Genomic DNA, 55,008 nt, shown 5'->3' with positions numbered 1-55,008 from the left:
GGATAACCAGGATGGTCGTCAGCAGGCGCTGGTTCTGCATCAGCCGGACGCGGAAGGCGACCGGGATCGCGAGCAGGAGCGTCGCGACCGTCACCGGCAGGGCGAGCCACAGCGTGGTTCCGATCGTCCCATAGAGGAAGGAATCGGAGAAGAAGCGCTGGTAGTTGGCGAAGACGCCGCCGGCCTTCGGCTCGAAGGAAAGGACCAGCCCGTAGAGGAACGGGTAGATGAACAGCGCCAGCAGGAACAGGATCGCCGGCACGACGAGCAGGGTCAGCCCGTCGAAGCCACGGGCGGCCAGCCTCTGCTTCAGCGGAATGGAGGAGAGGTCCGTGCTCACGCCGCCCCTCCGTAGACGAGGACGCGTTCCGGATCGGCGGTCAGCGTCACCGCCTCGCCCGGAGACAGCTTGTCACGGGCCAGGAAGGAGAGGTCGGTACCGTCAGCCATGCGGGCGAAGCCGACGAACTCGCGGCCGCGGAACTCGGTCGAGACCACCTTGGCCTTGAGGCCGGGCTGGCCGGATGCCACGGGATGCAGATCCTCCGGGCGGATGGCCAGAGTGCCGTCGGAACCGGCCGAGACCGCAGCGCGGGCGCGGCCCGAAAGCTGCGCATCGCCGACGGCTACAGTCGCCCTGCCCTCGCCTGCCGAGACGACCTTGCCCTTCACCTTGTTGCGGAAGCCCATGAACTCCGCGACGTCGAGATGGTCCGGCCGCAGGAAGAGGTCCTCCGGCGTGCCGACCTGGCGAACCTGCCCGTCACGCAGCACGACGATGCGGTCGGCGAGCGAAAGCGCCTCCTCCTGGTCGTGGGTGACATAGATCGTGGTGGCGCCGAGCGTATTGTGGATGCGGCGGATCTCGGCGCGCATCTCCAGGCGCAGCTTGGCGTCGAGGTTCGAGAGCGGCTCGTCCATCAGCACGAGCGGCGGCTCGACGACGATGGCGCGCGCGATGGCGACACGCTGCTGCTGCCCGCCCGAAAGCTGGCCGGGCAGCTTCTCGGTCTGGCCCTGCAAATGCACCAGCGCCGCGGCTTCCGCCACGCGCTTGTCGATCTCGGCGCGCGGCATGCCGCGCATCTTGAGGCCGAAGCCGATGTTCTTGTTCACCGTCATGTGCGGGAACAGGGCGTAGTTCTGGAAAACCATGCCGAAGCCGCGTTCTTCCGGCCGCAGCGGGTCAATGCGCTTGTCGTCGAGCCAAATGCCGCCGCCCGTCGCAGGCAGCAGGCCGGCAATCAGGTTCAGGGTCGTAGACTTGCCGCAGCCGGAAGGCCCGAGCAAAGCGATGAACTCGCCCTTGCCGATCGTCAGCGAGACGTCCTTGAGCGCGTTATGGGTGCCGAAGTCACGGCTCAGGCGGTCGAGCTTGAGCTCGCGGAACGAAGCTGCGTTGATGGTCATGGCTTCCGGATGATCTGAGAGCGGGGTCGAAATGCCCGGCGGCGGACTTCGAATTACGGCCGAAGCCCGCCGCCGTGACCGGTCTTACTTCTTCTTGGCGCCGCCGACCTGCTCGTCCCAGATGCGGAAGGCGACGACCATCTTCTCCGGATCGAGCGGCGTTTCCATCGGGTTATCGGCGATCAGCTTCTCGTATTCGGGGCGGCCGAACTCGGCGATGGCCTTCTGGCTGGAAGCCGGCGCCATCGAGAGCGGCACGTCCTTCACGGCCGGACCCGGATAGAAATAGCCTTCGTCATAGGTGAAGGCCTGCTGCGCGGGCGTCAGCATGTGACGGACCAGATCGAGCAGAACGGCGAGCTTCTCGTCGGACACACCCTTCGGGATCATCATGTACTGGGCGTCGGTGACCCAGTGGAAACCCTTGAGCGCCTGGATCTTGGCTTCCTTCGGCACGATGCCGAGCACGCGCGGGTTGATGTCCCAGCCCGTCGTGCTGACGATGATGTCGCGCGAGCCGTCGCCGAGTTCCTTCATCGTCGCGCCGGTGCCGCCCGGATAGTACTCGATGTTCTCGCCGAGCTCCTTCAGATAGGCCCAGGTCTTGTCCCAGCCCTTCTCCGGATCCTTCGGGTCCTTGTCGCCGAGGATGTAGGGCAGACCCATGATCCAGGTGCGGCCGGGGCCCGAATTGGCCGGGCGGGCATAGAGGAAGCGGTTCTTGTTCTGCTTCGTCCAGGCCAGCAGTTCCTCGGCCGTGGTCGGCACGTTCTTGACCTTGTCCGGCATGTACTCGAGCAGCGGGCCGGAGGGGTAATAGACCATCGCCATGGCCTGGCCCTGCCCGAGATTGTGCATGGCGAGCGCCGGCTTCAGGAGCACGTCGTCGGGCTTCGGCAATTCGGAAGCGAAGCGCGGGAACAGCTCGATCCAGAGCTTCTGGTCGATGCCGGCGGAGAGCACGTCGAGACCGCCGATGACGAAGTCGATGTCGGAACGGCCGGCGTTCTGCTGAGCCTTCAGCTTGGCCGGCAGCTCGGGCGCCGGAGCCTTGGTGAAGACCATCCGCGAGACGGCCTTGGGGTTTGCCTTGGCGTAATTCTCAAGCGGCGTCTGAACCAGCGCCAAGGCGCCGCCGACGTCGATGATGCTGATCGTGAGCGGCGATGCCGGCAGCTTGAGCTGCTGCGCGAAGACGCCCGGCGCCTGCATTGCTGCGCCGAGACCGGCGACGCCACCAATGAAATGGCGCCGATTGATGCTGTCCTGAGCCATGTTTTCTCCTCCAGATGCGGATGCCCGCTTCTTCAGCTTTTTTATGTTCCGACGGTCCGGCCGCCGCATCCGGAGCCCGCCTTGCGACCCGGGAACCTGCCAAGTTGACGCAGCCCCCGGTTGATCGGTATCCTAGTATACTAGTCATCAAAAGCTTGGCAATGGCCCACCCTGCAGCCCGTCATAGCACGGATCAGATCTACAGCGTGCTACGCACGGACATCATCAGCGGCGCGCTGAAGCCCCGCGAATCGATGTCCGAGGCGCGGATGGCGCTGCGCTTCGGCGTCAGCCGCACCCCGGTGCGGGAAGCGTTCAAGCGGCTTGTCGACGAGGGCTTCCTGGTCGCGGTGCCGCAGGTCGGCACCTTCGTCGCGCCGATCGACCTCGCCGCCGTCCATGACAGCCAGTTCGTCCGCGAGACGCTGGAATGCCGCACCGTGGTGCTCGCCGCCCAGTGCATCGGCGACGCCGACCGCCGCCGGCTCGAAGCGCAGATCGAAGAGCAGGCGGAGGCCGTGCGGCGACAGGACCGGTCCGAGATTTTCCGCCTCGACGAGGTGTTCCACGCCGAAATCTCGCGCATCGCCGGCCACCGGGCCGTCTGGAGCATGATCGAGGGCGTGAAGGCCCAGATGGACCGGGTGCGCTGCCTCTCCCTCGAAACCCCGTCCTGGTCCGAGGTGATCCTGCACGAGCACAGGATCATCGCCGCCTGCGTCATGAAACATGACGCAAAAGGCGCGGAGGCCGCGATGCGCGCGCATCTGCGCACCGTCTTCGCGACGATCGACACGATCGCGAAGGACCATGCGGACGCATTCGACGATTCACGCCTCGAGCACGATGCCTCCTGAGGCCCATCCGCCCCGATAAAGCGATTTTTCTCGAAGGATTACCGACAATGGAACAATGCTGGCGCTGGTTCGGGCCGGACGATGTCGTGACTCTGGCTCAGGCCAGGCAGGCCGGGGCGACCGGCATCGTGAACTCGCTGCACCAGATCCCCTACGGCGTGGTCTGGAGCGTCGAGGAGATCGAGAAGCGCCAGGCGATCATCCGCTCGGACAAAAGCTTCGGCCTGGAATGGAAGGTGGTCGAAAGCCTGCCTATCCATGAGAGCGTCAAGATCGGCGAAGGCGATCTCGAAACCGTCTTCGAGAACTACCGCCAGTCGATGCGCAACCTCGCGGCCTGCGGACTCGAGGTGATCTGCTACAACTTCATGCCGGTGCTGGACTGGACCCGCACCGAGCTGGCCCACAAACTGCCCGGCGGTGGCACGGCACTGCGCTTCAACCTGCATGAATATGTCGCGCTCGATCATTTCATGCTGAAGCGCAAGGGCGCCGAGGAGGGGCATTCGGCCGAGGTGATGGACAAGGCCAAGGCCTGGTTCGACAAGTCCTCGCAAGCCGATCGCGACCGGCTGCTCTCCAGCGTCATGGCCGGCCTACCCGGCGCCTTCGACCGCTACGACCTGCCCGGCCTCGCCCGCATCCTCGAGCGCTATGCCGGCATGACCCATGACAAGCTGCGGGCCAACCTGAAGCGTTTCCTCGAGGCGATCATCCCGACCGCCGAGGAAGTCGGCATCCGCATGTGCATCCACCCGGACGACCCGCCGCGCTCGCTCTTCGGCCTGCCGCGGATCTGCTCGACCGAGGACGACATCGCCTTCATCCTCGACTCGGTCGATTCCCCGTCGAACGGTCTCACACTGTGTTCCGGCTCGCTCGGCGCCAATCCGAAGAATGACGTGCCCCGCATCGCGCGACGCTTCGCCGACAAGATCTGGTTCGCGCATCTGCGCAATGTCGCCAAGGACCCGGATGGCTCCTTCATGGAAGCCGAGCATCTCGGCGGCGATACCGACATGGTCGCGCTCATCGACGTGCTGATGGCCGAGGAGCAGCGCCGCCGTGCCGCCGGCATCCCGCATTGGCGCATCCCGATGCGCCCCGACCACGGCCACGAGTTGCTGGACGATGTCGGCAAGGGCAGTTTTCCGGGCTACCCGGCCGTCGGGCGCCTGCGTGGCCTCGCGGAGCTGCGCGGCGTGATGACCACGCTGGCGCAGCTCAAGGGTTACGCTGCGTGAGATGCGAAAGGCGGGCTAAAGCCCGCCTTTGCAATAGCTCAAGATAGTCCAAAGCCGTCATTCTCGGGCGAAGCGTAGCGGAGACCCGAGAAACGCTTTCAGGATAAAAAGCCCCTTTTGGCCGGAAATGCTCGGGTCAAGCCCGAGCATGACGCGGTATCGGCGCCTCAGTGATCGTGGGAATGGCCCTTGTGGCCATCGGCGGCGCCATGGCCGCGACCATGATCGTGATCGCCGTGGCCGTGATGGTCGTGATCATGGCCGCAGCTCTCACCATGAGCGTGATGGTGCTCATGTGCGTGATCGTGGCCATGGTGCTCGTGATGATGCCCATGGCTGTGGTCATGCCCATGATGGGCATGCCCATGATCGTGATCGTGATGATCGTCCCCGCAGCCGCAGTCATCGCCGTGGGCGTGATGGTGGACCTCCTGCTCCGGCTGGAACGGGCGCTCGACATCCGTCATCGAACAGCCCTGGCCGCGAACCAGCTCGGCCAAAGCGGGATGACTGGGGATATAGAGCGCGTCGGGCGTCATTTCCGCCGGGACATGATGGCCGCCGAGATGCCAGGCGAGGCGCACCAGCCGCAGCGGGTTCTCGGCACGGACTTCAAGAAGGCTTTCAGGAGCGGCCTTGACCTGCACGAGGCGGCCATCCTCCAGCTTCAGCGCATCGCCGTCGTTCAGCGTCGCAGGCTTGTCGAGATCGATCGCGAATTCGAGCCCGCCTGCAGCCGTCACGGCGACGCCGTTGCTGTTGCGGCCCTGATATCCAAGGCTGAGCGTATCGACGACGCGCTCGGCGCGAACAGCGGCTTTGCGAAGGACGGAAGTGGCGCGAAGCATATGCAGCGATCCCATGGCTGGGGCTGGAGCGCGAGGCTTCAAGCCCGGACCGGAGCTTAGTAGCACAAACCGAGGGGCGCGCTACCAAGCTCGCGGGATCGTGGGAGGTCAGCGCGGCAGCGCCTTGACCTCGGCGTCGAACTTCTTGAGCAGGCGCGAGCGCTCGGCCGGCGAGCCCCAACGCGGCGTGTCGTAGTCGATCAGCTTCATCTCGGCGAATTTCGGCGCGTCCGGCGAGAGCAGCGCGTTCTTGTTCGACGGGATCGAGTTGATCTTCAGCTTCGCATTGATGTTCTGCGCATCGGGCGAGAGCGTGAAATCGACGAATTTGCGCGCGGCTTCAGGGTTCTTGCCGCCCTTGATGATCGAGACCGATCCGGTCTCGTAGCCGGTGCCCTCGCAGGGGGCGACGGTCTCGATCGGCGCGCCCTGGAGCTTCTGCGTCAGCATGTCATGGATGAAGGCGATGCCGACCGCCGTCTCGCCGAGCGCGGCCGCCTTCACCGGTGCGATACCGGATTTGGTGTACTGGCTGATGTTCTTGTGCAGGTCCTTGAGGAATTCGAAGCCCTTCTCCTCGCCGAGGCGCTGCACCGTCGTCGCCAGGAAGACATAGGCCGTGCCCGACGAGCTGGGATCAGCGATCTGGACCTCGTCGCGCAGCTTGGGATCGAGCAGATCGGCCCAGCATTTAGGGGCGGCGATACCCTTCTTCTTCAGCACCTCGGTGTTGTAGCCCACACCGAGAGCGCCGAGATAAATGCCATTGGTGCGGAACTTCGACTGCTCGGCATGGCGCTGCGCCCAGTCATGCAGCTCCGGCAACTTCGGCGACTTGTACTCGTCCAGAAGCCCTTCGTCGGCCGCCTGCAGATGCGGCTCGCCCGGCCCGCCCCACCAGACATCGCCGCGCGGATTGCTCGCCTCGGCCTTGACCTGGGCATAGACCTCGCCAGTGCTCTTTCTGATCATCGAGACCTTGATCCCGGTCGCCTTCTCGAACATCGCCGCGCCTTCGCGGCACTGTTCTTCGAGGATCGAGCAATAGACCGTGACCTGCCCCTGGGCGAAGGCCGGCTGGGCAGCGGCCGCAAGCACAAGGCCGGCAAGCAGCGCGCCGGCAGGCGCGAAACGCGAAGCGAACATCATTTTCCTCCATCAGATTCGTTTGCCGACGAAGAAATCGGCCGACCAATGGGGAGTCAAGGACCAAGCGGAGCCATCGAATGCGACTGCGCCCGCTAGGCTTTCCGCTCGGGATTGGCCAGAGGAAGCGCGTCTGCTTCCTGTTCTGCCACATCGGCCGGCACGGCCCGCTTCTTCTTGGCGGCCGGTTTCTTGCGGCGCTTCGGCTTGGCCTTCGGCAGCTGCGTATCCTGCAATATCTCGAGCTGGACCTGCTGGATCTCGGCGAGGCGCTGCCATTGCCGCGTAATCAGATGGTCCATCTTCTCATGCAAATGCCGGATTTCGAGCTCGGCCTTCAGATTGACCTGATAGTCGTTGAGCGAGCGCAGCCGGTCCTTCGTTTCCTGCCGCTTCTGGCTCATCATGATGATCGGCGCCTGCACTGCCGCAATGCAGGACAGGACGAGATTGAGCAGGATGAAGGGATAGGGGTCAAAGGCCTTGCCCTCCCCGATCGCGGCGTTGATCGCCATCCAGACGACAAGCACGATGCCAAAGCTGATCAGGAAGGCCCAGGAACCGCCAAAGCTCGCGAGATTGTCGGATAGGCGTTCGCCCAGCGTGCGATGCTCCTCGAAATCGTCCTCGACGTTCTCGGCGATGGTCTCCTGTCGGGCGATGCTCTCGGCCACCTCCCGATCGAGGTCGGAATATTCGCCGTGCTCCTCGCGCAGGATCTCCTCGACATAGCGGGTCCGATAACGCGCCAGCTCCTTCAGGCTGATCAGCGCGTGGTCGGGCAGATCCGGAAAGTCGGCGCGGATGTGATCGACGAGCGCGGGGCGCAGCGTGCCGATCTCGATGAGGTTCCTACGGGCCATATCCTGGCCGCTGATGGCGCAGATGCCACGCTTCTTGCCGAGCGGACTGTGGGACGTTGGCGGCTCGATCACGGGGACCGGCGGCACAGCTGGAATTTCGCTCTCCAGATTTGTCATGCGTGCATCATGCCTCTTCCCCGTCGCGGCGCTCGGCGCCGCGTCCGGTCATTTTCCTGCGAGCAGCTTCGCCGCCCGGAAATGCCCGAAGGAACCGACTCCTCCGGGCTCCGCTCAGCCGATACCAGACTCAGGCCTTCAGCTTTTCGTCGTCTTCGGCATCTTCCGCCGAATCGTCGTCCTCGTCATCCTCGTCTTCATCATCGTTCTCGGCCGCCTCTTCCTCGTCCTCTTCTTCGTCCTCTTCTCCGGCGTCGAGGTCGAGATATTCGTAACCGAAGACGATCTCGCCGGTTTCGGGATCAAAAGCGCTGACCGAGGAATCCTCGAAGGCTTCGATCAGCAATTCGGCATCATCGGGCCCATCGACCTCGAAGCGACGCACCACCTCCTCGCCGTCTGCCTTGAGGACAAGTTCGATCGACCAGCCCCGCCCGGTGGTGTCGTAGATGCATTTCAGACCCTGGATCGCCAGCATGATGCTCTCTCCTGAGATTGATCCGATGCGCGGCTGCGCATCGGCCAGATGCCCGAGCTGCGTGACGGACATGCGACGCCCCGGAGAACGCCGACAGGAGAACGGAAGCCGGGCCGAAGGCGCCCACCGGCAATCGGGCTATCGCGACGCCTCAGCCAGGAAACGCTCGACCTCGTCGCGGCCGGGCGCGCCGCTGCGGCCGCCGAAGCGGGTGCACTTGATGGCCGCCGCGGCGGAGGCGAATCGGATCGCGTCAGCTTCCGCCTGCCCCTCTGCGAGCGCCAGGGCGAAGGCGCCGTGCCAGACATCGCCCGCGCCCAGCGTATCGACGGTCTCGACGGGAAAAGCCGGGCTGTGGCGAACCTCGCCCTGCTCGACATGGAGCACGCCTTCCTTGCCGAGCGTCACAGCCAGCCAGGTCGGGACATCCGCCGCCACCTTCGCGAGCCCGGCTCGCGGATCCTCCTCGCCAGAGAGCTCGCGCAATGCCTGCTGGCTGAAAGCGACATGGCTCGCCGTCCCGACGAGCTCCGGATGAGGCGGCCTGCGGTCGCCGTCGAGCACGCCGGGAACACCGGCGGCGCGGGCGAGCTTCAGCGCCGCCAACGCCCCCTCGCCCCAGCGCGTGTCGGCGAGGACGGCGTCGGCTCCTTCCGGCAAGCGCGGAGGCAGCCAATCGGCGTCCTCCGGCATCGCCGGGTCGGAATGGGAGATCACCATGCGCTCACCCTCGGCATCGACGAGGATGGCGGAGACCGGCGAGGTCAGGCCGGCGACGCGCCTTGCAAAAGCGGCGTCGACGCCCTCCGCCTTCAGATCCGCGACGATCTGGTCGCCGGTCAGATCGTCGGCGAGGCGCGTCGCCAGCCAGCAGGCGCCGCCGAGCCGCGCGATCGCGACGGAGGCGTTGCCGGCGCAGCCGCCGCCGACCACGGCGAGCCCGCGCGAGCGGTATTTCTCGCCGCGGGTCGGCATGGCCTCGACGCTGTAGACGTAGTCGAGCGTGGCGATGCCGAGGCAGAAGACGCCGGCCAAGATCTCACCAGGCCCCGGTGTTCGGCATGCTGGCCCAGGGTTCGGCCACAGGCTTCGGATCGCCCTTCTGCAGCAGCTCGATCGAGATGTTGTCGGGCGAGCGAATGAAGGCCATGTTGCCGTCGCGCGGCGGACGATTGATGGTGACGCCGGCCTTCATCAGCTTCTCGCAGGTCGCGTAGATATCGTCGACCTCATAGGCGAGATGGCCGAAATTGCGCCCGCCCGTATAGGTTTCCGGGTCCCAGTTATAGGTCAGCTCGAGCGTCGGGCGGCCGCGCGAGGCGCCGGCCTTGGCCTCGGCCAGATCGTCGGACGCGGCGAGGAAGACCAGCGTGAAGCGGCCCTTCTCGCTCTCGATGCGGCGGGTTTCGACCAGCCCGAACTTGTTGACGTAGAAATCGAGCGCCTGATCGAGATCGGTCACGCGGACCATGGTGTGGAGATATCGCATCGTCTTTCCTCGTTGAGCGGGAACAGGGTTGATCCTTTCTCTAATTCGGGCAAGAGCTGCCGCGTTCCAAGGTACGCCAAGCAGGACGAGCCATGACGACAACGCAAGACGGCCCATTGATGGCGCCGCCTGAGCGCGCCACGCCCGCCCAGATCGCACAGATCAAGCAGCGCGCCGCGATCCTTTCGGTGATGGCGACCATCCTGCTCACGGCAGCGAAAATGGTCGGCGCCATCATTTCCGGTTCGCTCGCCCTGCTGACCGACGCGCTGCAGGGGCTGGTCGATGTCGGCTCGACGCTGTTCACCTGGTTCGCCGTGCGCGCCTCGGACAAGCCGGCCGACGACGAACACCATTACGGGCATGGCAAGGTCGAGGCGCTGGCGGCGCTGGTCGAGACCGCGATCCTGTTCACGCTTGCCGGCGCGATCCTGTGGGAGGCCGGCAGCAGGCTGTGGCACAACCTGATCGAGCACGTCGCGGTGACGCCGCTGGTCATCGGCGTGATGCTTCTCTCGATGACGGTCGACGCCATCCGCTGGCGCTCGCTCACCAAGGTCGCAAAGGAGACCGGCAGCGAGGCGCTCGCCGGTGAAGCCACGCATTTCTCGGCCGATTTCGTCGGCTCGGCGCTTGTTCTCGCCGGCCTCATCGGCATCTGGTACGGCTTCGAGCGCGCCGACACGGCCGCCGCCTTCGCCATCGCGGCCTACACCGCCTTCTCGGCCTTCCGGCTGGCCCGCCGCGTCCTCGACACGCTGATGGACACAGCACCTGAAGGTGTCACAGAAAAGCTGCGCGAGGCCGCGCGGCGCGTGCCAGGAGTGGTCGGGATCAATTGGCTCAGGGTCCGGCCCGCCGGCGGGCGTGTCCATGGCGAGATCGGCATCAGCGTCTCGCGGACGCTGCCGCTTGACCGCGTCACCGCGATCAAGGCCGAGCTCGGCGGGGCCCTGCTGAAGGCCGAGCCCGATGCCGAGATCACCATCACGGCCGATCCAGTCCAGGTCGATGACGAAACGGCGCTGGAGCGCGTGCTCCTGATCGCTCTCAAGCTGAAGATCCCGGTGCACCATGTCACGGTCCACAGCATCGGCGGCAAACTCTCGGTCAGCCTGGACATGGAGGTCGATGCCAACCTGCCGCTCGGCGAGGCGCACGAGATCGCGACCCGGCTCGAAAGCGCAATCCGGGCGGAATTCGGCGGCGAGACGGAGGTCGAGACCCATATCGAGCCGATGGAGACCGGCCAGCCTCATGGCCACAACGCCGCCTGGGAGACTGTCGAGGATATCGGCAAGGCGCTGGCAGGCGAGACTGCGAAGCTCGGCGGCCCTATCCACGACATCCACAGCGTGCGCGTGCGCCAGACAGCCAAGGGGCTGGTGGTCAATTATCACTGCCGCGTCGACCCGGCCCTGAACGTGGTGGCCGTGCATGATGCGGTCGATGCGATCGAGCGGGCGGTGCGGATCGCGCGTCCGCAGGTCTGCCGGCTGGTCAGCCATGCCGAGCCGGCGGTTTCGGCCGGTTCCTAGCCGTCATTCTCGGGCGAAGCGAAGCGCAGGCCCGAGAATCTCTTTCCCGAGGGGCCTCCAAAACCTCCTTGTCATGAGATGCCCGGGTCAAGCCCGGGCATGAAGGCCTTGTTTCCCTCCCGAGCCGGCATGCTCTAGAAACGCTCCCTGAACTTCGCCATCAGGGCTCCCATGCGCAACGACGATGCTCCGCTGATCCGCCTCGAGGATTACCGCCCCTCCGACTGGCTGATCGACACGGTCGATCTCGACATCAGCCTGCAGCCGCAGAAGACGCGCGTGCGCGCCCTGCTCGCCTTTCGCCCCAATCCGGAAGGGCAGCCCGGCGCGCCGCTCAAGCTCGACGGCGACGAGCTGGCGCTGAAATCGCTCGCCCTCGACGGCAAGCCGCTCGATGCTTCCGCCTATACGGCGACGCCGCAGGCGCTGACGATACCAAGCCCGCCGCCGCATGATTTCACGCTGACCATCGAGACCGAGCTCGATCCGTCCGCCAATACGAAGCTGATGGGGCTCTACCGCTCGTCGAAGGTCTATTGCACCCAGTGCGAGGCCGACGGCTTCCGCCGCATCACCTATTTCCTCGACCGACCCGATGTGATGAGCGTCTACACGGTCAGGCTGGAAGCGGCGAAGGCCGAGGCGCCCGTCCTGCTCTCGAACGGCAATCTCATCGCCACCGGCGAAGTGCCGGGCACGGACCGGCATTTCGCCCTGTGGCACGACCCGCATCCGAAGCCGGCCTATCTCTTCGCGCTGGTCGGCGGCGCGCTCGACCATGTCCGGCAGGACTATGTCACGGCCGACGGCCACAAGGTCGAGCTCGCCGTCTATGTCGAGCCCGGCAAGGCCGGACGCGCGGGCTGGGCGCTGGATTCACTGGTCCGCTGCATGCGCTGGGACGAGAAGGTCTTCGGCCGCAACTATGATCTCGACGTGTTCAACGTCGTCGCCGTGTCGGATTTCAACATGGGGGCGATGGAGAACAAGGGCCTCAACATCTTCAACGACAAATACGTCCTGGCCGACCCGCAGACCGCGACCGACGGCGACTATGCCTCGATCGAGGCGATCATCGCGCATGAATACTTCCACAACTGGACCGGCAATCGCATTACCTGCCGCGACTGGTTCCAGCTCTGCCTGAAAGAAGGGCTCACCGTCTTTCGCGACCAGGAATTCTCCGCCGACGAACGCTCGCGCTCGGTGAAGCGCATCGCCGACGTTCGCACGCTGCGCTCGACGCAGTTCTCGGAGGATGCGGGCCCCCTCGCCCATCCGGTGCGGCCGCGCGCCTACAAGGAGATCAACAACTTCTATACACCGACGGTCTACGAGAAGGGTGCGGAGGTCATCCGCATGCTCAAGACGCTGATCGGCGACGAAGCCTTCCGGCAGGGCATGGACCTCTATTTCGAGCGCTGCGACGGCACGGCGGCGACGATCGAGGAATTCCTCGCCTGTTTTGCGGAAAGCTCGGGCAAGGACCTCGGCCATTTCGCCCGCTGGTACGAGCAGGCCGGCACTCCGACCATCGTCGCCTCCGGCCGCTATGACGCTGCGACCCGGCGCTATACGCTCGACCTGGCACAGAGCACGCCGCCGACGCCCGGCCAGAGCGACAAGCAGCCCGTCGTCCTGCCGATCAAGCTCGGCCTTGTCGGAGCCGGGGGCGATCTGCCGCTGCAGACGCAATCCAATGCCTATGCCGGCGATGGCCTCGTCATTCTCGACAGCGCCTCGCTCTCCGTGACCTTCGACAATGTCGACGAACCGCCGATCCCTTCGCTGCTGCGCGGCCTCTCAGCGCCCGCACGGCTGGAACTCGATCTCGCGGACGCCGATCTCGTCAGGCAGTTCTCGGCGGACAGCGATTCCTTCAACCGCTGGCAGGCCCTGCAGACCATCGCCATCCGTGCCCTCGTCGCGGCCGGAAAGCCCGGCGCGGCCCGCAGCGCGCTCAATGCGACAGCCACCGGGCTCGGCCGGGCGCTGGACGGCTTCCTTAAGGCCGAAGCTCTGGCCGACCCCGCCTTCGCCGCGCAGGTGCTGCGCCTGCCGGCTCCCGCCGACATCGCACGCGAGATCGGCCGCGACGTCGATCCGGACGCGATCTTCAAAGCTCACCGGAGCCTGTCGGCCGCTATCGGAGCGGCCGTCCTCCCACAGCTTCCGCCTTTGCGAGAGGCGTTGGCGACAAAGGGCACGTTCAAGGCGGACGCCAGCTCCGCCGGGCGTCGCGCACTTCGCAACGAACTGCTCGGGCTCGCCGCTCTCGCCACCCCGGCAGAGGGCGCCGCTCTGTGCGAGGAGCAATTCGCTTCCGCCGACAACCTGACCGACCGACTGGCAGCGTTGGCCGCGATGACGCTGATCCCCGGCGAGCGACGCGAAGCCCTGATCACCCGTTTTGCGGCGGCCTATGCCGGCGAGCCGCTCGTCCTCGACAAATGGCTGATGGCGCAGGCGCTGATCGCCGAGCCCGAGACGCTGGAGCGGGTCAAGCAGCTGATGCAGCACCCCGCCTTCTCGCTCGGCAATCCGAACCGGGTGCGGGCGCTGATCGGAGGGTTCGCGGCCAATCTCACCCAATTCAACCGCGCCGATGGCGAGGGCTACGACTTCGTCTGCGACATCGTCATCGCGCTGGACAAGACCAACCCTCAGGTCGCCTCGCGCCTCCTCGGCTCGTTCAAGAGCTGGCGCATGCTGGAGCCCGGCCGCAAGCAGCTGGCACAGGAGGCGTTGAGCACCGTCGCGCGGATGCCGAACCTGTCGCGGGATGTCGCCGACATCGCCGAAAGAGCCCTCGCCTGAGCCCGTCTTCCCAAAGGTTAACGGCGACCTGTCCAATTCATTAACGTTTCATTACCCGCGCAGGATTCATCGGATAAGCAACACAACCTAAAGGAGAATTCTGGGCTCCCAACGCAACTCAGGGCTAGACAAAACCGGGCTCTCGGATTCAACTGACTGTGATTCGCGGGGATGCGGCACGTCTCCCGATCTTACTGACGGTAATGTTTTCCGAAGGGGGACGGGCATGTCGCGTGCCAACGCGGATTGCGCACCTGTGCGCGCCGATACGATTCTGGGTGTAGCGAGATCGCTGACCCATCCGTTGTATCAGCGCTTCGAGGGTTTCGAGCCCGCACTCAGAACTGCGATCCCCGTCCTGGTCGGGTTCTTCCTCGTCATCCTCGGCGCCGGCGCGATCATGCAGACATCCGCGATGCGCGACGACGCGCTCGTGGATGCCGCCGCCGATATGGATCTGGTTTCCGCGCTGGTCGCCCGCGAGCTCGACACTGCGACGCTCGCCGGCAAGGAGCCCGCGGCGGTGCTCGCCGGGCTCACGGCCCGCCACCTCGCCGCCCATGGCCGCATCGTCCATGTCAGCGGCGCCGACGGGCGCGTCATCGCCAGCGAGCCCGTGATCGGCCAGACGCAGCGCAGCCTCACCGACTTCCTCGGCCAGACCCAGCCGCTCACCGTCTTCGGCGACCGCGCCGGCGTGATGCGCATAGCCCTGCCCAACGGCGCCGAGGTTTTCGCGAGCGTGCGCAACCTCGCCGCCCCGCTCGGCCAGGTCGCGGTGCTGCAGCCGGTCTCGCGCGCCCTCTCGGTCTGGCAGATCCGCCGCTCCGGCCTCGCCATCCTGTTCGGCGCGGCGGGCCTCGTCCTCGGCGTCATCACGCTGGCCTTCATGCTGCAGTCGAAGCGCGCCCGCGCCGCCGACGAGGATTGCGACTGCGTGCGCGAACGCATCGACACCGCGCTCAACCGCGGCCATTGCGGCCTCTGGGACTGGGATCTCGCCCGCGGCCGCATCTACTGGTCGGATTCGATGTATGCCCTGCTCGGCTACGACCGCGCTGGCGAATACATGTCGTTCGGCGAGGTCAGCAGCTTCATCCACCATGAGGACGTCGACCTCTACGCCATCGCCGATGCGGTGAGCCGCGGCGAGGCCAGCCATCTCGATCAGGAATTCCGGGTCCGCGCGATTTCGGGCGAGTGGATCTGGCTCAAGGCCCGTGCCGAGCTCGTCATCGATCGGCGCACCCGCTCGCGCCACCTCGTCGGCATCGTCGTCGACATCTCCGAACAGCGCCGCATGGCCGAGCGCACCGCCACCGCCGACGCCCGCCTGCGCGATGCGGTCGAGGCGATCTCGGAAGCCTTCGTGCTCTGGGATGCCGACAACCGGCTGATCCTCTGCAACGCCAAGTACCAACAGCTCCACCAGCTCCCGGCCGAGGCCCTGCAATCGGGCACGAGCTATGACGAGATCATGGAGCGCTCGGCCCAGCCGCAGATCGATCAGGAGCCGATGCGGGTCCAGCGCGGCGCCGCCGGCGCCACCTCCTATGAAGCGCGGCTCTCCGACGGGCGCTGGCTCCAGATCAACGGCCGGCGCACCAAGGATGGCGGCTCGGTCTCGGTCGGCACCGACATCACCAAGCTGAAGCAGCAGGAAGAGCGCCTGACCCAGTCCGAGCACCAGCTCCTGATGCACGTCACCGACCTCAAGGCCTCTCGCCAGAAGCTGGAAGCCCAGGCCCAGCAGCTCGCGGATCTAGCCGAGCGCTACCTCGAACAGAAGGCGGCGGCCGAGAGCGCCAACCGCGCCAAGTCCGAATTCCTCGCCAATATGAGCCATGAGCTGCGCACGCCGCTCAACGCCATCATCGGCTTCTCCGAGATCATGGAGAACGGCCTGTTCGGCCCGCTCGGCGAGAAATACTCCGACTACGTCCGCGACATCCGCTCGAGCGGCGGCTATCTGCTGGGGATCATCGACGATGTTCTCGACATGTCGCGCATCGAATCCGGCAAGATGCGGCTGGAGAAGTCCGAGATCGCCATCGGCCCGGTGCTGGATCAGGCCCTGCTCAAGGTGCAGCCGGAGATCGAGCGCAAGCAGCTGATCGTCAATCTCGAGGGCCCGCTCGACACCCATCTCGAGGCCGATCCGCGCGCGCTCTACCAGATCCTCGGCAACCTGCTCGACAACGCCGCCAAGTTCACGCCGGAAGGCGGGCGGATCGCGGTGCGTACCCGACATGTGCCGGGCGCGCTCAACATCTTCATCGAGGACACCGGCATCGGCATCCCCAAGGAGAAGATCGACCGCGTCGGCCGGCCGTTCGAGCAGGTCGAGGGCGATCTGGTGCGCAGCTACAAGGGCTCGGGCCTCGGCCTCGCCATCGCCCGGTCGCTGGCCGAGCTGCATGGCGGCTCGCTCAGGCTGCGCTCGGCGATGGGCGCCGGGACGATCGTGATGGTGCATCTGCCGCTCGACGGCGGCGCCGAACGCGTCACCGCGCAGGCGGCCTGAGCCTAAACCGCCTCCGGCGGCCGCCGCCTCGCCATGCTCGGGCCAGACCCGGGCATCTCCTGCCGGAAGTGGCTCCTGCGTCCTCTCGTCATGAGGGTCCCGGGCCTGGCCCGAGCGTGACGCCTAGTTTCCCTTCCGGGCCTCTCCCAGCACGCGCGTGAAGATCGCCCTCACCGCTGCGCGCACCTCGTCCAACTCCGCCTTCAGCACCTTGGCGTCGGGCCGTCCGACCGCCGTCGCGATCCGCCGCAGCACCCGAGGTGGCACGGCCTTGGGATCGAACGCTTCCTCCACCGTGAAGCGCTGCCAGAGCTGGACGTCGCCGATCAGGCGATGTGCATCGAGCAACATCGAAGCATCCCCGTCAGAGAGCAGCCCAGCCGCCCGCGCGGCGGCGAAGACGGAGGCCGTATCGTTGACGATCAGGCCGGGATGGTCGCTGGCATAGGCCAGCAGCAGGAACTGGGCGAGGAAATCGAGATCGGTCAGACCGCCGGCAGCCAGCTTCAGGTCCCAGGCGTCCTTTTCGCCCTTCTCCTTGGCGATCAGGGCCCGCATTTCGGCGACGGCAGCCGCGACCTTGGCAGGCGCGCGCTTGCGGGAGAGGATCGCCCGGATCGACGCTTCGGCCCGCTTCGCCAGCCCGGCGTCGCCGGCGACGACGCGGGCGCGGGTCAGCGCCATCTCCTCCCAGATCTCCGCTTCACCGGTGTGATAGGCTTCGAAGCCGGCGAACTGCGTCGCCGCCGGGCTTTTGTTGCCGGTGGGGCGCAAGCGCATGTCGACCTGATAGAGCGTGCCGCGGCGCGTCGGCACCGTCAGCGCCGCGACCAGCCGCTGGGTGAAGCGGATATGCCAGGTGACAGGATCGAGGCTCTTGGCGCCGCTGCTCGGCCCGGCATCCTCGGGCCGATCGTAGAGCAGGATGAGATCGAGGTCGGATGACGGCGTCAGCTCTCCCGCGCCGAGCCGGCCGAGCCCGAGCACGACCGTCTCCGCCCCGTCGATTACGCCATGATCGGCAGTGAAAGACGCGCGCGTATCGGCAAAGGCCACGCGCAGGCAGGCTTCGGCCACGGCGCAATAGGCCTGACCTGCTCCTTGTGCCGGATAGACGCCGGAGAGCAGCCGCGCGCCCACGAGGAAATTCTCCTGACGGGCGGCGTCACGGAGCCGGTCGAGCCCGTCCTCTACGCTTGGCGGCGGCGAGCCGACATAGCTGCGGATGCGGCGTTCCAGCGTGTCGACATCGAGCACCGCCTGCCCGAATGCCGGGTCGATGACCCCGTCGAGCACATGCGGATGCAAGGCCGCGACCTTGGCGAGGCGCGGCGCGCTGCCGAGGATCTCGGCGAAGAGCGTCAGCAGGGAATCATGCGAGCGCAGCAGCGTCAGAAGCTCGACCGCTGCCGGCATCCGCACGAAGGCGTTGTCGAGATGGGCGAGCGCGCCGTCGGGATCGGCGGTGCGGCCGAGCGCGACCAGCAGCGCCGGTGTCAGCTCCGTCAGCACTTCGCGGGCGCGGGCGCTGGTGACGGCGGCGCGGCGGCCGAAATGCCAGCCCCGCACCGTCTCCGCCGCCGTCATGCCATCGCGGAAGCCGAGCTTGCCGAGCGTCTCGACCGTCTCCGGGTCGGGCTCGGAACCGGTGAAACTCAGCGTCCCGGCTTCCGAGGCAAGGCTCGGCCCTTCCTCGAACAGCAGGGCATAATGGCCCTCGATGGTCTTGGCATGGGCCGTCAGTTCCTTGCCGAAGGCGGCGGCGTTGGCATAGCCGCAGAAACGGGCGAAGGCGTCGAGATCGCCCGCCGCCTTCGGCAGGGTCTGGGTCTGCTCGTCGTCGCGCATCTGCAGGCGGTGCTCGATGGTGCGCAGCCAGCGATAGGATTCGGAAAGTTCGTCGCGTGCCTGCGGCGTGATCCAGCCTTCGTTCGTCAGCTCCTTGAGCATGTCGAGCGTGCGCGGCCCCCGCAGCGCCGGGCGGCGGCCGCCGAAGACGAGCTGTTGCGTCTGGACGAAGAACTCAATCTCGCGGATGCCGCCGCGGCCGAGCTTCACATTGTGGCCGGCGACGGCGATGGTCTCGTGGCCCTTCACCGTCTGGATCTGGCGCTTCATCGCATGGATGTCCGCGATGGTCGCGAAGTCGAAATATTTGCGCCAGATGAAGGGGGCGAGATCCTTGATGAAGCGCAGGCCGAGATCGGTGTCGCCGGCGATCGGGCGCGCCTTGATCATGGCGGCGCGCTCCCAGTTCTGGCCCACGGTCTCGTAGTAGGAATAAGCCGATGGCAGCGCGATCGCGACATGGGTCGAGGCGGGGTCGGGTCGGAGCCGCAGGTCGACGCGGAAGACGTAGCCGTCCGGCGTGCGCTCCTGGATGATGCGGGCGATCTGCTGGGTGAGCTTGACGAAGAAGCTCGACGGCTCGCCGACGCCAGCGGCCTCCGCCGCCTCGGGATCGAAGAAGACCACGATGTCGATGTCGGAGGAATAGTTCAGTTCCCCCGCGCCATGCTTGCCGAGCGCCAGCACGACGAGGCCGGAGCCGGGCCCCGGATTGGCGGGGTCGGCCAGATTGATTTTTCCGAGATCGGCGGCCTGTCGCAGCACATGGTTGGTCGCGAGGCGCACGGCCATGTCGGCGGTCGCAGTCAGCGCTGCCGTCACAGTCTCGACGTTCCAGACGCCGCCGATATCCGCGAGCGCGATCAGGAGCGCCATGGCGCGGCGGAAGCGGCGCAGCTCGCGCATCAGGTCCGCGGTCTCGCAGCCAGCCCCGGCAAAGGCTTCGATCCCGGCGAGCAGTGCGTCACGACGCGCCTCGGGCGCTTGCGTCAGGCAGGCGAGCAGGGCCTCGGGATCGAAGCGCACGACCTGGGAGAGGAAGGGAGAATGCGCGAGCACACCGGCGACCAGAGCGGCGCTGCGCGGATGTTCGGCCAGATGAGTCTTCAGCGCCTCGGCCGCCGCCTCGTCGTGCAGCCGCTCGATCAGCTCGCGCGCCAGCAGCGCCTCGGCCTTGGCGCGTGCCGGCAAGACCGGTGCCGCACCCAGCCTGTCACAGAGCCGCTCAACCATCGCACACCTTCCTCCTCAGGAGGACGGCACGCCAGCAGGGTTTGCGACGGCTGTCGAGCTTTGAGCTTCGGGAGCCGCCTGCGTTTCCACAGACTTGCTCTCAGCCATCGGCAGGGCGATGACGACGCGCAGCCCGGGAGCGTTGTCCTCCAGGCCGAGGCGGCCGCCATGCAGGCGCACGACACCGGCTGCCAACGACAGGCCCAGGCCGAAGCCGGGCTTGCTGCGGCTGGTGTCGAGCCGCACGAAACGGTCGAGCACGCGGCCGCGATCGGCTTCCGGGATGCCTGGCCCGTGATCGGCCACGGAAAGCTCGATCTCGGCTCCGTTGCGCCTTGCGGCGACGGTCACGGTGCCGTCCCCGCCCTGTTCGGGGCCGCCGTATTTCAGGGCGTTGTCGATCAGATTGGCGACGGCCTGCCCGACCAGCTCGCGGTTTCCGACGATCCGCAGGTCCGGCTCGACTTCGCCGACCAGCGAGAGCCCGGCATCCTCGGCGAGCGGCTCGTAGAGTTCCGTCATTCCCGAGACGATCTCCGAGAGATCAAGCTCAGCCATATTGTCGCTGACGCGGCCCGCTTCCAGCCGTGCCAGCATCAACAGGGCGTTGAAGACGCGGATCAGATTGTCCGCCTCCTCGATGGAGCCATCAAGCGCAGCCCGCAGCTCGTCCGGCGACCGTGCACTGCGCAGCGCCTCCTCGGCCCGGCTACGCAAGCGGGTGAGCGGTGTCTTGAGGTCATGGGCGATGTTGTCGGTCACCTGCTGCATGCCCGCCATCAGCTCTCCGATGCGGTCGAGCATGGCATTGAGATTCAGCGCGAGGCGATCGAGTTCGTCGCCAGTGCCGGTGATGGCGAGGCGCCCCTTCAGGTCGCCCTCCATGATGCCATGCGCCGTCTCGCTCATGCCATCGATACGCTTCAGCACGCGGCGCGCCACAAACCAGCTTGCAAAGCAGCCGAGAACGAAGACCAGCGCTGCCGACCAGCCGGCGGCGCGGCGGATCACGGCGCCAAGCCGGTCACGCTCCTCGAGATCGCGGCCGACGAGAAGGCGGAACCCGGCCGGCAGGATGAAGACGCGCACAAGCGCATGGCTCGGCGTATCGACCGTTTCGCTGGAGCGAGCGTATTCGATCTCGCTCTCGCCGGTACGATCGAGCGTGCCGGGCGGGATCGCCTCGACATTGCCGGCGATGCGCTCGCCTACCGGCGTCGTGACGAGGTAGAGAGAAGCACCCGGCCCGCGCGAGCGGCGCTCGACGATGTTGACCAGCCGGCGGATGCCGCCCTGGCGCTGCTGCTCGGCCAGCCCCTGGATCTCGGCATCGATGGTCGAGCGGATCTGGTCGGTCAGCAGACGCTGTGCATTCCAGGCGACATAGCCGAGCACGAAGGCGGCGAAGAGTGCGAAGATGACGAGATAGGCAGCCGTCAGCTTGAAGGCGGTGGTGCGGAACAGCGTCGGCAGGAATTTCTGGCGCCGTCGTGCGGGAGCATCAGCGGGCGCTGTCACGGACCATGTATCCCGCGCCGCGGATGGTGTGGATCATCGGCTGCTCGAAACCCTTGTCGACCTTGGCGCGCAGGCGGCTGACATGCACGTCGATGACATTGGTCTGGGGATCGAAGTGATAGTCCCAGACGTTCTCCAGCAGCATGGTGCGCGTCACGACCTGCCCAGCATGCTTCATCAGATACTCGAGCAGGCGGAACTCGCGCGGCTGCAGGACGATCTCCTGCCCCTCGCGGGTGACGCGATGGGCGAGCCGATCGAGCACCAGTTCGCCGACGCGATAGCTGGTCGGCTCCGAAGCCGGCGCGCCGCGGCGGCGGGCCAGCACCTCGACGCGGGCCAGCAATTCGGAAAAGGCATAGGGCTTGGGCAGGTAATCGTCACCGCCCGCGCGCAGACCCTTCACCCGGTCGTCGACCTGGGCCAGCGCCGACAGGATGAGCGCCGGCGTCTCGTCCTTCTGTTCGCGCAGCGAGCGGATCAGGGAAAGACCGTCGAGGCGGGGCAGCATGCGATCGACGACCAGCACGTCGTAGCCGCCACCCTCAGCCATCGCATAGCCCTGCAGCCCGTCGGCCGCATGATCGGCGACATGGCCGACCTCGCGGAACGCTTTGGTCAGATAGGCCGCAGCCTCGGCATCATCTTCGACGATCAGGAGTCGCATGAGTATAACCTAGCTCAGAGCAAACGCCGATCCAAACGGACCGGCCTTTGCTCTGTTTCCGCCTATCGCATTTTCTTCACGCGCGCCGGCTTCCACGTCACGCATAAACAAAAAACGGCAGGCCGGAGGATACGCATCCGGCCTGCCGCCGCGATGGCTGGTCCCCTCGGCTGGGGCGACAGGAAGACCGAGGGAACCTGCCTGCTTCGTTCAGGCCGCCGGCTGGCGGCCAACCTCGAAGGTCACGTCACGAGACTTGCCTTCGCGGAACAGGGTGATCGTGGCCTTGGTGCCAGGGGCGAAGGTCGCGATCTTGCGGGACAGGTCGCGGGCGTCCTTGATCGCCTCGCCGTTGACCGCCGTGATGGTGTCGCCGCGGCGGATGCCGGCCTTGGCTGCGGGGCCGTTGCCCTGCGCCTCGGCGACGAGCGCGCCCTTGGCTTCCTTCAGGCCGATGGCATCGGCCATCTCGCCGGTGACCGGCTGGATCTGCACGCCGATGAAGCCGCGCGCCACCGTGCCATCCTTCTTCAGCGAGTCCACGACCTGCTTGACCGTGGAGGCCGGGATCGCGAAGGCGATGCCGACATTGCCGCCGGAAGGCGAGTAGATCGCGGTGTTCACGCCGACGACTTCGCCATTCTGGTTGAAGGTCGGACCACCCGAGTTGCCGCGGTTGATCGGCGCGTCGATCTGCATGTAGTCGTCATAAGGGCCGGAGCCGATGTCGCGCCCCTGGGCCGAGACGATGCCGGCCGTGACCGTGCCGCCGAGGCCGAAGGGGTTGCCGATCGCCAGCACCCAGTCGCCGATGCGCGGCTTGCCTTCGCCGAGCTTCACATAGGGGTAGTCACCGGCATCCTTGACCTTGAGCAGGGCGAGATCGGTGCGCGGATCGGTGCCGATGACCTTGGCTTCCAGCGTCTTGCCGGAGTCGGTGACGAGCTGGACCTCCACGGCGTTCTCGACGACGTGGTTGTTGGTCACGACATAACCGTCCTGGCTGACGAAGAAGCCCGAGCCCTGAGCCATGCCCTGGCGCGGCTGCGGCTTGTTCGGACGGTCGTTCTCGCCAGGCTCGCGGAAGAAGCGGCGCAGCTGCGGCGGCAGATCATCCAGATTCTGCTCGTCACTGGCGGCTGCGGCCTGCGTCTTGACGCGGACGGAGACGACCGCGGGCTTCACCTTGTCGACCAGATCGGCAAAGGAAGGCAGCGTGCTCTGCGCGCCGGAGAGCTGAATCGGCTGTGCAATGGCGTTGTGGTTCTGCATCAGGGCGCTGTCGGCAAGGCCGGCGGCCAGACCGATGCCGAGAATGGCGGTGCCGGCGAGAAGGGCGCCGCGCTTCAGGATGGACTTACGGGTTTCGTTCTGTGTCGTCATGATTTGAACCTCGTGAGCGTCAGGGTTTTCCCTGTTCGTGACGAGGAAGATGATGCCAGCCGCCTTACGCGGCTTTGGCCTGAACATGACGGTTTCGTAAGATTCAGCGGCAAGACCGCCCGCACCATCTTGACGGCTGGCGGCTCGCCGGCGCCCCCTGTGCCTGGGATGGGGGAAGGCGCCTATGCGTATCATCTGGGGGATTTCGTTTGCCGTGGCCTGCCTGAGCGGCCCTGCCGTCGCGCAGCAGGGTTCGGCCTATAATACCGGGCTGCGGGTGGCGCAGGCACGGGGGTATGAAAACGCCGATTGCTATGCTCGCGTCTTCGCGAAACATGCGGTCGTCGTCGAGAAGCTCGGCGGCAAGCGCAGCTGGTATGCCAACTCGACGCCAGCCTACAATGCGGAGCAGCGCTCTCGCTGCGGGATCGACCGACTGCAGGATCTGGCGGCACGGCGAGATTCGGAGCGCTTCGGCGCGCCCGGCGCATCACGCGCACGCGGCGGAGCCTATGGTGCGGGATTGAGAGTCGCGGCGGAGCGCGGCTATTCCGGCAGCGACGCTACCTGCTTCGCACGAACCTATGCGACCTTCGCTTCGCCTCATCCCGCCCCGACCGGCCGGGGCACCTATGCTATCGCCGGCACCAGCATGCGCGCCTATTCGCACGAACTGTTTCGGGCGTGCGGGATTAGCCGCTAGGGCTTCTCGTCCGCCGCGATGAGAGCCGCGAGCTTTTCGCGCTCCTCGGCGGACAGAGTCTGCGGCCCAGCCATCGAAGCCGTGCGGTGGCGCGCGCGCATCCATACGAAGGCGAGCGCCAGCAGCAGAATGACGAAAGGCGCCGCCCAGAGCAAAGCCGTGCGTGCATTGAAGGGCGGACGAAGCAGCACGAAATCGCCATAGCGGGCGACCACGAAATCGACCACCGCCTTGTCGCTGTCGCCGGCAACGAGCCTTTCCCGCACGAGCAGGCGCAGGTCGCGCGCCAGCGGCGCATCGGAATCGTCGATAGACTGGTTCTGGCAGACGAGGCAGCGCAGGCCGCCGGAAATGGCGCGTGCCCGCTGCTCCAGCGCCGGATTCTTCAGCACCTCGTCGGGCTGCACGGCCTGTGCGCCGGTGATTGCCAGCAGCACGATGCCAAACGTCAGGAGAAGGCGACGCATCGGCCTACTCCGCCGGCTGCGGCGCGGCCACCGCTGGCGCGGCACGCTTCGGAGCCGCCAGCCGGAAGCGCCGGTCGGTGAGCGAAAGCCCGCCCCCCAGAGCCATGATGATCGAGCCAATCCAGATCAGCAGGATCAACGGTTTGTCGTAAAGCCGTACCGCGACGCCGCCATCCTGCGCCTCGCCGAGGCTGACATAGGCCTGGCTCAGCCCGTCCGTGCGGATGCCGGCTTCGGTCGTCGGCATGCTTCGGGCGGTATAGATGCGCTTCGACGCCTCGAGCGGCGCCAGTTCCCGGTCGCCGGAGAACAGCTGAAAACGCGCGACCTCGGCGCGGAAATTCGGCCCGGTCCGGGGCGTGACGCCCTCCAGCACGACCGTGTAGCGCCCGCTCGTCAGGCGCTCGCCCGGCTTGAGGACCGCAAGCGACTCGGTGCTCCAGGCTTGAGCGGCGATGCCGATGATGCTGAAGCCGATGCCGGCATGGGCCAGCGCCGTGCCCCAGGCCGAGCGCGGCAGCCCCTTGGCGCGCGACAGCACGGCCTGCCAGCCGCTGGCTCGCGCGACGATGCGCTCGCCAAGATCGACCGCCGCCCCCAGGATCAGGAAGACGCCGAGCCCAACGCCGAGCGGCGCCAGGACCGGCCCGCCCCGGGTGAAGGCGATCACCGCGAGCGACGTCAGCACGGCCAAACCGAAGGCGGCGGCGTTGCGCTGGGCGGCGCCGAGCAGATCGCCGCGCTTCCAGGCGAGCGACTGGCCGATCGGCAGGATCAGCAGCAGCGGCACCATCACCGGGATGAAGGTCGCGTTGTAGAAGGGCGCTCCGACCGAAATCTTGTCGCCGGTCAGCATCTCCAGCACCAGCGGATAGAGCGTGCCGACGAAAACCGTGGCGCAGGCAGTGGCAAGGAAGATGTTGTTGACGACCAGCGCTCCCTCCCGGGAGATCGGCGCGAACAGCCCGCCCTGCCGCAAGAGCGGCGCACGCCAGGCGAAGAGCGCGAGCGAACCGCCGACGAAGAAGACCAGGATGAAGAGGATGAACAGGCCGCGCGCCGGGTCGCTGGCGAAGGAATGGACCGAGGTCAGCACGCCGGAGCGGACGATGAAGGTGCCGAGCAGCGACAGCGAGAAGGTCAGGATCGCGAGCAGGATCGTCCAGACCTTGAGCGCATCGCGCTTCTCCATCACCACGGTCGAGTGGATCAGGGCCGTGCCCGCGAGCCAGGGCATGAAGGAGGCGTTCTCGACAGGGTCCCAAAACCACCAGCCGCCCCAACCGAGCTCGTAATAAGCCCAGTAGGAGCCCATCGCGATGCCGAGCGTCAGGAAGGTCCAGGCCAACAGCGTCCAGGGCCTGACGGCACGCGCCCACATCGCATCGATGCGCCCGTCGATCAGGGCGGCGACGGCGAAGGCATAGGTGATCGAGAAGCCGACATAGCCGATGTAGAGCAACGGCGGATGGATCGCGAGGCCGAGGTCCTGCAGGATCGGGTTGAGGTCCTGCCCTTCCGCCGGGGGCTGCGCCAGGCGCTGGAACGGGTTAGAGGTGAGCAGCAGGAAGGCGAGGAAGGCCACGGCGACCAACCCCTGCACGGCCAGGGTCCCGGCCCGCAGCCGCGGCGGCAATGAGTTGCGCGACAGCGCGACCAGCGCCCCGAACAGGGTCAGGATCAGCACCCAGAGCAGCATCGAGCCCTCATGGTTGCCCCAGACCGAGGTCAGCTTGTAGATCAGCGGCTGCGCCGAATGGGAATTCGCGACGACGTTCGCCACCGAGAAATCCGAACGGACATAGGATGCGACCAATGCCGCGAACGACAACGCGACCAGCGCGAAGCTGATCAGCGCCGCGCTGCTGCCGACCGACGCCAGTGCCCTGTCATGACGCACGACGCCCCAGAACGGCACCAGTGCCTGGATGACGGAGACACCGAGCGCCAGCGCCAGCGCGTAATGACCGATCTCGACGATCATGCCCGGCTCACGGCTTGGCCGCGGGCGCGGCGGGTGCGCCGGCGCCGCCGGGCTGCCAATGCCCCTGCTTCTTCAGCGTGTCGGCGACTTCGCGCGGCATATAGGTCTCGTCATGCTTGGCCAGCACCGAATCTGCCTTGAACCGCCCTGCTCCTTCGAAGACGCCCTCGGTCACTACGCCCTGCCCCTCACGGAACAGATCCGGCAGCAACCCGTCATAGCCGACCTTCATGGCGGTCTTGCCATCGGTGATCGCGAAGGAGACGCGCTGGCCTGGTCCACGCTGGACGGAGCCCGTCTCGACGAGGCCGCCAAGTCGCATTCGGGTACCGGGGGCTACTCCCTTCTCGACGATCTCCGTCGGGCCGTAGAAGAAGACGATCGTATCGCGCATCGCGAAGAGCACGAGCCCGGCCGCGAAGCACAGCACGGCGCCGGCCGCCGCGATCAGCGCGAGGCGGCGCTGCTTGCGGGTCAGGCGGCGCTTGGCCGGCATGGAGCGGGTGGGCTGGGCGATACTCACGGCTTGGCATCCTTCAAGGCCAATTCATCGACCAGGGCATCGATCGCCGCAAGTGCAGCCTGATCCTGCGACAGGCGCTCGCGCGCCGTCTTCACCGCTTGCACCGCGGCATCCCGGTCGCCGATCACGGCGCGGGCCCGGATGAGGCGGCTCCATTCGGGCAGCGTTCCGCCGCCATCGGCCAGCCGCGCGGCCAGGCCGTCCACCATGCCCTTGATCGCCTGCTGGCGTTCGGCCTCCGGCAAGGCTGCGACCGCCTTGCGCCCGGCATCGGCCTGCATCTGCTCGATACGGGCGCGCACAGCGCCGGCCCAATCGGCCTGTGGCGGCGCATCGGCGAGGAGTTGCTGCAGATCGGAAAGTGCCCCCTCCCCGTCACCATCCTGCTCCTTGCCGACGGCGAGGTAGTAGCGCGCTCGCGGATTCCTCGGGTCGAGCTTGACCGCTTCCGCCAAGGCTTCCCGCGCGGCTGCTGTCACAATCCCGCCAGCTTCGAGAATGCGGGCTTCGCCGAGCCCGGCGAGCAGATCGGTATCGGGCCTGCCGTAGCGAACCGTCGCGGCGAAAGCCTTCACTGCCTCGTCGTAACGTCCCTGTCTCAGATAGATCGGCGCGATCAGCGACCACCCCTTGGCGTCCGTCGGATTGGCCGCGAGATGGGCCTCCATGCGCGCCAGGACAACGGCAAAATCCTGCTGCGGCCCGGCCTTCTCGACCCGCGCGGCCAGCGGCTGGTCGGAGAAGCCGGGCGAGCCGTACAGCCCGTAGACCAATAAGGCGAGGAGCGGCACAACCGACAGCATCAGCGCGGAGCTGGCCCGGCGGCGGCGCAAGGACGGTTCGGTCTCGCCCGAAGGCCCCACCTCGTCGTTGGCGGCCCGCAGCAGGCGGCGCGCCGCTTCAGCACGCGCGGCCTCCGCTTCCGGCTCCGCGATCAGCTTGCGCCCGAGATCGCGATCGATCTCCTTGAGCTGGGCGCGATAGAGGCTCTTGGCATCCGCGATATCGGCGAAATCCTGAACCTGGCCGTGGCTGAGCGGCCGGAGCAAGGCGAAGATCGCCGCTCCCGTCATCGCTGCAAAGATCGTCCAGATCATCATGAGGTGTTCTTAGCGAATCGGCCGGTCGAGTTCATGGCGACAAAGGGTCACGCGGGCTTGGATTTGATCTAGATCGAAGGCAGGACGAGCCGCGCGCGCAGCCCGCCCAGCTGCGAACGCTGCAGCGTCAGCTCGCCGCCATAGAGCTTGGCGAGATCGACGACAATCGACAATCCGAGGCCCGAACCCGGCGTCGCCTCGTCGAGCCGGCGGCCGCGCTTCAGCACTTCCGCCCTGGCGCCGTCGGGGAGGCCCGGACCATCGTCGTCGATCAGCAATGCCATCTTCTCGTCGTCAACGGCCTTGGCGCCCTCCAGCGAAACCTCAACGCGGGACGCCGCCCATTTGAAGGCATTGTCGAGCAGGTTTCCGAGCATCTCCTCGAAATCCTGCTTTTCGCCGCGAAAGCGCAGCGTCTTCGGAACGGCGTGCGATCCGGCGATCTCTCTGTCCTGGGAGATCTTCATGAAGGTCCGCAGGAGCGCTTCAAGCGAGGGAACCACTTCGGTGACGCCACCCAGCGCCCCGGACAACGCTGCGGCCCGCGCACGATCGAGATAGTACTGGACCTGATCGCGCATGATCGCCGTCTGTGTCCGAACCGTCTGAGGGAGTTGCCCTTCGCCCGAACCCGCCTCGTTCATCATGACGCTGAGCGGCGTCTTGAGGGCGTGGGCGAGGTTGCCGACCTGGGTGCGAGCACGGTCGAGTATCTCGTGATTGGCATCGATCAACTGATTGAGCTCGCTGGCGAGCGGGGCGAGGTCAGGCGGATACTGGCCGACGATGCGCGGGCTCTCGCCCGTTCTCACCGAACCGACCGCGGTCCGCAGGCGCACCAGCGGGCGCAGGCCGAACCGGACCTGCACGAGCGTCGAGGCGACGAGCGCAATGCCGAGCAGCAGGAAGGTCATCGCGAGCGCGAAGCGGAAATCCTGGATATCGCCCTCGATCTCGTCGGCGGGCGCGGCGACGGCGACGGTGAAGCGACCGTCCTCGCCGACATCGATCTCGCGCTCGAGAATACGCAGCATGCGATCGTCCGGGCCGGAGACATAGCTCTCCCGCAGGCCGCGGCTGTTCGGCGTGATCGACTGGTCGAGGAGCTTCGGCAGCTGGCCGCCGACCAGCGAGCGCGAGGCACGCACATTGGGCCGCTCGCCGTCGAGGCGGGTGATCTGCCAGTACCAGCCAGTCAGCGGCAGATCGAAGCGCGGCTCGCCGAGATCGCCAACCGTCTGGCGCTCCGTTTCCGGCGGCGCGGCGAGGTCAGCCACGAGTTGCTTGATATAGACCGAAAGCCGCTCGTCGAAACCGCGCTCGGCCGAGCGGCGGTAGAAGGTGGTGAGGCCGACGCCCGCCAGGACTAGGATGAGGACGCAGCAGAACGCTGCCGAGAGGAAGAGCCGCGCTCCCAGCGAATAACGATGGGATTTGAGGACCATCTCCCTAAATCAGACCTTTTCCGGAGCGGCGGCGATGTAGCCGAGGCCCCGAACGGTCTCGATGATGTCGACCCCGAGCTTCTTGCGGAGGCGGCCGACGAAAACCTCGATCGTGTTGGAATCGCGATCGAAGTCCTGATCGTAGAGATGCTCGACCAGTTCGGTGCGCGAAACGACGCGCCCCTGATGGTGCATCAGGTAGGAGAGAAGCCGGTATTCATGCGAGGTCAGCTTCACCGGATTGCCGTCGACCACCACGCGGCTTGCCCGCGTATCGAGCCGGACGGGTCCGCAGACCAGTTCCGAGGTGGCATGGCCGGCCGCGCGCCGTAGCAGGGCCCGCACGCGCGCCAGCAGCTCCTCGACATGGAAAGGCTTGACGACATAGTCGTCGGCGCCGGCGTCGAACCCTCCAACCTTGTCGCTCCAGCGGTCGCGCGCCGTCAGGATCAGCACCGGCATGGTCTTGCCAGCCCGGCGCCAGCCCTGCAGCACCGCGACACCATCGACCTTCGGCAGGCCGAGGTCGAGGATGACGGCGTCATAGGGCTCGGTCTCGCCGAGATAGAGCCCCTCCTCGCCGTCGAAAGCCTTGTCGACGGCGTAGCCGGCGTTCTCCAGCGCGGTCACGATCTGGCGGTTGAGGTCCTTGTCGTCCTCGACGACGAGCAGTCTCACGGTGGGTTCGCTCCAGTTTGTGCAGATGCCGGCAAGCGCTCAGCGGATGGTGGCGATCTTGCCGGATTGTCCTTCCAGCGTCACGCGTGCGACGCGCCCGTCGCGTTTCAGCGTCGTAACGACATAGACGAAATCATCGCCCTGCCGACAGAGCCTGATGCGGACGACTTCGCCGGGAGCCGCATGGCGGGCATGGCGCGAGGCCTCGGCAGGTTGCATGACCCGGCCTTCGGCAACGGCGTCGCGCGTTTCATCCGAGGACAGGCAAGACATCGGCGTCGCATCGTCGACGCGGATGATCGGCATCGGCGACGAAGTCATGAGCGCGAAAGCGAGGATCGGTTCGACCGGCATCATCGACATGGGCTAATCCCATCCGCGTGAATGGGCCATGAATGCATCACCCCGACCACAACCTAGACTAGATCATCCGACGGCGATCCGTCCACGCCATTCGCGCCCTCGCCCCACGGTTGTGCTCAGCTGGGCCAAAGACAAAGCGAGCTCCTGCTGCGCGGAGCCGAAATGCGCAAGCTCCTGCTCGGGTGGATAAATCCATTCGGGCGCGTTCACGATTTCGGCATGTATTAGCGTCTCACCATCGAGGACGCGGATTTCGTAGCGCTCAACTTCTTCGCCGGTGGGAACTTCGGCCAGATCCCACGAATCACCGTCGCTGCGGGTGCGCCGTACCCAGCTCAGACGGATGCCGGCGTCGGAACGGCGAGCCTTCGCCCGGGCCGGAGAGAACGGCAGCAGCGCATCGGCGCGCACCTCGACCGTGACCTCCGTCATCGTCGGATCGCCGACATCGTGGCGCGCGGGGCCGATGCGATAGCGGCGCTGTTTGCCGATCTCGGACAGCTGCGTCGTCAGTGTCACCGCCGCTCCGTCGAGAACGACCACGCGAGCCCCGGGCGGCAGATGGCGGGAAGCACCCGCTTCCGATCCACCAATTCCACGGACGAAATTTGAGAGGCGGAAGCGCTGCGGACCGATGAGATCGACCTGCGCCGCTGTCACGATCTCGACCTCGCCGTCCTCGCCGATCAAAGCCAGCGCGTTGGCGCCGGCGAGCGCTGCATGCGGCGACACGGACGACAGGACGCCGCCGCGTAACCGGACTTCGAGCACGGTGCGCTGATCGGTTCGCCAGAGCGGCCCTGGCGGGAGCTCGGTCAGCGTTTCGCCAATGATCGAGGGAGCCTCGACGAAGCCGCCGAGATCGAACAAGCCGGCCTCGTCGGCACTCCAGATCGCCAGCGCTCCCGGCCAGGGCGATGCGAAAGCCGCGACCGAGAGCAGCGCCGGTGGCTGCGCCGCGACGATCGGCAGGGCGAGCGGAACCACAAGAGGCCGGCCGGGCAAGGCCGGCGGCGTCCGCGGGGAGCGAGGGCCGCCCTTCGCGCCGGCACTGGAATAGATCGCCGGCTCGACCGCGCGCGCACTGACCTGCCGGGTCGGGCCATCGGCGATGCGCGTCACCCGGAACAAGCGGCGCCCCGCATCGACCGGAACGGAGACGACGTCCCCCGGCTCGAGATCAAGACAGCGCGGCGACAGCTCGCATTCCAGCGTCTCGCGCGCCGCCCACGCCTCCTGCAGGCGCTGGTCGGCCAGGCGTTGGGCCTCGGCGATGCGCGTCACGATCGCCGTCTCGACCGCGACCTCCCGGCGCGCCGCGCCGGCAAGGCGACGCGAGCGGCTTGCGGCTTTGCGATAGTCGTTTTCGCTGTCGCTGAAGTCGAGGCGCAGCTCCAGCGGCAGCTCCGTTTCCTGGCTGCGGCGCAGGGTGAAGGGCTCGCCGTCACGATCCGCAACGAAATCGTCGTGGTCGAGCAGCCGCGCGACCTTGCCGCCCCGCCCCTCGAAGCGCAGGCGCCCCGCGCTCATCACGGCGTCGAAGCCGAAGGTCTGAGCCAGCGTCTCGAGCGCCTGGCGGGCGGAAAGCGGGCGGTCGAGGACGTAGCCATCCACGAAGCCGTCCACGGTCATGCCCTCTGCAGGCGGCAGGCCGAATTCGGCGAGCAGCCCGGCGATGAGGCGATCGACCGGTATTCCCTCCAGCCGGCCGTTCAACCAATGCCCGGTCTCGAAATTGGCGCCGTCGGCCCAGATACCGCCGAGATCAGGAAAAGCCGGGAATGGCCGGGCATCCCAGTTCCAGACGACGATATGCGCGGGGTCGACCATGCGGATCCCGCTGACGGGATGAACCGGATTGCGCGTGGGATCGAAGCCGAGGCGGGCGGGATCGAAGCCGGAGATGATCGCCTCCAGCCCGCGCGTCTGCACCAGATCGTCACGAGCGCCGCTGGAGAAGGGCGGGAAGCCGCCCTCGGCCGAGCGCGTGTCGGGAAAGACATTGGGCGCGTTGGCGCCCTTGTCCACGGCCGGGATGCCGATCTCGGTGAGCCAGATCGGCTTCGCGCCCGGAACGAAGGGCGTGGCAGTGGTCTCGGCGCCCCCAGAGCGCCGGACATGCGCATTGTTCCACCAGCCATGCAGATCCTTGGGCCGAAACTGCCAAGGCTTTCCGTAGGCGCCGTCGGTGATCGGCACCCTCACCTGGGCTGTACGGCCTTCTTCATCGGCATAATACCAGTCAAAGGCTTCACCCGCAGTCAGCCGATTGCGGAGATAGGCGAGATCGGCGGGCCCGCGCGCGACGGCAGCATCGGCGTGATCGCCGGAATCGCGCCAGTCCGACAGCGGAGGATAATAGTCGATGCCAACAGCACCGATCGCCGGCGAGGCCCACAGCGGATCGAGCGGAAAATCGATGTCCTCGCCGCCGTCTCGGACATCGGCGCCATACTCCGTCCAGTCGGCGGCGTAGGTCAGGGTCGCCTCGGGCAGAATGGCTTCGACGTCCTGAGCGATCCCGATGAGGTGCTCGACCATCGGATAGCCCGACGTTGCGCGCAAATGCGTCAGCCCGACCAGTTCGGATCCGATCACGAAGCCTTCGACGCCACCTGCGGCCTGCGCCAGCATCGCGCAATGCATGATCTGGCGGCGGTACGACCACTCGTCTGGCTTGGAGCAGCCGATGGCATCGCCCACAAGCGACATGTCGGCCGGCCCGACCGTGCCGACGAAGGCGGCGACCTGCGCGGCGGCGGCCGCAGTTCCCTCCGCGCTCCCTGTGCGGCCGGGCGCGGGATCGCAGCTGATCCGGCCGCGCCAGGGATAGCGCGGCTGGCTGACCCCACCCGACCAGGGGTCCGGCAGGGCATTGTCGATCGGGACATCCATCATCAGGAAGGGATAGAGGACGACTTCGAGACCGTAATCGAAGCGCAGGCGCCGAATCAGTGCGATCACGCTCTCGTCGGAGGGCGTGCCGCCGAAGGCCGGGCGGCCGTCCATTTGGCTGACGGGGCGGCCCGAAGCGCGCGCCAGCCCTGCGACCGACCATTCGGCACCGACCGTCGGCTTGTGCGGAATCTCGACGCGCGGCGCGACGCTGCAGGAACCGGCGCGCAGATCGTCGCCGAACCAGGACACCACGAGCGAAACGGAGCGCAAACCGGGGCAGAGCGCGAGGAGATGGCCGAGCGCCGTATCGACGTCCGAGCCGCCATAGAGCTGGTGGCGCGTCAGGCTCTCGCTGACGCCCGGCTCGGGCTCATGGCTGACCGGCCTGGTGTCGTAGACGAATTCGCCGGCGCCGGGGATCAGCGAGACGGCGCGGATCATGCCACCCAGCCCCTCGACGGCACGCACGACCTCGAAATCGAACTGGGGCACGCGATTGCCATAGTCGGCAAGCGGGAGGCGCTCGAAGACGACATAGGCCAAGCCGCGGTAGGCCGGCGCGTCGCCCGCCTCCTTCGCGGCGATCAACGGATCCGGCTCCTGCGCTTCATGCCCGTGATGGACGCGCATCGCGACCGTGTTGACGTCGAGCTCACGTCCGTCGACCCAGATGCGCCGGATGAAGGCGATCGGCCCCTCGCAGAGGCCGATCGCGAGGTTGGCGTGGTAGCTGTAGGTTGTCTCAAAAGTCTTCTTCGAGCTGCCACCCTTGGCGCCGCTCTTGCTGCGGGTGACCGAAACGCTGACCTCCTCCTCGAAGCGCGTCGCCCAGATGAGCTGGCCGCCGAGGCGTGCCCGGCCATAGACCCGCGGAATCGATGCGCCCTCGGTGGAGGCGAGCCCGTTCACCTCCTTCAGCCGCGGCCCTTCGACCATCTTGTTGCCGCCTGCGCCGCCGAGCCAGGCCTGGTCGATGGTCGCGCCGGCCAGACCGCCGAGCGCCTGGCCGATCATGCCGCCGACCGGGCCGCCCAAGGCTGTGCCGAGCGCAGCGCCCGCGACCTGGAGGAGAAGCGTCGCCATCAGTCGGTCACTCCGGGGAAGGAAAAGGCATGGCTGAGATGGCGCCGCCACCAGGGCGTGAACGCGACCTCGGCGACGGCCGCCCCGTCATGGGCGTGGATGATGCGATCGGGCGCGCTCAGGATGGCGCAGTGCTTTGCCGGCAGATGCTCGCGCCAGCGGAAGAGCAGCACATCGCCACGCCGTTCAGCCCCGGTCGCGACCGGCATGAGATGGCGCAGCGCCGCGCTCGCCAGCGTCTCCTGCCGCAGGCTTTCGGCCCAATTTGCCGTGTAGGGCGGCGGCGCTTCCGGCTCCTCGCCCAGCAGATCGCGCCAGATCCCCCTGACGAGGCCGAGGCAGTCGCAGCCGACGCCGCACAGCGAGGCCTGGTGGTGATAGGGCGTGCCAAGCCATAGACGCGCGGCTTCGACGATTTCATCGCGTCTCATCGGAACAGGCTCCCCCCGTCGAGCGCACCGTCGCCGGGACGGACGCCGCCGATGATGAAGTCCGTCGTCGGCATATGCGGAAAGCCGCGGAAATTGACGCCGTTTCCGAATTTCGTCCGGCAGGTGGCGAAGCTCTTGTCGCATCCCGGCGCGACGCTAAAAGCGTCGCCTGCAAGGATCGCTCCGGCCGGAATCTGCCAGAGCTGGAAGACGGCGTGATCGCCCTCGATGCCGTGCCGCTTCACCTCCGTGGCGAAGCCGGCGTTGGCGCCGCCGGTGAAGACAAGCCGTCCGCCGGTGAAGTGGCCATCGGGATAGGAAGCGAGCGCTCCCGCGGTCAGCGTCAGGCGGCCATCGCTCCCACTGACGGCCGCGGCGACCGGCACCAATGCGACGCCGCAGCGCGCATCGCCGAGATCCGCCGAGCACGAGCGCAGGTAGAGGCGTCCACGCTCCTCGTCGAAGGCCTTGGCGATGCCGCGCATCTCGGCCGTGAAGCCGTACTCGCCGCGCCGCACCTCGCCGACGAAGCCCTCCTCGAGCAGCAACCTCTGCTCGGGCACGGCCCAATTGACCAGCCAGACGCGGACTCGCGCATCGTCGTAGAGCCCCCGCGCGAGGTCGGCCTCGTTCAGGCCCGATGCCGCGAAAGCACCGGCGACATCGCCGCCGCCGATGGCGAATCCCAGCTCGGCCGTCGTCTCGGCTGCCTCAAGCCCGGTCGACGCCGCATAGGTCAGACCGTCGAAGTCTAGAGCCCGGTCATGATCGGTGAAGCCGAGCACCAGCCCGTCGCGCCGCGTCAGGCTCCAGCAGCGACACAGGGTGGTCGCCCCGCTCTCGATATGGGCGGCGAGACCGGCGGGGATAGCGCGCATGGTGGAACCTCAGGGCAGGATCTCGACGACGGGGATGCGCGGGATCTCGCCAGCCTCGAAAGCCGAGAGATCGACATCGATCGCGTCGACGTCGAAGCGCACGGGAACGTCGAAGGCGAAGCCAGCGGTCACCGTCGCGCCCGGTGGCGGGATCGAGCCGGGCGCGAAGGTGATGCGCCCGGTCGCGGTGTCGCAGGCGAAGCTCTCCGCCGGCTGCTCGACGCCATCGAGCGCAATCTGCACGGTGCCTTCGCATGGCTTCGCAATCGCGCGGCTATAGGCGGACGGGCCGGCGCCATAGATCTTGCAGAGCTGGAAGGCCGCCGCGACGCCATCGCCAATCCCGATGATCTGATCCGTGGCGGCAGGCTCGCGCGAGGGAGGCGAGCTCTTCCAGTCGAGCTGGTCGCGCCAGCGGAAACCATGAAGCCGGCCGCGGCGCTCCTCGAAGAAGCTGACGACGGCCGCCAGGGCATCGAAGCTGCGTACGCCGAGCCCGGCGTCGTAGCGGCGCCGGGAATGGGCCCAGCGGCTATTACGAACCTCGCGCCCGGAGGCGAGCGTGACGATCTGCGTCTGACGCTCCGGCCCACCCCGCGCGCCACGCGCCACATCGGTCGGAAAACGGACTTCGTGAAAATCAGCCATGGGGACTCCGCTCATAGCGCACGGCTGCCGCGCGCAACGGCGCGGGCGATCGCGGCGGAGACCTGCGCTTCGGACCGGCGGAAGCTCTCGGCGTCGGGCGTCGACACCTGCACGACAACGCTGGGTGGCCGCACTGGGCCGCTGCCCGCCGCGCGCACGCCAAGCCGCCCATCGGGGCCGCGCGACAGCGGCATGATGGCCTCGGCGCCGCGCTCGCCCATCAAGCCGAGTCCGCGCCCGGTCGGGAAATAGGATGGGGAAGCAACGATGCCGCCTTCGGCGAAGGCCTTGACCGGAATGCTCGCAGCGACCGACCCAAAGCCGCCGGTGAACAGGTCAGTAAGACTTTTCACACCCATGCCGAGCAGACTGGAGAGGCCTGTCTGGAGCGGCTTGAGAGCCGTCTTGAGCAGGCTGTCGGTCAGCGAGCGGCCGACGCTACGCAGCACGTCCTCGAAGCGCTTGCCCTCCACGACGCCGCGAGAGAACGCATTTACGATCGATTTACCAAAGCTTTCCGAGGTTTTGCTCAAAGATTGAGTCAATTTATCCATCGTCCGCAGATCAGACAGACGATCGGTCTCGACCTCATCGTCACCGGTCATGTCATCCTCTTCAGATATTGATTCAGGAATTCAACTCAACTGTCTGGATGGGCGGCCATGAGAGCTGCCAGAGCGGCGCGATCCGTGGCGCCGCCGGCTTCGCTCTGATGTGCCCTCAGGGCTGCCGCGATCTCGCGCGGCGTCGCCGCCCAGAACTGCTCGGGCGGCCAGGCCAGCCGCCCTAGCCCGAAGGCCATGACATCGCTCCAGGGAAAGGCCGCCGACGGCTTCACGCCCCCGGCGGCGGCGAAGGGCGGCCCGTATCGCCCTCGCCGAAAGTGGCTTCCAGCAGCGCAATCGCGGCTTTGATCGCCCCGCTCAGCCCACCGTCGAAGGACAGGTTCGCCACATCCTCGTCCCGAATCGCCCTGCCCGCCCCCCGCAAGCCCGCCGCGAGAATGCGGATGATGTCGCGGGCGGAGAGCCGGCCATGCACGAAGCGCTCCCCGAGAGCGGGCAGGCTGTCGACGGCGAAGGCATGCTCCAGCTCGGCCAGCGCTCCCAGCGTCAGCCGCATGGGCAACGCATCGCCCGCGACCATGAGCGCGGTCTCTCCTCTGTGACGATTGACCATCACCGTCTCCTCAAAGCGCCGTGAAAGCGAGCGGGCCGGCGGATTCCAGCGAGAGGTCGAACGTGACCTCCCCGGCATGGTCGCCCCGGTACTCGAGGCTCGTCAGCTGGAAGAGACCTTCGATTATGCCGAAATCCGGCACCACGACCTGCCAACCTTGGATCAAACCGTCGAAAAAAACCTGGCGGACGAGAGCGTCGGAAGCCTCATCCTTGAAGATGCCGGAGCCGCTGATGCTGGCCCGGCGCACGCCCGCCCCGGCCAGTAATTCGCGCCAGCGCCCCGCGGATTCCGAATGGGTCACGTCCACGGTCTCGGCGTTGAACGCGATCTGCCGCGCCCGCAAGCCTGCGACGGTGACGAATGCGCCGACGCCATCCGCCGCCTTGAGCAGCAGATCCTTGCCTTTCTGTGCCGCCATGCGGCTTCTCCTTCCAATATTGGGGGTTGCCGGTGTCAGAGTGTTTCGGTGACCGCCCGAAAGCGGATCGTCACATGGCCGAGCCCGCTGCGCGGCTCGCGGGCGAGCCGGCTCGACAGCCAGCGCAGATTGACGAGGGCGTGCCCTTCCAGAGCGAGTTCGGCTTCGTCGAGCGCGCCGACGATCAGCCCAGCCGCCTGCAAGGCCTGCTGCGAGGAGCCGCTTTGCGACGCCCAGACGACGAGCGCGAGTTCCTGCTCGCAGCCGCGTTCGCTGCCGGTCGACCAGTCGCGGGCCTCGACATCGCCATGGACGACGTAGAGGCCGCGAGCCGCGCGCGGCGCCTCGCCATGGATGCGGCCGGGGCCGATCAGCGCCGTCAGCGCGGCATCGGCCGTCAAGCGAGCCTGAATTGCAGCGCGCAGGGCAAGGATCGCGCCGCTCATGGCTTCACCTCCTCCGCAAGACAGACGAGGCGCCGACGCGAACCGTCGGGATCGGCAACCGTTCGGATGTCGAAGATCCGGTCGCCGTCGCGCAGCCGCTTGCCGCCGTCGAGATCGCCGCGCCAACGCAGCGTCACGCGATGAGTGCCAACCTGCTCCGGGCGCCCCTGACGCCATTGCTCGGCGCCCGCAAGCCATTCGACCTGCGCCCAGAAGGCGGCCACCACCTCGAAGACCTGGGTTACCCCTCCCAGCTCATCCGGCGTGGAAACCGGCGCTTCCAGAGTAAGCCGGCGCCTCAGTCTGCCGATCGCAGCTCCAGCAGCCCTCGCCATGGTCAAAGCCTTCCACGGCGGAACGGAGACACCAACGCTGCGATCGCACTCGGCAGCGCCCGTGCGTCGCGGCTGGCGACATCGCCGCGCTCCTCGAACCAGCGGGCGGCCAATCTGAGCACGGCCTGGCGCAGGGGGGCGGGCACGGCGGCGGCTGTCGCCCCGTACCCGGCAACGATGTCGATCTCGATCGCGCCGTGATGGCGGCCGATCTCCGGCAGCTCTCCGGTTACGCGGATCAGTGGAGGGTCGGCACTCCTGTCCAGCGTGAGCGCCGCCTCGGCGACCGGTTGCGGAGCCCCGAGCATATCGTAGACCCGCGCCGCCTCGATCCTTGCGATCGGCGACAGCGGCAGCCTGATCTCGCCATTGCCGGGCCAACGATCGAGAACGATGCGCCAGGGCTGCTCGATCAGGCAGCGGCCCGCTGCCGCTTCGATCATCAGCCGAGCGGCCGTGATCAGTGTAGCGAGCAGATCATCCTCATTGTTATGGTCCAGGCGCAGGAATAGCCGGGTCTCGTTGAGCGTGACCGGTTCTGCCGTCGGCGGAGCCAGGGCGAGCGGCGTCATGTTCATCCCCTTCGTGGAATCGTCTGAAAGGTTCATTTGCGGAGCGAGGCGCGCTATCAGCGTTCCATCGGAAAGGAGCACTCGATGCGCATCGCGAATTGGATCGTCGCCGCCTCGCTCGGCGGCGCGGTCTGCGGGCTCGGCCCCCTGCCCGCGCAGGCCGTGGTCGGCGGGCGTGAAGGCGGACCCGCCGTCGGCTCGACCTTGATGGTGCTCAATGCCCGCGGCGGGGTATGCAGCGGTATCGTGCTCTCGCCGCGCGCCATCCTGACAGCGGCTCACTGCGCCGCCGGCGGAACGGAGCTGCGCATCCATTGGCGCGAAGCTGGCGAGCCCGTCCTGATCGCGCCTGCGGCGGTCAGCTTGCATCCCGAGTTCGATGCCGGTGCGATCCGCAGCCGGCGGCGCTCGATCGACCTCGCTCTGATCCGGCTCGCCGAGCCTCTGCCGGCGCGTTTCGCCCCTGCGGAGCTGGCCGACGGGCCGCTGCCTCCAGCAGGAAGCCCTGTCACGCTCGCCGGTTATGGGGTCGCCCGCGAGGGCGAAGCCCGCAGCACGGGCACATACCGATCCGCCACCCTGGCGGCGATCGAGCCCTATGGACCGAGCCGCATCCTGCTGTGGGCGGCCGATCCGGCCGGTGCGGGCAAGCAGCCCGGCGCCAGCGCCTGCCAGGGTGATTCCGGCGGACCGATCTTCGCCGATGGCGGCATCAGCGCCGTGACGAGTTGGTCCACCGGTCCGAAAGGCCGCAATTGCGGCCTCCTCACCCAGGGCATTCTGGTCGCGCCGCAACGCCAGTGGATCGACACGACACTTTCCCGATGGGGCGATACGGCACGCTGGTCAAAAGGCCGGTGAAAACGCTGGACTGCGCCGCGCCACCTCCTAGATTGATCGGCCGTCCACTGGTTCACATCATGATCCTGCGCTCGCTTACCGCTCTCGCGTTTTCCCTTCTGGCTGCCGCAACGGCGCAGCCCGCTCTGGCCGTCGTCGGAGGCACCGACTCACGCGATGCCCATGGAGCGCGTGCCTGGACCGTGCGGGTCGAGACCAGCCGGGGCGAGCTCTGCTCGGGCGCTGTGATCGCGCCTGAGATCGTGCTGACGGCCGCGCATTGCCTGATGGGCGGCGGCTCGATCAGCGTGGTCAGCCTCGACCCCCGTTTCCGCGCGCGGCGGCAGATCGTCGTCGCGGTCCTGCCGCATCCGAGTTTCGTGCCCGGCACTACGCCGCGCACGCAACCGGGCACCGACCTCGCCCTGCTGCGGCTGGCACAGCCGCTGCCGCCGGATATCGAGCCGCTCACGCTGGGCGGCGGCCTCTGGCAAGGCGAAACCGTCACCATGGCGGGCTACGGCCTCTCCGCCGAGAACAACAAGCGCACCGCCCGTCGCCTGCGTGAAACGCAGCTGCTCAACGCCGGCAACTATACGACCCAGAACACGGTCAAGGTCGCGGTCGACATCGAGGCGCGCGGCGAAACGCCGGGCGCAGGCGCGTGCCGCGGCGATTCCGGCGGTCCGGTGCTGCGCGGCTCGACGCGCTCGCGGGATCTCGTCGGCATCGTGAGCTGGTCGAGCGGACCGCTCAACACGCGTGCCCGGCGCATTTGCGGCGGCTTCACCGCCATTACGCCGATCAGCGACTACCGCGGCTGGATCTCCGAGGGCAGCGCACGGCTGCTTTCGTTCGGCAGCGAGGCGCCACCGGACGAGGCGGCCCAGCCGCGCGCTGCCTTCAGCTGGTGGTTTTCGCGCTGAGCAACTTCAGACCGCGAATTTCAACCCCTTGATCGCCGCGAAATCCTGCACGCCGCCGCCCACGCGCTTGGTCGTGTAGAACAGCACATACGGCTTGGCGGAATACGGGTCGCGCAGGATGCGCACGCCCGCCCGGTCGACGACGAGGTAGCCGCGCCGGAAATCGCCGAAGGCGATCGAGACCGCGTTGTTGGCGACGTTCGGCATGTCTTCCGCCTCGACCAGCGGGAAGCCGAGCAAGGTCGCTGGCGCACCGGCGGAAGCTGGCGGCTGCCAGAGATAATTCCCGCTGTCGCTCCATATTTGACAGTCGGGCACTCATTTCGGCTAAGGTGCTCTGATGAATGCGATTTCCAACCTCTGTCACCTCTACCAGCGCGTTTCGAGCGGTACCCAGCTTGAGGGTTCGGGCCTCGATCGGCAGCTAGACAACACCCATGCGTACATCGCCCGGAACGGCCTGGAGGTGGTTCGGACCTATAGCGATCGGGGTGTTTCGGCATATCGAGGGAAGAACCGCCGCGTCGGTGAACTGGCCCTAATTCTCAGGCACATCGATCAGGGCGTGATTCGGCCGGGCGAACACCTGATTATCGAATCCGTGGACCGCCTTTCCCGCCAAGCTCCGCTCGATGCCCTCGACACGTTCAAGGCCATCCTTGCGCGGGGCGTGATCGTCCACTCGGTTTACGAGAACTCGAAGTTCACGCTCGACGACCTGAACAAGGATATCGGTCGCTTGATGTCGCTCATGGTCAGCATGGGCCGGGCCAACGAAGAAAGCCGGTACAAAAGCTCCCGCGTCGCCGACGCACACGCCAAGGGGCGGGTCAATGGGACGATCGTCGCCGGTTCGGTGCCTTCCTGGCTCGAAGTGGTGAAGGACAAGGTCACCGGGACGAAGAGCTTCAAGGTCAAGCCGCGCGAGAAGCAGATCGTGAAGGAGATGTTCGATCTCTGCGCGGCCGGAATGTCGAGCTACCGTATCGCCCAGGAGATGAGGGCGCGCGATTATGAGCCGTTTGGCGTGGCCCGTCGTCGCGTCGGCTCTGTCTCGAAGGGCGCGCACCACTGGAACGCCACGTCGGTTCAAGACATTCTCCGGGGCCGCGCCGTCCTGGGCGAGTTCCGCAGCTACACCACGAGCTACGACGCTGAGGGCAAGCGCATCCTCACCTTAGCCAGCGTCAACCCCCACTATTACGAGCCGATCATTGAACCCGATCTTTGGGAGCAGGCGAACGCCGCGCTGAAGCTGCGGAAGAAGGCGCGGAGCCGTGGTCGCACGGGTGAGGAGTTCGCCAACATCCTGAAAGACGTGGTCGCGTGCGAGCATTGCGGCCTCGCGATGCACATCAAGGTTCAGTACGAGACGAAAGGCGGGGCTCGATACACCCGCCTTCGGTGCGCTGGCCGCAGCGAGAACGTGTGCGACAACACGAAGATGCCCCGCTATCTGGCGGTTGAACGCGCGGTCTTGGAATTCGTTACCGAAATCGACCTGAAGGACCGCAGGTCGGAGGAAGTCGCCGCCCTGCACAAGGTCATCGCCGCCGATCAGCACCGGATCAGCGTGCTCAACACTGAAATCCGCACGATCATCACGGCCTTCAAGGGGTCATCCACGGCCGTCGAAATGGTTCAGGAAATGGAGGCAGAGAAGGCACTGTTGAACGAGAGCTTGGCCGCCAACCGGAACAAGCGCGATGCCATCGCCTCGCGCCAATCGCCCGGCGATCGGAAGGCCGCACTGAAGGCGCTCTGGGACAAGATGGAAACCACGAAGGGCGCGGAGCTTTACGCGGTGCGTGTCGCGCTCAACCTCAAGATCAAAGAGACGGTCGAGAAGATCATGTTCAACCGGGACGGACAGATCGCCGTCCACATGATCGACGACAGCGTGTTCTACGCGTTCGACGGCAAGGGAACGGGCATGCGCATCGGCGGCGGGAAGCCGGACCCGAACATCGAAGCAACCTTTGAGGGGGTGGCCTGAGACGGCCACCTCACCGCAGCCACATGATCGCGGCGAGGTTCAGCACGATCACGGCGACGATCCCGACGACGATCGGGACCACGTAGATGCCGTGGCCGTACCCGGCTGCCTCCACCCATCGGGACTTCACCCAAACGGAATGATCTGACTTCGGCTTTCGCTTACGGGTCGGGGCGGGAAGCTTTGGCTGGTCGCTCATTTCAGATGGTCCTCTCAGCAAGAAAAAACTTGTGAGGCCATCGGGGCGACAAAGAATCATAGCGCTCAAAATGGTTGCCGCTGCAAGCGCTCCACCGCAGCCGTCCACGTTTAATTCACAGCGACAGGTTGTAACCCTATGCAATTACGCGCGAATTTTCCGATTCGCGTGAAACGCCAAAATCGACGTTTTCGACCTCAAACGGCCCATTCGTCCCGAATCAGCCCAGGGCCGCGAGGGCTTCGGCCAGCCGCTGCTTCGCCCGCTCCAGAGCGATGATCGGAAGGGCCACGTCGCGCTCAGCCTCCAGGACCGCGATCACTGGAACGAAGACAGCCGGGTCTGACGATCCGGCTGCTTCTTGTTCGAGTTCGACGATCTGGACCGTGATGGCGTCAACCTCGGCCTGAGCGTGTTCGAGGGTGGCGCGGTCGAAATGCATATCGTCCTTCGAGAACAGGTCCCAAGGGTAGTTAGACGCAAGCCCGAAAACTGGCTGATAAGGGGCGATTTTGGATGATTTAGTAATCGCACGTGTTGCGGCGGCGTTATCCCCGGATATGCTCGTGCAACTCCTACGGGCGGGCTAAAATGTTGGTAGTGCGACGGTCTCTCATGAGCTTCGGTGCTTTTGCACTCGTCGGCCTAAGTGCGCCCGCTGTCGCAAACGGAACCGCGTTGGACCTGCTGAACAAGTGTCAAAGACTGGACCGCTCATTGACCATCGAGAGCGACGGCGTCCGGTTCGACCAGGATTTTGCGACCAGCTATTGCTGGGGCTTCATGTCGGCACTTCACCAGACAGCGCGACTGAACGTGGACGGTCAGAATATGCTCATGACCTGCGTGCCACCGGAGGTCACCACCAGTCAGGTGATCAAAATCTTCATCCGATTTGGTGAACGGAACCCGGCTCAGCTTCACCTGTCCGCCGTCCCGATCGTGATCAACTCGCTTCTCGACGCCTACCCGTGCGGCAAGAAGAAGTGATCGGCAAGATGACCCCGTGGAAGGTGGCCACGGCATTCGCGGGCCTGATGGTGGTCAGCGGTTGCCAGCCGATCGAGGACCTGTTCGCTTCGGACTTCAAGAAGTTTCAGCGCTGCGTGGAGTCCACGTCCAAGGACGGCCTGATCTCGAAGGGCGTCGCGAAGCAGACGTGCGCGGCGAAGTACACGACCGACAAGGGTGATCTGAAAACGAAGTTCGCGGTTGCTCGCGGCGGTTTCAACTTCTGCCCGGATGCTCCGTGCGGGAGCTTCGCGGTCGATGCGGTCAACCCGTCCGCCAGGACGATCATCACCTCTGTGCACCTGACGGTTCAGTTGAAGAGCGGCAAGGAAATCCACGGGGTCAGCCCTGCGCTGTTTGTCGAGCCTGGAGCCGCACTCTCCGCATTCATTCCATTGAGCGAACCGGTCGGCACTCAAGAACGGGCTGACCACAAGTGGTTCATCTCCGGCGTGGCCGGTATCGACATCGACGGCTGAGCTACCGCGCGAACTGGAGACGCATCACGTGGCGCGAATTATTCCGGGAATTACGATCCTCGACGACCCAAAATTCGATTTCAAGCCGGGCAAAAACGGGACGTGGCAAGTACTTGTAACGCCCGCCGATCGAATGTTGGCGTCTGGCGGTCTCGATCTGACGAAAATCCGCCCAAAGCCTATCCATATGTTGACGATCGACGAAAAGCGGAAACGTTTTTCGGTTCACCCATACTTTACACGGCCGACGCCAACCGGCCTCTTCGAGCGCAAATACGAAAATATAAAAACGATATCTTTCGATATAACTTCCAAAAAATGGAAGGATGGAACAAATCTGTCTAGCGATTCTGTTTACTCGCTTCTGGGCTCAATGCCTGATGGAATGATTTTTGACCCCAATTTTGGACTCGGAATAAAGCGTGACTATAGGTTTATACTGAAAGCCATTGGCGAGCTTTCAAAATTTTCATCGCTATATATTGGAGTTTTTGAACCAGATGCCGATGAGTTCTTCATTCAATCGGAGGATTTTGATAGCATTGTCGCCGAAATTAACCGCATAGATTCAAGAGCCAGGGCCGCGAATGTCGAGGTCAAAGCAACCACGACATACAATTTCATTGCTGAACTGGAAGGATTTCCGCCGCGCCACTTCAAATTGGGGCGTCACGCGATCCGACAGTTGATTACTAAGTTCATCAAGGACACGAATTATGTAGATGGCGATATAGCCAACGAACAAATTTCTGTCGTTGCCAAAACGGCCCGCAGGTTGGCGAAAGATAACCTCAGCGCCTCAGTCGAAATCGTCTCGAAAATTCAGATTTCACGACTTGAAGCAGCCATAGCTCAGTATGAAGGGTATATGGAAAGCGGAGAGCCCGAACGTGTGTGGCAAAAGTTCTTCGAGGACGACCCCTTCTTGCTCTCATTCGCCTTTGGATACCCGGTAGCTTATGTGAATGGGCAATCCCATGTGGGAGGTAAACGCATCGGCGGAAAAGGCGAGAACATCGCCGACTTCCTCTACAAGAATGCAATGAACAACAATGCTGCTATCATCGAAATAAAGACACCGCAAACCCCACTTCTTGGGTATTACCGTCAAAGTTCATTGCACCCTCACAAAGAATTGTCGGGAGCAGTCATTCAAGTTCTAAATCAGAAGTATAACCTCGCCCGCACGTTCCCCACGAAACGAGATGACAACGAATGGTACGGCCCCGACGAAGTTCGGGACTTCGACCTCGATTGCGTGGTCGTTGTCGGCACGATGCCTACGGATGTCAAGGAGCAGCGGTCCTTTCAGCTTTACCGAAAGAACTCGCACGGGGTTCGGATCATTACCTTCGACGAGTTGCTCGAAAACCTGAAAAACGTGCTGCACTACATGAAAGACTCCGACAACGAGACGATCGAAGGCGACGATGACGAGCCTGAAGACGAGGATGCGAGGGACGGCCTGGAGGCCGATGAGATCGATCTGGAGGCCGATATCGACCTTGAGGCGACTGACGACGACCCGTTCTGACGATTGCGGGAAGACTAGTCATCACGCAGTCACCCGCATCGCCTTCGGCAGGAACTTGTTGCGGACCTCGTTCGAGGTGATCTCGATCTCGCTGAACTCGGTCGCGAAGAGCGCGTGATCCTTCGCAGTCTCGAACTGGATCGTCACGAACGGACCGTCGAAGGACAGGTTATCGGCCGGGAATTCGTTCAGGCGCAGGCGCAGGATTTGCGTGATCTGCTTGTAGTGCGCCTGGGAGTTGCGGCGGAATGCACCGTCCAGAACGCGATAGCAAAACGTGGCCCGGTTGTTGTGCTCGCCTTGGAAGATTGTCTTGGCCTCTTCGAAGCTCTCCATGAGCAGCTTTTCGCTACCGTCATCAGCGAGTTGGAAGCCATCCTCAGGACGCGCGTCCTCACCCGGATCGCGAAGCGCCCAGAAGCCATGACGGTTGAGCCATTCGACCTTCCAACCGTCGTCAGTCTTGATGTCGCGAAGCACCAGAACACGGCGCGGGGCATCGCTGGTCTTGGCAAGAACGACCAGACGGACCGGCATGATAAAACCAACCGGGTGCGTATCTTCAATGAAAGAACTCATAATAATCCTCAAATAAACAATTTTGAAATGTGTTGAGGCGTGAATAATTGCCTCTAATTTTATTTAGCAAATTATGCCGAGAAACTATGAATAGGGCGGATTTAGACCCACCGAATCTTGAAGTGAAACCCTGCGTCTTTATCGTTGAAGCAGAGGTGACGACCGGTGAATGGGCCTTTGATGATGCACGGTTGCTCGGTCAGGTTCTCTTCGCACCACTGCTGAACGCAGCCGCTCCAGACCTTCGCCGGGATCATGACCGCGTACTCGGATTTGAAGTGGTCAAACTGCTCGAAATCAAACGCCATCTCACGAATCCAGCGGTGGTGTCCGCTGATCGCCTCGTGCTCGGTCTCGTACTCCTGAACCGTTATGCCGGACCACTGGTCGATCTTGGGGCCGGAATGGAAGTCGGTCGCGAATTTCCCGCCGTAGCAAGCGCGAGTTTCGAGCAGGGTGCCGCGAAAGCGGTACTGAAGAGGCTCTTGGTGGGTGATGAGCGCCATGATCAGAGCCACCGCATCTTGTAGTGCAAGGCCAAGTTCTGGTCGTCGAATGCGAACCACCGTCCGAGATTTTCGAAGCACCGAAAGTCCGGCTCGATCTCATTGTCGGGGAACCAGTCGAACAATTCAGCCAATCGGTCGTCCGACAAATTCTGAGGGAACCGCATCAGCGTACAACCCGACACACGAAGCGCATCGAAGGACAAATATTCTGAGGCAACACTGTCGCAAAGCGATGCATAGTGCAGGCGCGCGGCTCCTTCAGTTACAAACGACGAAAGCAATGTAGGTCGTCGGCCGAAATCGTGAAGGATGATCTCGTACCTATCGTCCGCGTTAGTCCTTGGGCTGAACACAAGGGCCAGCGAGAAATCGTCGCCGAACTGAGCGTGTTCGAGGGTGGTGGCCTCAATTTCGGAGGTGAACATCAGATCACCCCCACACCATCTTGAATTCGAAAGCTCCATTGGGATCAGAGAAGCCAACAATCGCCATCGGGCTCAACGAGCTATAGAAAATCTCGAACTGGTATTTCCGGTCAGAAAGCCAACGCCGCATTTCTTCGAGATTCCTGTTCTTGATCTCGACTTCGACGACGTAAGGGTGATTGGTCCTGAACGATGCGAGCTTGACGCTCTCGATCTGATGCTCTCGCACGATCGCGTTCATCTTGCTTTTGAGAGACATCATGATCAGTCCTCCTGACGACGGACGGACCATTCGCGATCAAGCGCATGGTGGTACGCGGGGTCTCCGCAACCCGGAGCCATAAGCTCGGCCTCGCGCGCCTTCCGATCTTCCTCGAAACGCTGCCACATAACCGCGCGCTGAACTTCGAGATCAGCCAACAGCTTGGGGTAGTCGATCAGACGGCTCGCGAACTTCTCCTCGAACTTCGCCCGATCGGCCTCGGAAACGGTGAGTTCGAGGATGCCCGGATCGTGGTGGCCGCAGCTAAAGAAGCTGGGCTCCTCAATCGCGGCAGGAAAGACCGGCTCTTCAACCATGGCCAGATAGGCCGCGACGATTTCGAGCAGTTCATAAGCATAGGTGAACTTGAGATGGATGGTCGTATTCATTAGACACTCCTAAAAAGACTTCTCTAATATTATTTAGCGAATAATTCTGATTAGGGTGTCACAACGGCTGGACAAGTCGAAATAATGAAAACGCGCGGAATCGACCCTTAAAAATAGTGACGGCGGCTCGCTGTATAAATACATTTACAAGACATAGACGTTCAGGGCATTCGCGAAAGCGTTTCTGATGGGTTGGCCCGACCCCGGCTCGAAAACGAGAGTTCTACTCGGAGACTAGGGCAAGGTGCAGAACGCACCAGCGAGACCGAAGGGCGCTCGCTTCAGGTCGGGTATCATCCCGTCCAATCAAGTCACTCTTCGACGCGGCTCTGAGCAACCGATCTCAACCGCAACTCCTTCACGATCAACCTGACCCGGTCGTGATCGGAGGCCGTCCAACTGGACGACCGGCTGGCCTGCTTGCAGGCGGAGGGACGCAGCAATGTCATGGTACGCAGGCAGCGCCATGGCTCATCTGGGACGATGTTCGCTGCGGGGTTCAGGTGGTGATTCTCACGACAGACCAAATCCTTCCCCCGCTCTCTTCCACATAATGCAGTTCGTACGATGTCCTCGAACTGGCTTGGGAGGGAGCGGGGGAGAAAGATATGGATCAAACTCCGACAGCCCTTCCGGCGGATGAAGTCACTCCGAAGAATTTCTTTCTCAATAGATTTCTCTCTCGCTAGTCTAGGTCGGTAGATGTCTCTCAAGCGAACGCAGTGAGAGAAGAGAGACATCGACGACGGTGTGAACGAAACGAAGCGAAGCGAAGTGAGTTCGCACCTTCATAATCCCCAAGAGATCAGTGAACACGCACAAGGTGTATAGCCCGAACTCGCTCCGCTTCGTTCGTGCTACGAAATCTGATGCCTTCGAGGGACAAGCCCTCTCGCCATCAGATTTTCGTTTCTCTGCATAGCTCGAAAAGAAAACAGAAATCCGAATTCGGAAATAACCTCTCGCTCGAAATGCAAAAAGAAATGGACCGCGAGACTCTGCGCGCGATATCACAGAGACATATTCAACTCATTGAGAGACACAAATGGATTACTCCGAGAGGCACGACAACTACTTCTGGACGGAGACGCCTTGGGCGGACATCGAACTCCACACCAACAAAGAAGGCGAGTGCTGGCTTCGTATCAAGTCATTCAACCCGGAACGTTCGCGCGAATATATCCGCAGCCATCGCCGGAAACACGACCAGATCATCAACTTGGACCTGACCCCGATCGATCCCTGGACCATGAAGGCCAAGTACGACCTGACCTTGAAGCTCTCTTCGGATGGGCAGACAGCCGGTTTCCTGATCGTGCCTGGAATCGCCCGGCTCGATCACTGGAACGACACCCACAAGTTCGGCGAAACCTTCGTCACCAGCACCTACCTGAACCAGTGCGACTACTACGCGGACGGCAAGACGCACGAAGTCGCCGACCCGTATGAGGAGATCATCGCCCAGGAAGAGTTCTCGACCACGGGCCAGATCGCGCGCATCCTTCGTGAGATGGGTTCGTGAAAAATATTGCGAGGCAAATTCGGCCTCAGATATAAAGAGCTTGTCGCCGCAGAATAGGATCGGGCGACACGTTCAGAACATTACTGCCCGCCTTGACGAAAGTCTTGGCGGGTCTTTTTTTGACCAATTCAGTAAATCTTCTTCGCGTATCCGAAAGCGTCACTCTGAGCGCCCGCTTCGACGCTTGACGGCCGGTGGCCGCATTTCTCGCACCGCAATCGTCCCGGAAGCTCGTCCAGACGATCGCCCAGGCGCAGTTGCGGGAAGTTCTTCCACCAGACATGGCGCAGGACGCGGCAGGGCTCGCACCTGATCGCCAAGTAGGTCTTGCCCGCCTGGAGCGCGTCCAGGACGGTGACCATCGGCGGTGGCTTGATCGGGCTCGACGCATACATGGAACGAGAACATATCGAGAACGATCGGATCGAGTCCATTTCCAATCGGTCGCATCCCCATGCATTGATGGCGGATCGTGATTTGGAGATGCCGGGATGCTCGAAGCGTCGATCGTCAACCGCCTGATGTTGAGCCGGTTTTTGTTCAACAACGCGATGGAGCACGCCCGCGCGCACAACCAGTTCGCTCCCTTCCTGACCGCGAACCTGCTGCAAGATGCCCTGGAAATCTTCCTCTTGGCGGCGGCCGAGCACGTGAACGCGAAGATCGAGCGGCGGAACGACTTCTCCACCTACCTGGACAGGATCGACGAAAAGATCGCGCCGAAGGCCCTGCCCTTCCGTCTGCGCCTGCTCCAGTTGAACAAGATCAGGGTGAACTCGAAGCACGACGCCATCGCACCCGACCCGAAGGAGATTGAGAGCCTGACCACCGTGGCGCACGAGTTCCTTCGTGAGGCCACGTCCATGGTGTTCGGCGTCGATTACGCCTCCATCAACCTGATTAGTCTGATCGAGAAAGACGAGATCAAAGCACTGCTGACCGAAGCTGATACCGCGTACCAGAAGAAGGATTTCAGGGAGACCCTGATTGCCTGCCGCAAGGCGCTCTACATCATGTTTGAGAAGTCCCACGACATTAAAAAATTCGAGGACGATGACACTGAAGCTTGGATTGCTGGCCTCGGCTCAGATGCCCCCACCTATGCACGGTCGAAACAATACATCCAGAGCAACGTCAGGAGCCCATTCGATTACATCGTCCTAGACATCTCGAAGCTCGACAACCGGCTCCTCAAAGATCGCATCGACCCCGTTGTATTTTGGAATATCTGGCGGTTAACACCGTCAGTTTATCAGCAGGACAATGACAATTGGCTGATCAAGAACGACCTGGAGAAGTTCCACGGCGCAGTAGAGCAGAACGCCACATACGTCCTTGAAAACCTTGTCGAGATCGTCCTTCGCAGGCAGGAGCGGAACAAGTCCTCGCGTTACGCGAGGGACGCGCCTCGGTTCTATCTTGGTGTGAAGACCAAGAACGCCAAGGTCTACAAGAAGGCCGACAGCCAGTGCGAGACGTTCGTTCTCCTTCCTGACGATGCAACACAGGTTGATGTGTCATCGTCCGTGCCCTCCTTGCGAGAGGGCGAAGGCCAATTCTGGGAGATCACTTACTTCAAGGATGAGGCGTTCATCATGGGCTACATGTCTGAGGACGACCTGGACTTCCAGCCTGATCCGCCACCACCTGAAACAGAAGCCGATCTGAAGAAGCTGAGAGACGCGCTCGGACTGCCCGACGCTAAATAGAACTGACAGTGCGGCGAGAGCCGGGCGGGCTACCCGTTTAGAACGCTGTCATTCCTTGAAAGACGCTCGGCCCCATCATGAGAGATCATGGTGGGGCTTTCTTTTGACCTGTCCTCAGCAGTCCAACATGTTATATTATTATAAAACAACCCTCGATATTATACACTTTTTTTATGTGAATTAGGAAACCAGCCTAAGACGGTCTTCAAACCGTCCTCGAACGATCTACAACCCTCTGAAAAGACTCGATAATCTGCATTTTCTAATTGCTTTACAGAACTAAAGGCCCCTATAGTGTGTGCATGAAGACAGTGAGTGAGATGATGACCAAAGGATATGTTTCCTATCTTCGCGTTTCGACTGATGAGCAGGGCAAGTCCGGTGCTGGTCTCGAAGCGCAACGCGCGGCCATCAGCGCCTTTGTCGAGCGCGAAGGTGGAGCGATCATCTCGGAGTATGTCGAGATCGTCTCCGGTGCGGTTGATGACCGTCCTGAACTCATGCAGGCCATGGCTGAGGCAAAGCGTCGGAAATGCTTTCTGATCGTCTCGAAGCTTGACCGCCTCAGCCGCAAGGTGAGCTTCATCGCCAACCTGATGGACGGCAACACCAAGTTCGTCGTGTCGGAGTTGGGACACGATGTCGATCCCTTCCTCCTCCATATCTACGCCTCCCTTGCAGAGAAGGAGCGCAAGCTGATCGGTCAGCGTACGAAGGACGCGCTCGCGGCGCGCAAGGCTCAGGGCATGATCCTGGGCAACCGTACCAACCTCGCTGAGGCCCAGGCCAAAGGAGCAGCCAGCAACCGTGCCCGTGCCGCCCAGCGTCGCGAGAACATCATCCCGATCATCGAGCAGATCAGGGGAGCAGGCGTGACCACGATGGCGGGCATCGCCAACGCTCTGAACCAGCGAGGGATCAAGGCGGTCCGGGGAGGATCGTGGCAAGCCGTGCAGGTCCAGCGTGTCATGCACGCTTCGGCCTAATGTCCCGAACGATCAGGGCATTTCCCCGGACGCTGAGCAGGACGACCAGACCATGCCCCGCGTCAGCATGGTTCGAGATCGTGGGTGAGAGCGTTCGAGGCGCGGGCGCACGACGATCGAGTAGGGTCCCTACCGCTAGACCGTGCAGGCGGGCGGGTTTTCAGGCTCGAATTCAAAAATCCAGGTAAAGTCTCGAAAGTTGTTAGACTGAGGGTCGCGTATTTTCATCGCCAGATTTTCGGCGGGTCCTTCTGCGAGCCTCTTCCGCCTGTCTGAGGAACTCGTCGAGAGGCGTGGTCGAAGGAGCGTTTCCCGCCGCCTTCAAGATCATCTCGACGAAGGCCGGGCCGTAGTCGCCGGGAGCCTCGTTTTGAGCCTCCTCCTGGGCTCTTGCAGCAGCTTTTGCCAAGAGCCCGGCTAAGATTTGGTCAGGCGTTCGTTTCTGATGACGACGGTCGCGCATACCGGGTATCTAGGGTCGCGCTGACTGCTGCGGAGCCTTGCCGTGATCCTGAATTCGCCGACCGCCGAGGAACTGACAGATAGCGCCCTTCGCCTCTATTTTTCCGCCTGGGGGATGCTGAGCGAGTTTTACATCGAGTTCAAATTGCGGCGTGAGGAGGATTTCACCACTGATGCCGATGAGGCTGATGCCTATCGCCATCAGTCGCAGCAGGACCTCCAGACGATCGCCACTCTTTTTCAGCAGGCGAATGAGATCGCCCTCAAGGCCGAAATCTGCAAGGTCAGTCCCTATCTGCTGCTCGTGAATAGCGAGATGAAGTTCAAGTCGTCCCAGACAGATGTTGAATTCTCAGACCTGCGGACGCTCGATGCGGTCGATCTCCCCCTCGCAGTCGCGACCTTCGCCGACAAGAAGCTCTCCGATCAGTTCATGACGCAGTACAATCAGCTTCGATCGTTGAGAAACGGTCTGATCCATCTCGGAAGAGCGAAAGAGCCTCTTGATCCTGCCGCGCTGATCGATCTGGCTCTTTTCCAATACGCCGAGCTTTGGCCTGATCGCAATTGGCTGACCGACCGACTCGCCACTTTGGAGAGTTCTCGGTCGCAGTTTTTCTCTGACTACAAGTACCATTCGCCGCACATGCTGGCGATGGACGAGTGGGTCTATATGAGAACGCTGATCAAGCGCGCACATTACAAGCGCTTGTTCAGAGTGGAGAAGGGCAAGAGGCGATATCTCTGCATGCACTGCGTCGATAGCGCGGCGATGCGATATGCAGGTTTTGAGGATCACCAAGCTGGTACAGCGTACCTCGATCCTCTTGTGCCGACGATCTCTTGCCTCATGTGCTCGCAGACGTATCCGATCAGGCGAGAAGACTGCCCTGAAGACGGTTGTAAGGGCAATGTCCTAAGCGACGACCCGGATTACCGGGACAACTGCCACACTTGCGGGTGCGGGCCGCATAGGCTGGGAAGGCGCTGAGGGAGCAGCCTCGCTCGATAAATACGAGCATGGCTGTTGAAACCTTTACCTACATCAATTCTCTCGATCCGAACCTTCCCGCATCCTCTGACGGACTCGTGGAAGGCGATAATCATATCCGTGGCCTGAAGCTCGCGACGAAGCAGTCGTTTCCGAATGTCACGGGAGCGGTGACCAGCACCCACACCCAACTCTCGAACCCGATCCTCGCGACGACGATCGCGGCCGACAAGGTCCCGTTCTACAACTCGACGACCACGGCTTCGACCCTGGACGCGGGCGCTACGGGCAAGGCTCTGCTGGCGTCGGCGAACGCGACCGTAGCGATCAACACGCTCGATCTGGACAACCGGTACTCGCGCGTCGGCGTCCCCATCACGCAGAGCATCACCACGAACGCCGTGGTCCAGGCCGCTCAGTTCACCGTGTCCTCGACGGCTCCCACGATCCTCTTCGCGGATTCCAATTGGGGCAACCGGACGATCCTCCACAACGACGGCCTGATCGGCTTCGTGAAGAGCGATGGCAATTGGGCCATGCACTCGAACAACGACGGTACGCTCAAGGTCTATGGCGAAGTCCAGGCGACCGATCTGATCCTGACCTCGGACCCGTTGCTCAAGACCGATATCTGAATAGCCCCTAGATTCCTGGACGCCTTCTTCCCTAATTTTGAGGCAAGGAGGCCATGATGGGGCCCGGACATTTTACGGACGATTTCAAGCGTGATGCGGTCGCGCAGATCACCGAGCGGGGCTACCCCGTTGCAGAGGTGTCGAA

The 55,008-nt window shown here is 64.4% G+C and carries 55 protein-coding genes and 1 pseudogene (1 of these 56 only partly in view); 17 read left to right on the top strand and 39 right to left on the bottom strand.

The genetic code is table 11. The annotated features are described in order from the left end of the window. The 3 genes from AB4Z16_RS15600 to AB4Z16_RS15590 all read right to left on the bottom strand — a co-directional run. On the bottom strand, positions 1-340 hold the 5' end (the start) of the coding sequence (locus AB4Z16_RS15600) for an ABC transporter permease (protein ID WP_441512271.1). 551 nt of this gene lie to the left of the window's left edge; only the first 340 of its 891 coding nucleotides appear in the window; it begins with the start codon at positions 338-340; its stop codon lies off the left edge, out of view. Further along, positions 337-1,404, bottom strand: coding sequence for an ABC transporter ATP-binding protein (locus AB4Z16_RS15595; protein WP_441512556.1), 1,068 nt, complete (start codon positions 1,402-1,404; stop codon positions 337-339). Before AB4Z16_RS15595 ends, AB4Z16_RS15600 begins: the two co-directional genes overlap by 4 nt. A 90-nt stretch (positions 1,405-1,494) precedes the next feature. Continuing rightward, positions 1,495-2,685 (bottom strand): extracellular solute-binding protein, encoded by a 1,191-nt coding sequence (locus AB4Z16_RS15590; protein WP_441512270.1) that lies wholly within the window; start codon positions 2,683-2,685, stop codon positions 1,495-1,497. 14 nt (positions 2,686-2,699) lie between these two features. On the opposite strand from AB4Z16_RS15590, the gene AB4Z16_RS15585 reads away from it, so the two are divergent. Both AB4Z16_RS15585 and uxuA read left to right on the top strand, forming a co-directional pair. Further along, entirely contained in the window at positions 2,700-3,542 is an 843-nt protein-coding gene (locus AB4Z16_RS15585) for a GntR family transcriptional regulator (RefSeq protein ID WP_441512269.1), read from the top strand. Positions 3,543-3,589: 47 nt separating this feature from the next. Then, a complete protein-coding gene (uxuA, locus tag AB4Z16_RS15580) occupies positions 3,590-4,786 on the top strand; it encodes a mannonate dehydratase (protein WP_441512268.1) in 1,197 nt (398 codons plus the stop codon). 167 nt (positions 4,787-4,953) lie between these two features. Here uxuA and AB4Z16_RS15575 read toward each other — a convergent pair whose 3' ends face one another. The 6 genes from AB4Z16_RS15575 to AB4Z16_RS15550 form a co-directional block, all read right to left on the bottom strand. Beyond that, positions 4,954-5,634 (bottom strand): urease accessory protein UreE, encoded by a 681-nt coding sequence (locus AB4Z16_RS15575; RefSeq protein ID WP_441512267.1) that lies wholly within the window; start codon positions 5,632-5,634, stop codon positions 4,954-4,956. Between the two features lie 108 nt (positions 5,635-5,742). Then, positions 5,743-6,780: an ABC transporter substrate-binding protein gene (locus AB4Z16_RS15570; protein ID WP_441512555.1), complete on the bottom strand. Its 1,038-nt coding sequence runs from the start codon at positions 6,778-6,780 to the stop codon at positions 5,743-5,745. A gap of 95 nt (positions 6,781-6,875) precedes the next feature. Beyond that, positions 6,876-7,760: a DUF1003 domain-containing protein gene (locus AB4Z16_RS15565; protein WP_441512266.1), complete on the bottom strand. Its 885-nt coding sequence runs from the start codon at positions 7,758-7,760 to the stop codon at positions 6,876-6,878. Between the two features lie 130 nt (positions 7,761-7,890). Continuing rightward, positions 7,891-8,310 (bottom strand): hypothetical protein, encoded by a 420-nt coding sequence (locus AB4Z16_RS15560; protein WP_441512265.1) that lies wholly within the window; start codon positions 8,308-8,310, stop codon positions 7,891-7,893. A 66-nt stretch (positions 8,311-8,376) separates the two neighbouring features. Further along, positions 8,377-9,273 (bottom strand): PfkB family carbohydrate kinase, encoded by an 897-nt coding sequence (locus tag AB4Z16_RS15555; RefSeq protein WP_441512264.1) that lies wholly within the window; start codon positions 9,271-9,273, stop codon positions 8,377-8,379. 4 nt (positions 9,274-9,277) lie between these two features. Beyond that, entirely contained in the window at positions 9,278-9,727 is a 450-nt protein-coding gene (locus AB4Z16_RS15550) for a VOC family protein (RefSeq protein WP_441512263.1), read from the bottom strand. A gap of 92 nt (positions 9,728-9,819) precedes the next feature. Between AB4Z16_RS15550 and AB4Z16_RS15545 the strand changes: the two genes are divergently transcribed. From AB4Z16_RS15545 to AB4Z16_RS15535, 3 genes are all read left to right on the top strand, one after another. Next, positions 9,820-11,265, top strand: coding sequence for a cation diffusion facilitator family transporter (locus AB4Z16_RS15545; RefSeq protein WP_441512262.1), 1,446 nt, complete (start codon positions 9,820-9,822; stop codon positions 11,263-11,265). A gap of 171 nt (positions 11,266-11,436) precedes the next feature. Next, on the top strand, positions 11,437-14,082 hold the full coding sequence (pepN, locus tag AB4Z16_RS15540) for an aminopeptidase N (protein WP_441512261.1): 2,646 nt from the start codon (positions 11,437-11,439) through the stop codon (positions 14,080-14,082). Between the two features lie 226 nt (positions 14,083-14,308). Next, complete coding sequence (locus AB4Z16_RS15535; RefSeq protein ID WP_441512260.1) at positions 14,309-16,606, top strand: PAS domain-containing sensor histidine kinase; 2,298 nt, start codon at positions 14,309-14,311, stop codon at positions 16,604-16,606. Positions 16,607-16,729: 123 nt separating this feature from the next. On the opposite strand, the gene AB4Z16_RS15530 is transcribed toward AB4Z16_RS15535, so the two are convergent. From AB4Z16_RS15530 to AB4Z16_RS15515, 4 genes are all read right to left on the bottom strand, one after another. Then, a complete protein-coding gene (locus AB4Z16_RS15530; RefSeq protein ID WP_441512259.1) occupies positions 16,730-19,687 on the bottom strand; it encodes a bifunctional [glutamine synthetase] adenylyltransferase/[glutamine synthetase]-adenylyl-L-tyrosine phosphorylase in 2,958 nt (985 codons plus the stop codon). Between the two features lie 15 nt (positions 19,688-19,702). Continuing rightward, positions 19,703-21,205 carry a HAMP domain-containing sensor histidine kinase gene (locus AB4Z16_RS15525; protein ID WP_441512258.1) on the bottom strand — a complete coding sequence of 501 codons (1,503 nt, stop codon included), beginning with the start codon at positions 21,203-21,205 and terminating at the stop codon, positions 19,703-19,705. Then, complete coding sequence (locus AB4Z16_RS15520; RefSeq protein WP_441512257.1) at positions 21,189-21,872, bottom strand: winged helix-turn-helix domain-containing protein; 684 nt, start codon at positions 21,870-21,872, stop codon at positions 21,189-21,191. The genes AB4Z16_RS15525 and AB4Z16_RS15520 overlap by 17 nt, the downstream gene beginning before the upstream one ends. A gap of 210 nt (positions 21,873-22,082) precedes the next feature. Beyond that, the gene (locus AB4Z16_RS15515) at positions 22,083-23,255 is read right to left on the bottom strand and encodes a trypsin-like peptidase domain-containing protein (protein ID WP_441512256.1); all 1,173 of its coding nucleotides are present in this window, start codon (positions 23,253-23,255) and stop codon (positions 22,083-22,085) included. A 184-nt stretch (positions 23,256-23,439) separates the two neighbouring features. Here AB4Z16_RS15515 and AB4Z16_RS15510 point away from each other — a divergent pair, with 184 nt between their 5' ends. After that, positions 23,440-23,958 carry a hypothetical protein gene (locus AB4Z16_RS15510; RefSeq protein WP_441512255.1) on the top strand — a complete coding sequence of 173 codons (519 nt, stop codon included), beginning with the start codon at positions 23,440-23,442 and terminating at the stop codon, positions 23,956-23,958. Here the strand turns inward: AB4Z16_RS15510 and AB4Z16_RS15505 are convergent. The 18 genes from AB4Z16_RS15505 to AB4Z16_RS15420 all read right to left on the bottom strand — a co-directional run bounded on the left by AB4Z16_RS15505 (position 23,955) and on the right by AB4Z16_RS15420 (position 39,409). Next, positions 23,955-24,425 (bottom strand): cytochrome c-type biogenesis protein, encoded by a 471-nt coding sequence (locus AB4Z16_RS15505; RefSeq protein ID WP_441512254.1) that lies wholly within the window; start codon positions 24,423-24,425, stop codon positions 23,955-23,957. The two genes, AB4Z16_RS15510 and AB4Z16_RS15505, sit on opposite strands and share 4 nt — an antisense overlap. 4 nt (positions 24,426-24,429) lie before the next feature. Further along, positions 24,430-26,409, bottom strand: coding sequence for a heme lyase CcmF/NrfE family subunit (locus tag AB4Z16_RS15500; protein WP_441512253.1), 1,980 nt, complete (start codon positions 26,407-26,409; stop codon positions 24,430-24,432). A gap of 7 nt (positions 26,410-26,416) precedes the next feature. Further along, positions 26,417-26,887, bottom strand: a complete 471-nt coding sequence (gene ccmE / locus AB4Z16_RS15495) for a cytochrome c maturation protein CcmE (protein ID WP_441512554.1) — start codon at positions 26,885-26,887, stop codon at positions 26,417-26,419. Between the two features lie 41 nt (positions 26,888-26,928). Then, positions 26,929-28,032: a c-type cytochrome biogenesis protein CcmI gene (ccmI, locus tag AB4Z16_RS15490; RefSeq protein ID WP_441512252.1), complete on the bottom strand. Its 1,104-nt coding sequence runs from the start codon at positions 28,030-28,032 to the stop codon at positions 26,929-26,931. 68 nt (positions 28,033-28,100) lie between these two features. Further along, positions 28,101-29,477, bottom strand: a complete 1,377-nt coding sequence (locus AB4Z16_RS15485) for a sensor histidine kinase (protein WP_441512251.1) — start codon at positions 29,475-29,477, stop codon at positions 28,101-28,103. Between the two features lie 9 nt (positions 29,478-29,486). After that, a complete protein-coding gene (locus AB4Z16_RS15480) occupies positions 29,487-30,155 on the bottom strand; it encodes a response regulator transcription factor (RefSeq protein WP_265052504.1) in 669 nt (222 codons plus the stop codon). Positions 30,156-30,194: 39 nt separating this feature from the next. Further along, positions 30,195-30,518 carry a PepSY domain-containing protein gene (locus AB4Z16_RS15475; protein ID WP_441512250.1) on the bottom strand — a complete coding sequence of 108 codons (324 nt, stop codon included), beginning with the start codon at positions 30,516-30,518 and terminating at the stop codon, positions 30,195-30,197. 63 nt (positions 30,519-30,581) lie between these two features. Next, positions 30,582-34,499, bottom strand: a complete 3,918-nt coding sequence (locus tag AB4Z16_RS15470; RefSeq protein ID WP_441512249.1) for a baseplate multidomain protein megatron — start codon at positions 34,497-34,499, stop codon at positions 30,582-30,584. Continuing rightward, positions 34,499-34,930, bottom strand: coding sequence for a C40 family peptidase (locus AB4Z16_RS15465; protein WP_441512248.1), 432 nt, complete (start codon positions 34,928-34,930; stop codon positions 34,499-34,501). The genes AB4Z16_RS15470 and AB4Z16_RS15465 overlap by 1 nt, the downstream gene beginning before the upstream one ends. Next, positions 34,927-35,808 carry a DUF2163 domain-containing protein gene (locus AB4Z16_RS15460; protein ID WP_441512247.1) on the bottom strand — a complete coding sequence of 294 codons (882 nt, stop codon included), beginning with the start codon at positions 35,806-35,808 and terminating at the stop codon, positions 34,927-34,929. The genes AB4Z16_RS15465 and AB4Z16_RS15460 overlap by 4 nt, the downstream gene beginning before the upstream one ends. Positions 35,809-35,817: 9 nt before the next feature. Then, entirely contained in the window at positions 35,818-36,456 is a 639-nt protein-coding gene (locus AB4Z16_RS15455) for a phage distal tail protein, Rcc01695 family (RefSeq protein WP_441512246.1), read from the bottom strand. Between the two features lie 11 nt (positions 36,457-36,467). Then, positions 36,468-37,061, bottom strand: a complete 594-nt coding sequence (locus tag AB4Z16_RS15450) for a phage tail tape measure protein (RefSeq protein WP_441512245.1) — start codon at positions 37,059-37,061, stop codon at positions 36,468-36,470. A 35-nt stretch (positions 37,062-37,096) separates the two neighbouring features. After that, positions 37,097-37,294, bottom strand: a complete 198-nt coding sequence (locus AB4Z16_RS15445) for a phage tail assembly chaperone (protein ID WP_441512244.1) — start codon at positions 37,292-37,294, stop codon at positions 37,097-37,099. Continuing rightward, a complete protein-coding gene (locus AB4Z16_RS15440) occupies positions 37,291-37,635 on the bottom strand; it encodes a gene transfer agent family protein (RefSeq protein WP_441512243.1) in 345 nt (114 codons plus the stop codon). The genes AB4Z16_RS15445 and AB4Z16_RS15440 overlap by 4 nt, the downstream gene beginning before the upstream one ends. A 10-nt stretch (positions 37,636-37,645) precedes the next feature. Further along, positions 37,646-38,056 carry a phage major tail protein, TP901-1 family gene (locus tag AB4Z16_RS15435; protein WP_441512242.1) on the bottom strand — a complete coding sequence of 137 codons (411 nt, stop codon included), beginning with the start codon at positions 38,054-38,056 and terminating at the stop codon, positions 37,646-37,648. A 35-nt stretch (positions 38,057-38,091) separates the two neighbouring features. Further along, positions 38,092-38,502, bottom strand: coding sequence for a DUF3168 domain-containing protein (locus AB4Z16_RS15430; RefSeq protein WP_441512241.1), 411 nt, complete (start codon positions 38,500-38,502; stop codon positions 38,092-38,094). After that, positions 38,499-38,837 carry a phage head closure protein gene (locus tag AB4Z16_RS15425; protein WP_441512240.1) on the bottom strand — a complete coding sequence of 113 codons (339 nt, stop codon included), beginning with the start codon at positions 38,835-38,837 and terminating at the stop codon, positions 38,499-38,501. The genes AB4Z16_RS15430 and AB4Z16_RS15425 overlap by 4 nt, the downstream gene beginning before the upstream one ends. A 2-nt stretch (positions 38,838-38,839) precedes the next feature. Continuing rightward, a complete protein-coding gene (locus AB4Z16_RS15420) occupies positions 38,840-39,409 on the bottom strand; it encodes a head-tail connector protein (protein ID WP_441512239.1) in 570 nt (189 codons plus the stop codon). Between the two features lie 84 nt (positions 39,410-39,493). On the opposite strand from AB4Z16_RS15420, the gene AB4Z16_RS15415 reads away from it, so the two are divergent. Both AB4Z16_RS15415 and AB4Z16_RS15410 read left to right on the top strand, forming a co-directional pair. Next, positions 39,494-40,270, top strand: a complete 777-nt coding sequence (locus tag AB4Z16_RS15415; RefSeq protein WP_441512238.1) for a S1 family peptidase — start codon at positions 39,494-39,496, stop codon at positions 40,268-40,270. A gap of 59 nt (positions 40,271-40,329) precedes the next feature. After that, complete coding sequence (locus AB4Z16_RS15410; protein ID WP_441512237.1) at positions 40,330-41,175, top strand: S1 family peptidase; 846 nt, start codon at positions 40,330-40,332, stop codon at positions 41,173-41,175. A gap of 6 nt (positions 41,176-41,181) precedes the next feature. Here the strand turns inward: AB4Z16_RS15410 and AB4Z16_RS15405 are convergent. Then, positions 41,182-41,466: pseudogene (locus AB4Z16_RS15405) on the bottom strand (phage major capsid protein); the annotation flags it as partial. A gap of 49 nt (positions 41,467-41,515) precedes the next feature. Between AB4Z16_RS15405 and AB4Z16_RS15400 the strand changes: the two are divergent. After that, positions 41,516-43,171: a recombinase family protein gene (locus AB4Z16_RS15400; RefSeq protein ID WP_441512236.1), complete on the top strand. Its 1,656-nt coding sequence runs from the start codon at positions 41,516-41,518 to the stop codon at positions 43,169-43,171. 419 nt (positions 43,172-43,590) lie between these two features. Here the strand turns inward: AB4Z16_RS15400 and AB4Z16_RS15395 are convergent, their stop codons facing one another. Beyond that, positions 43,591-43,812 carry a hypothetical protein gene (locus AB4Z16_RS15395; protein WP_441512235.1) on the bottom strand — a complete coding sequence of 74 codons (222 nt, stop codon included), beginning with the start codon at positions 43,810-43,812 and terminating at the stop codon, positions 43,591-43,593. A 173-nt stretch (positions 43,813-43,985) separates the two neighbouring features. Between AB4Z16_RS15395 and AB4Z16_RS15390 the strand changes: the two genes are divergently transcribed. From AB4Z16_RS15390 to AB4Z16_RS15380, 3 genes are read left to right on the top strand one after another with little or no spacing between them, the layout of a single operon-like run. After that, on the top strand, positions 43,986-44,360 hold the full coding sequence (locus AB4Z16_RS15390) for a Rap1a/Tai family immunity protein (RefSeq protein WP_441512234.1): 375 nt from the start codon (positions 43,986-43,988) through the stop codon (positions 44,358-44,360). After that, positions 44,357-44,860, top strand: a complete 504-nt coding sequence (locus AB4Z16_RS15385) for a hypothetical protein (RefSeq protein WP_441512233.1) — start codon at positions 44,357-44,359, stop codon at positions 44,858-44,860. The genes AB4Z16_RS15390 and AB4Z16_RS15385 overlap by 4 nt, the downstream gene beginning before the upstream one ends. Positions 44,861-44,888: 28 nt before the next feature. Beyond that, the gene (locus AB4Z16_RS15380) at positions 44,889-46,394 is read left to right on the top strand and encodes a Shedu immune nuclease family protein (protein WP_441512232.1); all 1,506 of its coding nucleotides are present in this window, start codon (positions 44,889-44,891) and stop codon (positions 46,392-46,394) included. Positions 46,395-46,415: 21 nt separating this feature from the next. Here the strand turns inward: AB4Z16_RS15380 and AB4Z16_RS15375 are convergent, their stop codons facing one another. From AB4Z16_RS15375 to AB4Z16_RS15355, 5 genes are all read right to left on the bottom strand, one after another. Next, positions 46,416-46,931, bottom strand: a complete 516-nt coding sequence (locus tag AB4Z16_RS15375) for a hypothetical protein (protein WP_441512231.1) — start codon at positions 46,929-46,931, stop codon at positions 46,416-46,418. 143 nt (positions 46,932-47,074) lie between these two features. Further along, positions 47,075-47,479 (bottom strand): hypothetical protein, encoded by a 405-nt coding sequence (locus AB4Z16_RS15370; RefSeq protein ID WP_441512230.1) that lies wholly within the window; start codon positions 47,477-47,479, stop codon positions 47,075-47,077. 2 nt (positions 47,480-47,481) lie between these two features. Then, the gene (locus AB4Z16_RS15365; RefSeq protein WP_441512229.1) at positions 47,482-47,907 is read right to left on the bottom strand and encodes a hypothetical protein; all 426 of its coding nucleotides are present in this window, start codon (positions 47,905-47,907) and stop codon (positions 47,482-47,484) included. A 4-nt stretch (positions 47,908-47,911) separates the two neighbouring features. Beyond that, on the bottom strand, positions 47,912-48,169 hold the full coding sequence (locus AB4Z16_RS15360; protein WP_441512228.1) for a hypothetical protein: 258 nt from the start codon (positions 48,167-48,169) through the stop codon (positions 47,912-47,914). A 2-nt stretch (positions 48,170-48,171) separates the two neighbouring features. Beyond that, a complete protein-coding gene (locus AB4Z16_RS15355) occupies positions 48,172-48,558 on the bottom strand; it encodes a hypothetical protein (protein WP_441512227.1) in 387 nt (128 codons plus the stop codon). 1,045 nt (positions 48,559-49,603) lie between these two features. Here AB4Z16_RS15355 and AB4Z16_RS15350 point away from each other — a divergent pair. After that, positions 49,604-50,080 (top strand): hypothetical protein, encoded by a 477-nt coding sequence (locus AB4Z16_RS15350; RefSeq protein WP_441512226.1) that lies wholly within the window; start codon positions 49,604-49,606, stop codon positions 50,078-50,080. 128 nt (positions 50,081-50,208) lie between these two features. Here AB4Z16_RS15350 and AB4Z16_RS15345 read toward each other — a convergent pair whose 3' ends face one another. Then, positions 50,209-50,442, bottom strand: a complete 234-nt coding sequence (locus AB4Z16_RS15345) for a hypothetical protein (protein ID WP_441512225.1) — start codon at positions 50,440-50,442, stop codon at positions 50,209-50,211. Positions 50,443-50,571: 129 nt separating this feature from the next. Between AB4Z16_RS15345 and AB4Z16_RS15340 the strand changes: the two genes are divergently transcribed. From AB4Z16_RS15340 to AB4Z16_RS15325, 4 genes are all read left to right on the top strand, one after another. Next, a complete protein-coding gene (locus AB4Z16_RS15340; RefSeq protein ID WP_441512224.1) occupies positions 50,572-51,789 on the top strand; it encodes a hypothetical protein in 1,218 nt (405 codons plus the stop codon). Between the two features lie 320 nt (positions 51,790-52,109). Beyond that, positions 52,110-52,775 carry a recombinase family protein gene (locus AB4Z16_RS15335; RefSeq protein WP_441512553.1) on the top strand — a complete coding sequence of 222 codons (666 nt, stop codon included), beginning with the start codon at positions 52,110-52,112 and terminating at the stop codon, positions 52,773-52,775. A gap of 505 nt (positions 52,776-53,280) precedes the next feature. Then, positions 53,281-54,228 (top strand): hypothetical protein, encoded by a 948-nt coding sequence (locus AB4Z16_RS15330; protein WP_441512223.1) that lies wholly within the window; start codon positions 53,281-53,283, stop codon positions 54,226-54,228. A gap of 29 nt (positions 54,229-54,257) precedes the next feature. Further along, positions 54,258-54,863 (top strand): hypothetical protein, encoded by a 606-nt coding sequence (locus AB4Z16_RS15325; protein ID WP_441512222.1) that lies wholly within the window; start codon positions 54,258-54,260, stop codon positions 54,861-54,863. Positions 54,864-55,008: the final 145 nt, after the last annotated feature.

Origin of the sequence: Allobosea sp. TAF32, from assembly GCF_052113585.1 — a bacterium.
Classification (GTDB): Bacteria; Pseudomonadota; Alphaproteobacteria; order Rhizobiales; family Beijerinckiaceae; genus Allobosea.
This window is presented reverse-complemented; position numbering and strand designations above follow the sequence as displayed.

What these genes read in the sequence shown, in the direction of transcription:
- AB4Z16_RS15590 (WP_441512270.1), bottom strand. Translation starts at nt 2,685, where the DNA reads ATGGCTCAGGACAGCATCAATCGGCGCCATTTCATTGGTGGCGTCGCC.
- AB4Z16_RS15585 (WP_441512269.1), top strand. Translation starts at nt 2,700, where the DNA reads ATGCGGATGCCCGCTTCTTCAGCTTTTTTATGTTCCGACGGTCCGGCC.
- uxuA (WP_441512268.1), top strand. Translation starts at nt 3,590, where the DNA reads ATGGAACAATGCTGGCGCTGGTTCGGGCCGGACGATGTCGTGACTCTG.
- AB4Z16_RS15575 (WP_441512267.1), bottom strand. Translation starts at nt 5,634, where the DNA reads ATGCTTCGCGCCACTTCCGTCCTTCGCAAAGCCGCTGTTCGCGCCGAG.
- AB4Z16_RS15570 (WP_441512555.1), bottom strand. Translation starts at nt 6,780, where the DNA reads ATGTTCGCTTCGCGTTTCGCGCCTGCCGGCGCGCTGCTTGCCGGCCTT.
- AB4Z16_RS15565 (WP_441512266.1), bottom strand. Translation starts at nt 7,760, where the DNA reads ATGACAAATCTGGAGAGCGAAATTCCAGCTGTGCCGCCGGTCCCCGTG.
- AB4Z16_RS15560 (WP_441512265.1), bottom strand. Translation starts at nt 8,310, where the DNA reads ATGTCCGTCACGCAGCTCGGGCATCTGGCCGATGCGCAGCCGCGCATC.
- AB4Z16_RS15550 (WP_441512263.1), bottom strand. Translation starts at nt 9,727, where the DNA reads ATGCGATATCTCCACACCATGGTCCGCGTGACCGATCTCGATCAGGCG.
- AB4Z16_RS15545 (WP_441512262.1), top strand. Translation starts at nt 9,820, where the DNA reads ATGACGACAACGCAAGACGGCCCATTGATGGCGCCGCCTGAGCGCGCC.
- pepN (WP_441512261.1), top strand. Translation starts at nt 11,437, where the DNA reads ATGCGCAACGACGATGCTCCGCTGATCCGCCTCGAGGATTACCGCCCC.
- AB4Z16_RS15535 (WP_441512260.1), top strand. Translation starts at nt 14,309, where the DNA reads ATGTCGCGTGCCAACGCGGATTGCGCACCTGTGCGCGCCGATACGATT.
- AB4Z16_RS15530 (WP_441512259.1), bottom strand. Translation starts at nt 19,687, where the DNA reads ATGGTTGAGCGGCTCTGTGACAGGCTGGGTGCGGCACCGGTCTTGCCG.
- AB4Z16_RS15520 (WP_441512257.1), bottom strand. Translation starts at nt 21,872, where the DNA reads ATGCGACTCCTGATCGTCGAAGATGATGCCGAGGCTGCGGCCTATCTG.
- AB4Z16_RS15515 (WP_441512256.1), bottom strand. Translation starts at nt 23,255, where the DNA reads ATGACGACACAGAACGAAACCCGTAAGTCCATCCTGAAGCGCGGCGCC.
- AB4Z16_RS15510 (WP_441512255.1), top strand. Translation starts at nt 23,440, where the DNA reads ATGCGTATCATCTGGGGGATTTCGTTTGCCGTGGCCTGCCTGAGCGGC.
- AB4Z16_RS15505 (WP_441512254.1), bottom strand. Translation starts at nt 24,425, where the DNA reads ATGCGTCGCCTTCTCCTGACGTTTGGCATCGTGCTGCTGGCAATCACC.
- AB4Z16_RS15500 (WP_441512253.1), bottom strand. Translation starts at nt 26,409, where the DNA reads ATGATCGTCGAGATCGGTCATTACGCGCTGGCGCTGGCGCTCGGTGTC.
- ccmI (WP_441512252.1), bottom strand. Translation starts at nt 28,032, where the DNA reads ATGATGATCTGGACGATCTTTGCAGCGATGACGGGAGCGGCGATCTTC.
- AB4Z16_RS15485 (WP_441512251.1), bottom strand. Translation starts at nt 29,477, where the DNA reads ATGGTCCTCAAATCCCATCGTTATTCGCTGGGAGCGCGGCTCTTCCTC.
- AB4Z16_RS15475 (WP_441512250.1), bottom strand. Translation starts at nt 30,518, where the DNA reads ATGTCGATGATGCCGGTCGAACCGATCCTCGCTTTCGCGCTCATGACT.
- AB4Z16_RS15470 (WP_441512249.1), bottom strand. Translation starts at nt 34,499, where the DNA reads ATGGCGACGCTTCTCCTCCAGGTCGCGGGCGCTGCGCTCGGCACAGCC.
- AB4Z16_RS15465 (WP_441512248.1), bottom strand. Translation starts at nt 34,930, where the DNA reads ATGAGACGCGATGAAATCGTCGAAGCCGCGCGTCTATGGCTTGGCACG.
- AB4Z16_RS15460 (WP_441512247.1), bottom strand. Translation starts at nt 35,808, where the DNA reads ATGCGCGCTATCCCCGCCGGTCTCGCCGCCCATATCGAGAGCGGGGCG.
- AB4Z16_RS15455 (WP_441512246.1), bottom strand. Translation starts at nt 36,456, where the DNA reads ATGGCTGATTTTCACGAAGTCCGTTTTCCGACCGATGTGGCGCGTGGC.
- AB4Z16_RS15450 (WP_441512245.1), bottom strand. Translation starts at nt 37,061, where the DNA reads ATGACCGGTGACGATGAGGTCGAGACCGATCGTCTGTCTGATCTGCGG.
- AB4Z16_RS15440 (WP_441512243.1), bottom strand. Translation starts at nt 37,635, where the DNA reads ATGGTCAATCGTCACAGAGGAGAGACCGCGCTCATGGTCGCGGGCGAT.
- AB4Z16_RS15435 (WP_441512242.1), bottom strand. Translation starts at nt 38,056, where the DNA reads ATGGCGGCACAGAAAGGCAAGGATCTGCTGCTCAAGGCGGCGGATGGC.
- AB4Z16_RS15430 (WP_441512241.1), bottom strand. Translation starts at nt 38,502, where the DNA reads ATGAGCGGCGCGATCCTTGCCCTGCGCGCTGCAATTCAGGCTCGCTTG.
- AB4Z16_RS15425 (WP_441512240.1), bottom strand. Translation starts at nt 38,837, where the DNA reads ATGGCGAGGGCTGCTGGAGCTGCGATCGGCAGACTGAGGCGCCGGCTT.
- AB4Z16_RS15420 (WP_441512239.1), bottom strand. Translation starts at nt 39,409, where the DNA reads ATGACGCCGCTCGCCCTGGCTCCGCCGACGGCAGAACCGGTCACGCTC.
- AB4Z16_RS15415 (WP_441512238.1), top strand. Translation starts at nt 39,494, where the DNA reads ATGCGCATCGCGAATTGGATCGTCGCCGCCTCGCTCGGCGGCGCGGTC.
- AB4Z16_RS15410 (WP_441512237.1), top strand. Translation starts at nt 40,330, where the DNA reads ATGATCCTGCGCTCGCTTACCGCTCTCGCGTTTTCCCTTCTGGCTGCC.
- AB4Z16_RS15400 (WP_441512236.1), top strand. Translation starts at nt 41,516, where the DNA reads ATGAATGCGATTTCCAACCTCTGTCACCTCTACCAGCGCGTTTCGAGC.
- AB4Z16_RS15395 (WP_441512235.1), bottom strand. Translation starts at nt 43,812, where the DNA reads ATGCATTTCGACCGCGCCACCCTCGAACACGCTCAGGCCGAGGTTGAC.
- AB4Z16_RS15390 (WP_441512234.1), top strand. Translation starts at nt 43,986, where the DNA reads ATGAGCTTCGGTGCTTTTGCACTCGTCGGCCTAAGTGCGCCCGCTGTC.
- AB4Z16_RS15375 (WP_441512231.1), bottom strand. Translation starts at nt 46,931, where the DNA reads ATGCCGGTCCGTCTGGTCGTTCTTGCCAAGACCAGCGATGCCCCGCGC.
- AB4Z16_RS15370 (WP_441512230.1), bottom strand. Translation starts at nt 47,479, where the DNA reads ATGGCGCTCATCACCCACCAAGAGCCTCTTCAGTACCGCTTTCGCGGC.
- AB4Z16_RS15365 (WP_441512229.1), bottom strand. Translation starts at nt 47,907, where the DNA reads ATGTTCACCTCCGAAATTGAGGCCACCACCCTCGAACACGCTCAGTTC.
- AB4Z16_RS15360 (WP_441512228.1), bottom strand. Translation starts at nt 48,169, where the DNA reads ATGATGTCTCTCAAAAGCAAGATGAACGCGATCGTGCGAGAGCATCAG.
- AB4Z16_RS15355 (WP_441512227.1), bottom strand. Translation starts at nt 48,558, where the DNA reads ATGAATACGACCATCCATCTCAAGTTCACCTATGCTTATGAACTGCTC.
- AB4Z16_RS15350 (WP_441512226.1), top strand. Translation starts at nt 49,604, where the DNA reads ATGGATTACTCCGAGAGGCACGACAACTACTTCTGGACGGAGACGCCT.
- AB4Z16_RS15345 (WP_441512225.1), bottom strand. Translation starts at nt 50,442, where the DNA reads ATGGTCACCGTCCTGGACGCGCTCCAGGCGGGCAAGACCTACTTGGCG.
- AB4Z16_RS15340 (WP_441512224.1), top strand. Translation starts at nt 50,572, where the DNA reads ATGCTCGAAGCGTCGATCGTCAACCGCCTGATGTTGAGCCGGTTTTTG.
- AB4Z16_RS15335 (WP_441512553.1), top strand. Translation starts at nt 52,110, where the DNA reads ATGATGACCAAAGGATATGTTTCCTATCTTCGCGTTTCGACTGATGAG.
- AB4Z16_RS15325 (WP_441512222.1), top strand. Translation starts at nt 54,258, where the DNA reads ATGGCTGTTGAAACCTTTACCTACATCAATTCTCTCGATCCGAACCTT.